Annotated in this window: 54 protein-coding genes, 1 pseudogene and 1 other annotated feature (2 of these 56 running past the window's edge); of the genes and pseudogenes, 24 read left to right on the plus strand and 31 right to left on the minus strand. The window is 56.8% G+C overall.

Annotated features, from left to right (window positions below):
• The 5 genes from DSD31_RS14665 to pspA all read right to left on the minus strand — a co-directional run.
• Positions 1-38, minus strand: the beginning of a protein-coding gene (locus DSD31_RS14665) for a YcjX family GTP-binding protein (RefSeq protein ID WP_004861170.1). The gene continues 1,360 nt to the left of window position 1, outside the view; 38 of the gene's 1,398 nt are visible here — the first part of the coding sequence; its start codon is at positions 36-38; its stop codon lies off the left edge, out of view.
• Between the two features lie 204 nt (positions 39-242).
• Positions 243-461: a phage shock protein PspD gene (pspD, locus tag DSD31_RS14670; RefSeq protein ID WP_004861166.1), complete on the minus strand. Its 219-nt coding sequence runs from the start codon at positions 459-461 to the stop codon at positions 243-245.
• A gap of 19 nt (positions 462-480) precedes the next feature.
• Positions 481-840 (minus strand): envelope stress response membrane protein PspC, encoded by a 360-nt coding sequence (gene pspC, locus DSD31_RS14675; protein ID WP_004861164.1) that lies wholly within the window; start codon positions 838-840, stop codon positions 481-483.
• Positions 840-1,064, minus strand: coding sequence for an envelope stress response membrane protein PspB (gene pspB / locus DSD31_RS14680; RefSeq protein ID WP_004861160.1), 225 nt, complete (start codon positions 1,062-1,064; stop codon positions 840-842). Before pspB ends, pspC begins: the two co-directional genes overlap by 1 nt.
• A gap of 146 nt (positions 1,065-1,210) precedes the next feature.
• The gene (gene pspA / locus DSD31_RS14685) at positions 1,211-1,876 is read right to left on the minus strand and encodes a phage shock protein PspA (protein ID WP_004861156.1); all 666 of its coding nucleotides are present in this window, start codon (positions 1,874-1,876) and stop codon (positions 1,211-1,213) included.
• Positions 1,877-2,038: 162 nt separating this feature from the next.
• Here pspA and pspF point away from each other — a divergent pair, with 162 nt between their 5' ends.
• Positions 2,039-3,037 (plus strand): phage shock protein operon transcriptional activator, encoded by a 999-nt coding sequence (pspF, locus tag DSD31_RS14690; RefSeq protein WP_162098163.1) that lies wholly within the window; start codon positions 2,039-2,041, stop codon positions 3,035-3,037.
• Here pspF and DSD31_RS14695 read toward each other — a convergent pair.
• Entirely contained in the window at positions 3,028-4,419 is a 1,392-nt protein-coding gene (locus tag DSD31_RS14695) for an MFS transporter (protein WP_004861147.1), read from the minus strand. The genes pspF and DSD31_RS14695 overlap by 10 nt on opposite strands.
• A gap of 124 nt (positions 4,420-4,543) precedes the next feature.
• On the opposite strand from DSD31_RS14695, the pseudogene DSD31_RS14700 reads away from it, so the two are divergent.
• Positions 4,544-5,754, plus strand: a pseudogene (locus DSD31_RS14700) (RNA-guided endonuclease InsQ/TnpB family protein).
• On the opposite strand, the gene DSD31_RS14705 reads toward DSD31_RS14700, so the two are convergent.
• On the minus strand, positions 5,751-6,920 hold the full coding sequence (locus DSD31_RS14705) for a M20 aminoacylase family protein (RefSeq protein WP_004861141.1): 1,170 nt from the start codon (positions 6,918-6,920) through the stop codon (positions 5,751-5,753). The pseudogene DSD31_RS14700 and the gene DSD31_RS14705 sit on opposite strands and share 4 nt — an antisense overlap.
• Positions 6,921-7,092: 172 nt before the next feature.
• Between DSD31_RS14705 and DSD31_RS14710 the strand changes: the two genes are divergently transcribed.
• Entirely contained in the window at positions 7,093-9,399 is a 2,307-nt protein-coding gene (locus DSD31_RS14710) for a helix-turn-helix domain-containing protein (RefSeq protein WP_004861138.1), read from the plus strand.
• On the opposite strand, the gene DSD31_RS14715 is transcribed toward DSD31_RS14710, so the two are convergent.
• Complete coding sequence (locus DSD31_RS14715; protein ID WP_004861134.1) at positions 9,380-10,243, minus strand: helix-turn-helix transcriptional regulator; 864 nt, start codon at positions 10,241-10,243, stop codon at positions 9,380-9,382. The two genes, DSD31_RS14710 and DSD31_RS14715, sit on opposite strands and share 20 nt — an antisense overlap.
• Positions 10,244-10,340: 97 nt before the next feature.
• Between DSD31_RS14715 and DSD31_RS14720 the strand changes: the two genes are divergently transcribed.
• The 8 genes from DSD31_RS14720 (at position 10,341) to sapF (ending at position 17,851) form a co-directional block, all read left to right on the plus strand.
• A complete protein-coding gene (locus DSD31_RS14720) occupies positions 10,341-11,231 on the plus strand; it encodes an SDR family oxidoreductase (protein ID WP_113991139.1) in 891 nt (296 codons plus the stop codon).
• Between the two features lie 161 nt (positions 11,232-11,392).
• Entirely contained in the window at positions 11,393-11,707 is a 315-nt protein-coding gene (locus DSD31_RS14725; RefSeq protein WP_004861127.1) for a PTS sugar transporter subunit IIB, read from the plus strand.
• Between the two features lie 174 nt (positions 11,708-11,881).
• A complete protein-coding gene (locus DSD31_RS14730; RefSeq protein WP_004861126.1) occupies positions 11,882-12,166 on the plus strand; it encodes a hypothetical protein in 285 nt (94 codons plus the stop codon).
• Positions 12,167-12,565: 399 nt separating this feature from the next.
• Positions 12,566-14,209 (plus strand): ABC transporter substrate-binding protein SapA, encoded by a 1,644-nt coding sequence (gene sapA / locus DSD31_RS14735; protein ID WP_004861123.1) that lies wholly within the window; start codon positions 12,566-12,568, stop codon positions 14,207-14,209.
• Complete coding sequence (sapB, locus tag DSD31_RS14740; protein WP_004861121.1) at positions 14,206-15,171, plus strand: putrescine export ABC transporter permease SapB; 966 nt, start codon at positions 14,206-14,208, stop codon at positions 15,169-15,171. The genes sapA and sapB overlap by 4 nt, the downstream gene beginning before the upstream one ends.
• A complete protein-coding gene (gene sapC / locus DSD31_RS14745) occupies positions 15,158-16,048 on the plus strand; it encodes a putrescine export ABC transporter permease SapC (protein WP_004861118.1) in 891 nt (296 codons plus the stop codon). The genes sapB and sapC overlap by 14 nt, the downstream gene beginning before the upstream one ends.
• Entirely contained in the window at positions 16,048-17,040 is a 993-nt protein-coding gene (gene sapD / locus DSD31_RS14750; RefSeq protein WP_004861115.1) for a putrescine export ABC transporter ATP-binding protein SapD, read from the plus strand. Before sapC ends, sapD begins: the two co-directional genes overlap by 1 nt.
• Position 17,041: 1 nt before the next feature.
• Positions 17,042-17,851 carry a peptide ABC transporter ATP-binding protein SapF gene (gene sapF / locus DSD31_RS14755; RefSeq protein ID WP_004861112.1) on the plus strand — a complete coding sequence of 270 codons (810 nt, stop codon included), beginning with the start codon at positions 17,042-17,044 and terminating at the stop codon, positions 17,849-17,851.
• 30 nt (positions 17,852-17,881) lie between these two features.
• Here the strand turns inward: sapF and DSD31_RS14760 are convergent, their stop codons facing one another.
• Genes DSD31_RS14760 through DSD31_RS14785 form a run of 6 tightly spaced genes read right to left on the minus strand, consistent with a single transcriptional unit; the run spans position 17,882 to position 24,008 of the window.
• On the minus strand, positions 17,882-19,309 hold the full coding sequence (locus DSD31_RS14760) for a purine-cytosine permease family protein (RefSeq protein ID WP_004861109.1): 1,428 nt from the start codon (positions 19,307-19,309) through the stop codon (positions 17,882-17,884).
• 55 nt (positions 19,310-19,364) lie between these two features.
• Positions 19,365-20,885, minus strand: a complete 1,521-nt coding sequence (locus DSD31_RS14765; RefSeq protein WP_113991140.1) for an HAL/PAL/TAL family ammonia-lyase — start codon at positions 20,883-20,885, stop codon at positions 19,365-19,367.
• Positions 20,882-21,676 carry an ABC transporter ATP-binding protein gene (locus DSD31_RS14770; protein ID WP_113991141.1) on the minus strand — a complete coding sequence of 265 codons (795 nt, stop codon included), beginning with the start codon at positions 21,674-21,676 and terminating at the stop codon, positions 20,882-20,884. The genes DSD31_RS14765 and DSD31_RS14770 overlap by 4 nt, the downstream gene beginning before the upstream one ends.
• A gap of 1 nt (position 21,677) precedes the next feature.
• Positions 21,678-22,409, minus strand: a complete 732-nt coding sequence (locus DSD31_RS14775) for an ABC transporter permease (protein WP_032717296.1) — start codon at positions 22,407-22,409, stop codon at positions 21,678-21,680.
• A 9-nt stretch (positions 22,410-22,418) separates the two neighbouring features.
• On the minus strand, positions 22,419-23,138 hold the full coding sequence (locus DSD31_RS14780; protein WP_032717294.1) for an ABC transporter permease: 720 nt from the start codon (positions 23,136-23,138) through the stop codon (positions 22,419-22,421).
• Between the two features lie 12 nt (positions 23,139-23,150).
• A complete protein-coding gene (locus tag DSD31_RS14785; protein WP_015584562.1) occupies positions 23,151-24,008 on the minus strand; it encodes a transporter substrate-binding domain-containing protein in 858 nt (285 codons plus the stop codon).
• 216 nt (positions 24,009-24,224) lie between these two features.
• Here DSD31_RS14785 and DSD31_RS14790 point away from each other — a divergent pair, with 216 nt between their 5' ends.
• From DSD31_RS14790 to osmB, 7 genes are all read left to right on the plus strand, one after another.
• On the plus strand, positions 24,225-24,773 hold the full coding sequence (locus DSD31_RS14790; protein WP_048024417.1) for a HutD/Ves family protein: 549 nt from the start codon (positions 24,225-24,227) through the stop codon (positions 24,771-24,773).
• Between the two features lie 220 nt (positions 24,774-24,993).
• Positions 24,994-25,782 carry an enoyl-ACP reductase FabI gene (gene fabI, locus DSD31_RS14795; RefSeq protein ID WP_004861084.1) on the plus strand — a complete coding sequence of 263 codons (789 nt, stop codon included), beginning with the start codon at positions 24,994-24,996 and terminating at the stop codon, positions 25,780-25,782.
• Positions 25,783-26,049: 267 nt separating this feature from the next.
• Positions 26,050-27,207 (plus strand): carboxymuconolactone decarboxylase family protein, encoded by a 1,158-nt coding sequence (locus DSD31_RS14800; RefSeq protein ID WP_004861081.1) that lies wholly within the window; start codon positions 26,050-26,052, stop codon positions 27,205-27,207.
• Between the two features lie 80 nt (positions 27,208-27,287).
• The gene (locus DSD31_RS14805) at positions 27,288-29,222 is read left to right on the plus strand and encodes an exoribonuclease II (protein WP_004861077.1); all 1,935 of its coding nucleotides are present in this window, start codon (positions 27,288-27,290) and stop codon (positions 29,220-29,222) included.
• A 192-nt stretch (positions 29,223-29,414) separates the two neighbouring features.
• A complete protein-coding gene (locus DSD31_RS14810) occupies positions 29,415-29,597 on the plus strand; it encodes a YciZ family protein (RefSeq protein WP_004861074.1) in 183 nt (60 codons plus the stop codon).
• A gap of 72 nt (positions 29,598-29,669) precedes the next feature.
• On the plus strand, positions 29,670-30,419 hold the full coding sequence (yciT, locus tag DSD31_RS14815; protein ID WP_004861071.1) for a DNA-binding transcriptional regulator YciT: 750 nt from the start codon (positions 29,670-29,672) through the stop codon (positions 30,417-30,419).
• Between the two features lie 304 nt (positions 30,420-30,723).
• The gene (osmB, locus tag DSD31_RS14820; protein ID WP_015584565.1) at positions 30,724-30,942 is read left to right on the plus strand and encodes an osmotically-inducible lipoprotein OsmB; all 219 of its coding nucleotides are present in this window, start codon (positions 30,724-30,726) and stop codon (positions 30,940-30,942) included.
• A 107-nt stretch (positions 30,943-31,049) separates the two neighbouring features.
• On the opposite strand, the gene yciH is transcribed toward osmB, so the two are convergent.
• The 5 genes from yciH to pgpB form a co-directional block, all read right to left on the minus strand.
• A complete protein-coding gene (yciH, locus tag DSD31_RS14825) occupies positions 31,050-31,376 on the minus strand; it encodes a stress response translation initiation inhibitor YciH (RefSeq protein ID WP_004861065.1) in 327 nt (108 codons plus the stop codon).
• Positions 31,376-32,113 (minus strand): orotidine-5'-phosphate decarboxylase, encoded by a 738-nt coding sequence (gene pyrF / locus DSD31_RS14830; protein ID WP_004861062.1) that lies wholly within the window; start codon positions 32,111-32,113, stop codon positions 31,376-31,378. Before pyrF ends, yciH begins: the two co-directional genes overlap by 1 nt.
• Positions 32,114-32,303: 190 nt before the next feature.
• A complete protein-coding gene (lapB, locus tag DSD31_RS14835) occupies positions 32,304-33,473 on the minus strand; it encodes a lipopolysaccharide assembly protein LapB (RefSeq protein WP_004861056.1) in 1,170 nt (389 codons plus the stop codon).
• A gap of 6 nt (positions 33,474-33,479) precedes the next feature.
• Positions 33,480-33,788 carry a LapA family protein gene (locus tag DSD31_RS14840; protein WP_004861050.1) on the minus strand — a complete coding sequence of 103 codons (309 nt, stop codon included), beginning with the start codon at positions 33,786-33,788 and terminating at the stop codon, positions 33,480-33,482.
• 135 nt (positions 33,789-33,923) lie between these two features.
• Complete coding sequence (gene pgpB, locus DSD31_RS14845; protein WP_004861047.1) at positions 33,924-34,691, minus strand: phosphatidylglycerophosphatase B; 768 nt, start codon at positions 34,689-34,691, stop codon at positions 33,924-33,926.
• A 163-nt stretch (positions 34,692-34,854) separates the two neighbouring features.
• Here pgpB and ribA point away from each other — a divergent pair, with 163 nt between their 5' ends.
• The gene (ribA, locus tag DSD31_RS14850; protein ID WP_004861045.1) at positions 34,855-35,445 is read left to right on the plus strand and encodes a GTP cyclohydrolase II; all 591 of its coding nucleotides are present in this window, start codon (positions 34,855-34,857) and stop codon (positions 35,443-35,445) included.
• A gap of 43 nt (positions 35,446-35,488) precedes the next feature.
• Here ribA and acnA read toward each other — a convergent pair whose 3' ends face one another.
• The 4 genes from acnA to topA form a co-directional block, all read right to left on the minus strand.
• Positions 35,489-38,161, minus strand: coding sequence for an aconitate hydratase AcnA (gene acnA, locus DSD31_RS14855; protein ID WP_048024423.1), 2,673 nt, complete (start codon positions 38,159-38,161; stop codon positions 35,489-35,491).
• Positions 38,162-38,552: 391 nt separating this feature from the next.
• On the minus strand, positions 38,553-38,720 hold the full coding sequence (locus DSD31_RS14860; RefSeq protein ID WP_004861039.1) for a YmiA family putative membrane protein: 168 nt from the start codon (positions 38,718-38,720) through the stop codon (positions 38,553-38,555).
• 244 nt (positions 38,721-38,964) lie between these two features.
• Positions 38,965-39,939, minus strand: coding sequence for an HTH-type transcriptional regulator CysB (gene cysB / locus DSD31_RS14865; protein WP_004861036.1), 975 nt, complete (start codon positions 39,937-39,939; stop codon positions 38,965-38,967).
• 327 nt (positions 39,940-40,266) lie between these two features.
• Positions 40,267-42,864 carry a type I DNA topoisomerase gene (topA, locus tag DSD31_RS14870; RefSeq protein WP_004861033.1) on the minus strand — a complete coding sequence of 866 codons (2,598 nt, stop codon included), beginning with the start codon at positions 42,862-42,864 and terminating at the stop codon, positions 40,267-40,269.
• A 413-nt stretch (positions 42,865-43,277) separates the two neighbouring features.
• On the opposite strand from topA, the gene DSD31_RS14880 reads away from it, so the two are divergent.
• A complete protein-coding gene (locus DSD31_RS14880) occupies positions 43,278-43,529 on the plus strand; it encodes a YciN family protein (RefSeq protein WP_004861030.1) in 252 nt (83 codons plus the stop codon).
• Between the two features lie 93 nt (positions 43,530-43,622).
• On the opposite strand, the gene sohB is transcribed toward DSD31_RS14880, so the two are convergent.
• Entirely contained in the window at positions 43,623-44,669 is a 1,047-nt protein-coding gene (sohB, locus tag DSD31_RS14885) for a protease SohB (RefSeq protein WP_015584568.1), read from the minus strand.
• A gap of 254 nt (positions 44,670-44,923) precedes the next feature.
• On the opposite strand from sohB, the gene DSD31_RS14895 reads away from it, so the two are divergent.
• Both DSD31_RS14895 and cobO read left to right on the plus strand, forming a co-directional pair.
• Positions 44,924-45,685, plus strand: coding sequence for a YciK family oxidoreductase (locus DSD31_RS14895; protein ID WP_004861022.1), 762 nt, complete (start codon positions 44,924-44,926; stop codon positions 45,683-45,685).
• Entirely contained in the window at positions 45,682-46,272 is a 591-nt protein-coding gene (gene cobO, locus DSD31_RS14900; protein WP_064367514.1) for a cob(I)yrinic acid a,c-diamide adenosyltransferase, read from the plus strand. The genes DSD31_RS14895 and cobO overlap by 4 nt, the downstream gene beginning before the upstream one ends.
• Here cobO and DSD31_RS14905 read toward each other — a convergent pair.
• The 7 genes from DSD31_RS14905 to rnm form a co-directional block, all read right to left on the minus strand.
• The gene (locus DSD31_RS14905; protein WP_015584569.1) at positions 46,244-47,218 is read right to left on the minus strand and encodes a helix-turn-helix transcriptional regulator; all 975 of its coding nucleotides are present in this window, start codon (positions 47,216-47,218) and stop codon (positions 46,244-46,246) included. The genes cobO and DSD31_RS14905 overlap by 29 nt on opposite strands.
• Before the next feature lie 24 nt (positions 47,219-47,242).
• On the minus strand, positions 47,243-49,594 hold the full coding sequence (locus tag DSD31_RS14910; RefSeq protein ID WP_113991142.1) for a beta-glucosidase: 2,352 nt from the start codon (positions 49,592-49,594) through the stop codon (positions 47,243-47,245).
• A gap of 16 nt (positions 49,595-49,610) precedes the next feature.
• Complete coding sequence (locus DSD31_RS14915) at positions 49,611-50,972, minus strand: MFS transporter (RefSeq protein ID WP_113991143.1); 1,362 nt, start codon at positions 50,970-50,972, stop codon at positions 49,611-49,613.
• Positions 50,973-51,152: 180 nt separating this feature from the next.
• On the minus strand, positions 51,153-52,034 hold the full coding sequence (gene rluB / locus DSD31_RS14920; RefSeq protein WP_015584572.1) for a 23S rRNA pseudouridine(2605) synthase RluB: 882 nt from the start codon (positions 52,032-52,034) through the stop codon (positions 51,153-51,155).
• Positions 52,035-52,318: 284 nt separating this feature from the next.
• Positions 52,319-52,510 (minus strand): EAL domain-containing protein, encoded by a 192-nt coding sequence (locus DSD31_RS14925; RefSeq protein WP_015584573.1) that lies wholly within the window; start codon positions 52,508-52,510, stop codon positions 52,319-52,321.
• A gap of 201 nt (positions 52,511-52,711) precedes the next feature.
• Positions 52,712-53,332: an L-threonylcarbamoyladenylate synthase gene (locus DSD31_RS14930; protein ID WP_004861005.1), complete on the minus strand. Its 621-nt coding sequence runs from the start codon at positions 53,330-53,332 to the stop codon at positions 52,712-52,714.
• Between the two features lie 15 nt (positions 53,333-53,347).
• Complete coding sequence (rnm, locus tag DSD31_RS14935) at positions 53,348-54,211, minus strand: RNase RNM (RefSeq protein ID WP_004861003.1); 864 nt, start codon at positions 54,209-54,211, stop codon at positions 53,348-53,350.
• 159 nt (positions 54,212-54,370) lie between these two features.
• Positions 54,371-54,466, plus strand: a sequence feature (Trp leader region).
• 34 nt (positions 54,467-54,500) lie between these two features.
• Between rnm and DSD31_RS14940 the strand changes: the two genes are divergently transcribed.
• Together DSD31_RS14940 and trpD are read left to right on the plus strand one after the other, a co-directional pair.
• Positions 54,501-56,063, plus strand: coding sequence for an anthranilate synthase component 1 (locus DSD31_RS14940; protein WP_004861001.1), 1,563 nt, complete (start codon positions 54,501-54,503; stop codon positions 56,061-56,063).
• A protein-coding gene (trpD, locus tag DSD31_RS14945; RefSeq protein ID WP_004860999.1) for a bifunctional anthranilate synthase glutamate amidotransferase component TrpG/anthranilate phosphoribosyltransferase TrpD crosses the window boundary here: on the plus strand, positions 56,063-57,447 show its 5' portion. The gene runs 211 nt beyond the window's last position; the window shows 1,385 of its 1,596 coding nt (coding positions 1-1,385); it begins with the start codon at positions 56,063-56,065; the stop codon falls past the right edge of the window. Before DSD31_RS14940 ends, trpD begins: the two co-directional genes overlap by 1 nt.

The raw sequence follows: 57,447 nt of genomic DNA on the forward strand, positions 1-57,447 counted from the left end.
TTCACCAGCGCATTAAATTCAGTTTTGAATCGCTTCATTGCCATCCTGTTATGCTCTGAAGGAAAGTGCTTTGATTATAAGCTATTAGGTGAGGATAAGTAGCAAGATTCCCGCCCGTGATGCCGGAGGCTGAGCGCTGATGGCATTCACCTCAGTGGCTGCGCGCAGGCGCGCCTGCGCGAGTTCACCCCGTCCACCCCGTCGACGTCGGTACGATGCGCCTGACGCATCGCCTCGTTCGATCATTTCATCCCGCGGGCAAAACGATTGGCCAGACGGCTGAGCAACGGTTCCAGCGCCACCGCCAGCAGCATTTTTAATGGCCGACGCGCCACCGATTTCACCGCCCAGCCGGCAACGCCCGCCGGGCCATAACGTAACGCGGTCAGCAGAACCAGCTTACCCGCGATTTTCAGGCCGGGTTTCACTTTTTGCCCCGCCTGCTGCCATTTTATATTCATGCGTGACCTCAGATTTCAGTTAGAGCTGGCGAAAACGGCTGCGTAACGTAAAGGTATCCGACGTGACATAGCGTTCCATTTCGCGCAGGCGGCGTTCGCTGGCCGCCAGTTCTTGATCCGCCGCGGCCAGCAGCTCACCGCTGGTCGGCATTTTCTCGCCGTACAATTCACTTTCCGGCATCGGGTCAAGAGCGAATGTCAGGATGATGTACGCCACCACCACAAAGAAAAACAGGCCAAAGATCATCGCCAGTACGGTAATCAGTCGTACCAGCTTGACCGGCACATCCAGATACTGCGCGATACCGGCGCAGACGCCTTTTACCATGCCGTGCTGCGGCACGCGCCACAGTTTTTTATTCAGATCCAGTCCGCCCATTATTTGTCTCTCCAGTTCGGATGTTCGGCATCAAGAATGTCTTCCAGCGTCTGAATACGTTCGCGCATGCGCTTTGCATCGTCGGTCAGCTGCAGCAAACGCTGCTGTTCATTCTGCGATAAGCTGCCGCTCGCGGTGCGGTTGTTGTAGTGCAGCCAAAGCCAGACCGGTAAAACGAACAGCACAAACAGCGTCAGGGGTATGGCAATAAAAAGCGTACTCATGTGTACTCCTTACAGTGAGTGAACGGCGGCGCATAGCAGCGCCGCAACGCGTTATCCTTCAGAACGTCGGGGCATCGACCCACGACCAGCTTTAGCTGAGGCCGCCAGACCTGGCCTGCCTGTCCCGAAGGCGCTGGCCTATGCCATTAGTTGTTTTGATTCATTTTGCTTTTCAACGCCGCCAGCTGTGCGCTGATTTCATCATCCGCTTTCAGGTCGGCAAACTGCTGATCCAGCGTTTTCTGTTTACCAAAACCGTGGCTTTCCGCTTCGGCTTCCATATGATCGATGCGGCGTTCAAAGGATTCAAAACGCGCCATAGCTTCATCAATTTTACCGCTATCCAGCTGACGACGCACATCGCGGGAAGAGCTGGCCGCCTGATGACGCAGAGTCAGCGCCTGCTGGCGAGCGCGGGTTTCGCTCAGTTTATTCTCCAGCTCACCAATCTCTTTTTTCATGCGCGTCAGCGTTTCATCAACCATCTGCGCTTCATTTTCCAGACTGCCGATAAGGTCGGTCAGCTTTTGCTTTTCGATAAGCGCGGCACGCGCCAAATCTTCTTTGTCTTTACGCAGCGCCAGTTCCGCTTTTTCCTGCCACTCGGCCTGCTGGGCAAGCGCTTGTTCAATTCGGCGGCTCAGCTGTTTCTTTTCCGCCAGCGCGCGTGCCGAAGTCGAACGCACTTCGACCAGCGTATCCTCCATCTCCTGGATCATCAGACGAACCAGCTTCTGCGGATCTTCCGCTTTCTCCAGCAGGGAGTTGATGTTGGCGTTCACGATGTCGGCAAAACGAGAAAAAATACCCATAACGTTGATCCTCATAGTTCTGATTTCAGGCCGGGGCCTGTGATGATACTTACGCTGATTAATACAAATCCTGTGCCAACTTTTTATCTTGTTGATTTTAAAAGGAGTGGTTGTTATCTGCACAGCAGGTTGCTACAGTAACCTGGTGAATCACACGATTAAATGGCGAATTTCATCATGGCGGAATACAAGGATAACCTGCTCGGAGAAGCGAACAGCTTTCTCGAGGTGCTGGAACAAGTGTCGCGGCTGGCGCCGCTGGACAAACCGGTGCTGGTCATTGGTGAACGCGGCACCGGTAAAGAGCTTATCGCCAACCGCCTGCACTTTCTCTCTTCGCGCTGGCAGGGACCGTTCATCTCCCTCAACTGCGCGGCGCTGAATGAAAATCTGCTGGATAGCGAACTGTTTGGCCATGAAGCCGGCGCCTTTACCGGAGCCAGCAAGCGTCATCCGGGACGCTTTGAGCGCGCCGACGGTGGAACCCTGTTCCTGGATGAGCTGGCGACAGCGCCGATGCTGGTACAGGAAAAGCTGCTGCGGGTAATTGAATATGGCGAACTGGAGCGCGTGGGCGGCAGTCAGCCGCTGCAGGTCAACGTGCGTCTGGTGTGTGCGACCAATGCCGATCTGCCGCAGATGGTTGAGGCCGGCCATTTCCGCGCCGACCTCCTCGACCGCCTCGCCTTCGATGTGGTGCAGCTGCCGCCGCTACGCGACAGACAGAGCGACATTATGCTGCTGGCAAACCAGTTCGCTATCCAGATGTGTCGTGAACTGGGTCTGCCGCTGTTTCCCGGCTTCAGCGATCGCGCCCGCGAAACGCTGCTCGGCTACCGCTGGCCGGGGAATATTCGTGAGCTGAAAAACGTGGTGGAGCGCTCGGTCTATCGCCACGGCACCAGCGACAGCGAACTGGATAACATCATCATTAATCCGTTCCATCAACCTCTGCCGCTTCAGTCGCCCCCCGCAGACGTTGCCGCGAATCCCGCCGGGCCAACGCTACCTCTGGATCTGCGGGCCTTCCAGCAGGAACAAGAAAAAAACCTGCTGCAGACGAGTCTGCAGCAGGCGAAGTACAATCAGAAACAGGCGGCGGCGCTGCTTGGGTTAACCTACCACCAGCTGCGAGCGCTGCTCAAAAAACATCAGCTGTGAGACCGACGCGGCAGCATCAGGGCGCTGACCACCGTTGCCCCCAGGCACATCGCCGCGTTAAACCACAGCGCATACTGGGCGGCGCTGGCCATACCGAGCGGTAAAAACAGCGCAAAAAGTGACGCTGTCACCGCAATTCCCATCGCCCCACCCAACGAGCTGCCCATTTTGTAAATCCCCGAGGCGACGCCCACTTTGTTTTCCGGCGCGTTGACTACCGCCGTGTCGGTAGAGGGTGTCGCATAGCACCCCAGCCCGAGGCCAAACAGCACGTTGCTGAGAAAAACGGTGACGATATAGAGCGACTTATCGAGAAAGGTGCAGGAGATAAGCACAATCGCCACGGCGGTCAGGAGCGGCCCGGTCATCATCGGCAGCCTGGCCCCGTAGCGCTGCAGCAGCTTTTCCCCCACGCGGATCATCGCCAGAACGGTCACCAGATAGCCCAGCGTCATGCCGCCGGTCTCCAGCGGGCTCATATTGTGCCCTTTTTGCAGCCAGATACTGGTGATCATCATCGTGCCAATCGCGCCGTTAAGCAGAAAGTTTGACAGCACGGCGGCGCTGTAGGCCCGGTTGCGAAACAGCGCAAAATCAATCAGCGCGGCGTCCCCTTTGCGCAGGCCGCTGCGGATGAAAAACCCTGCCGCCAGCAGCGAGCCGGCAAACATCGTCAGCGACAGGCCGCTGCTCCAGCCCCACCCGTGCCCCTTACTGATAAACAGATTCAACAGCACCAGCGACGCGATCAGGCTCAACAGGCCGCTGATATCCAGCTTTTGCTGCTGCGCGCCGGCGCTACGGCTTTCCGGCGTGCCGCGAAGCAGCAGCAGCGCCACCAGCGCAACGGCAATGGAAAAGACGAAGATCCAGCGCCAGCCGAGACCGGTCGCGATGGCGCCGCCGACGAATGAACACAGCCCGCTACCGCCCCACGAACCGATAACCCAGAAGCTCACTGCGCGCTGGCGGGCCTTGCCTTCATACCAGGTTTTGATCAATGCCAGGGTCGCGGGCATGATGCAGGCCGCCGACAGCCCCTGTAAAACGCGCCCGGCGAGAAACAGCCAGGGTCCCTGGGCCAGGATCAGCAGCGCACTACCGGCAATACTCAATCCTAAGCCGATATGGGTCATGCGCATCCGGCCAAATTTATCCGCCAGCCCGCCGCTGGCGACAACAAAGCAGCCGCTGAAAAGTGCGCTGAGGCTGACGGCAAGCGTCAGCGTCTCAAGGGAAATATCCAGACTGTTTTTCATTGCCGGCACGACGTTGATAACCGACTGGGCAAACAGCCAGAAGGTCAGCACGCTCAGCACGATGCCCGCCAGCAGACGATCGGTGCCGACAAACGGTGTGTCGGTCAGAGATACGGAGCTCATCGAGTGCCTCCGGGATACTTCGTCCTTTTAGGACGGCGAGGAAAGGAGCTGGGTTTCCCCCTGACTGCTTTTGATTTGACCATCGTCAATATCCTTCACATTTTTATGCGTATTTTCTGAGGCTATGAGACGCGCCTATAAATACAGGTTTTATCCAACACCCGGGCAAGCTGAGCTTCTGACTCAAACGTTCGGATGCGTGCGTTTTGTCTATAACTCGATCCTGCGCTGGCGTACCGATGCCTACTACGAACGCCAGGAGAAAATCGGCTATACACGAGCCAGTGCCCGTCTGACAGCACTGAAAAAAGAGCCAGAATTTGTCTGGCTGAATGACGTTTCCTGCGTGCCACTACAGCAAGCCTTGCGCCACCAACAAACGGCGTTTTCGAACTTCTTCGCCGGACGCACCGCATATCCTGCCTTTAAGAGCAAACGCCATAAACAGACGGCAGAGCTGACCGCCAGCGCGTTTAAATACCGTGACGGCAGGTTGTACTGGCAAAATGCAAAGCGCCTTTAGACGTGCGCTGGAGCCGTGAATTACCGTCTGCACCCTCTACCGTCACTATTTCAAAAGATGCCGCCGGACGATATTTCGTCTCCTGCCTTTGCGAGTCTGAACCTGTATCACTGCCGATCGCCGCTTCCACCGTCGGCATTGATGTCGGTTTAAAAGATTTGTTCGTCACCGATACCGGATTTAAACAAAGCAATCCCCGCCATACTGCTAAATACGCAGCACGCCTGGCTCTACTCCAGCGCCGGTTAAGCAAAAAGGCCAGAGGGTCGAAAAACCGCGCCAGGGCTCGCTTAAAAGTTGCCCGACTTTACGCAAAAATTGCCGATTGCCAACTGGATGCCTTGCACAAGGCAACCCGCAAACTGATTAACGATAACCAGGTTGTTTGCGTCGAATCCCTTAAGGTGAACAACATGCTCCGCAACCCGTCACTATCCAAAGCGATAGCAGACGCGAGCTGGAGCGAATTCGTGCGCCAGCTCCGGTATAAAGGCGAATGGGCAGGGCGTAGCGTGGTCGCAATTGACCCGTATTTTCCGTCCTCAAAACGCTGTAGCTGTTGCGGTTTCACCATGCAAAAAATGCCTCTTGATGTTCGTAAATGGCACTGCCCTGAATGCGGCGCAGACCATGACCGTGACATTAACGCGGCCCGGAATATAAAAGCTGCCGGACTGGCAGTGTTAGCTTGTGGAGAGTCTGTAAATCCTAAAACGCTTAGTGCGGCTCAGGTTCGACTCCGCGAAACAAGAATCCCCTTCCTTCAGGGTGGGGAGTGTCAAAATAGGGTCCTCCCGGTCGCGGGTCGTTAGCGCAGATAATGTTCCGTCAGGCCGCACCACAGCGCCGCGCCCTTGAGCAGGATCTCGTCGTTAAAATCATAGCCGGGGTTATGCACCATACAGCGATCGGCTTCATCTCCGGCGCCGATAGTGAAATAACACCCGTTCGGATTATGTTCGAGCATAAAGGCAAAATCTTCGCTGCCCATAAACGGTTTCACCTCCCCGACCTGCGCTTCGCCAAACAGCGACGTCGCCACCTCGCGCACCATCTGATTCGCGGCGGGATCGTTTTTCAGCACCGGACTGCCGTTGACGTGGGTTAAGGTGGCCGTGGCGTTAAAGCTTTCCGCCTGGGCAACGGCAATATCGTGAATGCGCTGCAGGACCGTTTCCCGCACCTGCTCATTCAGCGTGCGGACCGTCAGCTTCATCAGCACCTTATCGTTGATAATGTTTGGCGCATGTCCCGCCTGAATACTGCCGACGGTCACTACCGCCGGTTCAAATGGCGTGATATTGCGCGACACGATGGATTGCAGCGCCAGCGTGATGTGACAGGCAACCAGCGTGGCGTCAACGGTATGCTCCGGTACCGCCCCGTGCCCGCCCACTCCCTTGACCTCAATATGCAGGGTATCGGAGGAGGCCATCATGGCGCCGTCGCGCAGGCCAATGTTACCCACCGCCTGCCCCGGCATATTGTGCAGACCAAAGATCAGGTCGCAGGGGAATTTATCGAACAGGCCGTCTTCCACCATAACCCGCCCGCCGTACAGCAGCTCTTCAGCGGGCTGAAAAATCAGCTGTAGCGTGCCATTAAACTGCCGGGTACGCGCCAGATACTCGGCGGCGTACAGGAGCGTGGTGGTGTGTCCGTCATGACCGCAGCCGTGAAAACGGCCATCGACCTGACTGGCCCAGGCTTTACCGCTCGCCTCCTGCATCGGCAGCGCGTCCATGTCGGCGCGCAGGCCGAGGCGACGCTGACCGCTGCCGACGGTCAGGCTCCCGACCACGCCGGTTCCCGCCAGACCACGATGCACCTCATAGCCCCACTCGGTCAGCAGGCGTGCCACTTCATCGCTGGTTTGATGTTCTTCGAAGCCGATCTCCGGCTGCTGATGAAAACGGCGACGCAGGGCGATAAACTGCGCTTCATTAACCTGTAAGGCCTCAATAAGTGGATGTGTCATTTTTGTTATTCCTTCATTGGGTTTGCGCGACACTTCCGAGTTTATGCGGTTAAAAAGTCTACGATGCGCTGTTTTTTGTTTTATATTGACGGATTATTCATGAGTGCTTTTCATACAAATCGGTTATGACAAAAAATAACCTGTTATTTTTTGTCTTTGAGGGGACGTTACGGTGGAACACCATTCAGGCGATTTTAGCGTCGTGGTTCGCGATGTTCGTCAGTACAGTCAACAGGATAGCGATGCCTTAACGTTGCTGTGGGTGCTGGAAGGCCGCGTCGGGCTGCATGACGGCGATCTCCGTCAGCAGCTGGATACTGACGACCTGGCGATAGTGAACCGTCATCAGCGCTGGAGCCTGACCGCCGCCGCCGCCAATGCGGTGATGCTGTTGACCCTGCCTTATGGCTGGCTGACGCGTCTTGACGGTGATTTTTTCGCCGTTGACTACCAGGTCACCGACGCCACCCGCGATGCCGATGATAACCTGCGCCATCTGATGCGCCAGCTGTTGGTCATTGAACTGGTGAATCACCAGTCCCGCTACCGCCTGGAAGCCAATCGCTGGCTCAGTGAAATTGCCCTGCTGCTGGCTACTCGCTACACCCGGCCCGTCATCGCCAGGACACAGCGCGGGGCGGAGAAGTGGAGCCGCCGCATTGCCCGGGTGGTGGCGCGGATCGAGGCTAACTATCAGCAGCGGCTTTCGCTACACGATGTCGCCGCGGCCGAATTTGTCTCCGAAGCCTGGCTATCCAGGCTGTTTCGCAAGGAGGTCGGCGTAAGCTTTGTGCAGTACATTACCGCTCTGCGTCTCAACAAGGCGGCGGAACAGCTCCTCACCACCCGCAAGTCGGTGCAGCAGATTGCCCAGGAGCAGGGGTTCGCCAGCACCCGCATCATGAGCGACCTGTTTAAACGGCTGCATGAACTGACGCCGCGTCAGTTTCGCCAGCAGCATCCGCAGAGCCACCAGGAATCCGTCCGTTCACGGATAGGCCAGGCCGATATCTGGCAGCCGGTAGCCGTGGAGCGCCTCTATGCCCGGCTGAATGAGCCGGAGAAAAACGGCTGGGATAATCCTCCGCCGCGGCTGAATCCGCAGCAGACCCGCCAGATTGATCTGCGTCAGCTACCGGGCCGGGCCACGCCATTACGCCATACCCGAATCGTGGTCACCGTGCGCGAACTGGACGATTTATTACGCGAAGATGTCCGCCGCGAGCTGGAGCGGCTGCACGATACCCTGCCGGTCTATGCGATTGATATTCACGACCCGTTTCTCAGCAGCAGACTGTTCGCCACCGGCTGGGATGACCCGCAGATGGCAGGCTATGCCTGCTGGTACCAGCTGCAGCAAATTTTCAGCTGGCTGGCCAACATGGGCTGGGGGCTGATTTTGCATACCGGGCTGACCACCCGCTGCGATCTGCTACAGCGTTTTTTACGCCTCGCCGCGAATCACTTCCCTCCGGCGACGCTTGCCAGCTGGCGATTTGTCTGGCACTGGTCACCGCAGGCCAGCGAAGAGGCGCGCCAGCACGCCTGGCAACAGCAGCGCGACACGCTGCGGGCGATAGTGCCGCAGTCGCAGCTGGGGATCTGGCATCGCTTCCCGGAGAGCGCCATTGCTGAAGACACTCTGCTCCGTTCGCCGCTGTTGACCGAAGCCAGTTTTCTCGCCTGTCAGGCCGATGCGAACGAACTGCTGGATCTGGCCCAGCTCGATAGCAGCAGGCTGGCCGCCAGCGAAAACTATCCGGTACATAAACTGCGCCAGATCCATAGCGCCCTGCGCCAGCGCCAGCTGTCGCTTCCCGTCTGGCTGCTCTCCTGGAATACGTTGACCGGCAACACCCGCGACACCAACGGCCGTTTCTTTCGCGGCGCGCTGTTGATGGATAACCTGCTGGGGCTGGCGGATCAGGTGTGGCTGGCCGGGTTCTGGCTCAACTCAGGCCTGCAGGGCGAAGCGCGGGCGAACGGCAAGCTGGATACCTCGAGCCTGGCGCTGCACTATCTGCACGGCCTCCCGCGTCCGGTTTACTGGGTGCTGTGGCTGTGGCGCCGCCTGCGTGGGGAGGTGCTGGTGAATGACAAAAATCTGCTGCTGTTACGCCACGGGGAACATTACCAGCTGCTGTTACGTAATACGGTGGTGTTCAATCCCTGGCTCTCCAGCGAAGAGGCTTTTATCCAACGCTTCAGCCAGCCCTATAGCGTACAGCTATTGGGGCTGGAGGGCCGCTGGCGGGTTAAACAGCATCTCTTCGATCGCCATCACGGGGCGTTATTCCCGCTTTTTGACGCCTTCCGCAGCCAGAGCGGGCCGGACGAAGAGGATTATCACTGGATAATGCACAAAGCCCGCCCGGCGCTGAGCGTCTCAGAAGAGCGGCAGGAAAACGGCTGGCATGTCGTCGACTCGCTGGAAAGCAACGCCCTGGTTCTCTACGAATTTACCCCGGTAAGTGACTAACCTCTCCACCATCAGATAACGGCGTTCCCTGTTTTACCCAATCATGGATTTTCACCCGGCTCTCCTCGGTTGCCGGGTTAAATACCATCATGGTGAGGTCCGGGCGGCCATCAACGGTAAAGGTGGAAAACTCCAGCTCAATCATACCAAGCTGCGGATGATGCATGCGCTTAAAGCCTTCGCCCTGCCCGGCCACATCATTGCTGCGCCAGAAGGTGTCAAATTCCGGGCTCTGACGGCAGAGTTCGGCGATGAGCCGTTCGTTTTCCGGCGATGCGCCTACCCGGGCAACATCGGCACGAAAGGCGCTGACGATAAGGCGGGCAACGGACGACCAGTCTTCCAGCGCGCTGCGCGCAGAGCGGTGGGTAAACAGGCGACGGAGAATATTACGTTCGGCGGGCGCCAGCCGGCCGTAGTCGGTCAGGACACGGGCGGCGGCATCATTCCACGCAATCACGTCCCAGGCGACGGTTTTGACGATCGCCGGAACGGGGAAGGCATCCAGCACCCGCTGTAAACGCGGGGTAATGTCGTCGGAGACAATCAGCCGGGTTTCCGGCGGATGGCCAAATGCCAGAATAAACAGGTGTTCACGCTCCGGCGTTGTCAGCCTTAATCCACCGGCAATACGGCCCAGCACTTCCCGGGATGGCGCTCCGCCGCGCCCCTGTTCCAGCCAGGTGTACCAGGTGGGGCTGATATTTGCCAGCTGAGCAACCTCTTCGCGCCGGAGCCCGGGCGTGCGCCGACGGCCTGGCGTGAAGCCAAATGTTGCCGGATCGAGCCGTAAACGCCGCGCCCGCAGAAATTCACCCAATGCATACGTTGAAGAGTCGCTCATACTCAGCCTGTTAGTCTTTATACCCTGATAATGTCTCTACTTTTATCGTATCGCGTTAAGACTACCATAGCCTGGATACTCATTCTGGAGGCAGGTTATGCGAATTTTTCTCACCGGCGCGAGCGGATTTATCGGCTCATGTATTCTCAGCGAACTGCTGGCCGCCGGGCACCAGGTCACCGGCCTGGCGCGTTCAGAGGCCAGCGCCCTCGCGCTGCAGACGGCAGGCGCAGAAGTGCAGTACGGAACCCTGGAAGATCCGGACTCGCTGCTGGCGGCGGTCGCCCGCTGCGATGCGGTGATCCACACCGCTTTCGATCATGATTTCAGCCGCTTTGTGGAAAACTGCGAAAAAGACCACCGCGTTATTCTCGCCATCGGCGCGGCGTTGAAAGGCAGCCGGCGGCCGCTCATCATCACCTCCGGTACCGCCATGGGTGACATCGGTAACGGACTACCCGCCAGTGAAATGCACTTCAACCCCGGGCACCCGAACCCGCGCGTCGCCTCAGAGCGTGCGGGAAACCGGCTGCTGGATGCCGGGGTTGATGTCCGGGTGGTGCGACTGCCTCAGGTGCATGACACCACCCGCCAGGGCTTATTGACCTATTACATCGCGCAGGCGGCAGAAAAAGGGGTCGTGGCCGTGGTCGGCGAGGGGAATAACTGCTGGTCGGCCGCCCACATCAGCGATGTTGCCGCGCTGTATCTGCGGGTACTGGAACAAGGTCTGGCCGGCAGGCGCTATCATGCCGTTGATGAAGAGGCGATCCCCTCTCTGCGCATCGCCGAGGCGGTGGCGGAGAAACTGCACCTGCCGCTGCAGTCCCTGAGCGCCGATCGCGCGGCAGCCCACTTTGGCTGGTTTGCCGCCTTCGCCGGCATGGATTTACGCGCAACCTCGGTCTGGACCCGTCAGCAGCTGAACTGGCGGCCCACCGGCCCGGGCCTGCTGGACGATCTGCGTCGCCTGAATCACGATAAGTGACAATGTCACTAAAACGGCGGCCGTATGCTTAGCGCGCGCTGAGCCGGCGGCCCTTTTATCTCGCCGCCCGAATAAATTTGTCAGACAAAATTGATGGGCCACGCATTTTCTCCGCCGGGAGCGGAATAAGGTAGTTGCGGTACTCCATCGAGGATAAAACCGTGAAAAAATTACTGATATGTTGCCTGTCCGGCGAGACAGCGAACATCTTAGCGAAGAAAATGCAAAAAATAGCGGATGCGCAGGGTCTGAATCTGTTAATTAGCGCCGTAGGCCTGGAGAATGTGTTTAGCGTTGCCCCGGCCTACAACGCTGTATTAGTGGCGCCGCATATTCAATATAAAAGGGATGAGATCGCTAATGTGCTGCAAGACCAACAGGAGATTGCGGTTATTGAGAGCCTGCCCTACGCCGCATTCAACGGCGACAGCGTGCTTAAATTTGCGCTGGCCAATCTGTCGCAATCGCTCACTTGACAGAGTATGAAGCAATGCGGGTAAGTCGCAGACGGCCGGCCCGCATTATCCTGCATCGTCGGTATTGAATGACCCCCGGTGCTCCCGCCCTCCGAGTTAATTATTTGTAACTGGTAAGATGTGCCAATGTGAATTATAGTCTGCGCATCATCGTTCAATGGACTGAAAACGCACATGATTCCGGTTAATATTCATACTCTTAGTCGCTATGCGGCCCATGTCAGCCTGACCCACACGATGAAAAACCATCGTTCGCCCGCCCTCTCCGTAATGATGATCTTCTCCGATTTATGTATCCGTTCAACCCTGGATTCCTACAGCGAACAGGGCTGGGAAATTAGCGAGAAGTGCAGCGGACTGGTTCTGCGCAGCTTTGTTGCCACCCATCGGGGTGGGATGGCGATCGAAATCACGCCAAAGGATTATATCGGTCGATATAACCGCTTACTTCCGCTGTAAGCGTCGGTGAATTAACAGCTAACTGGAGAAAGTGGCAATAAAAAGATACCATGTTTCATTATCCGCCATACACCGCATGAATATGCTGAGAAGCGCCTAAAAGAGCACCATACCCTCAGGTTTTTGATGAATATCAATCCACAGCTCCCTTTACAGCATCACGATCGGCGCAACCCGTGCTCTCGTACGCTTTGTCCGTTTATTCAGGGAGATGGAGGATAAAAACGCCTGGTGGTTTTACGAGGTATACTCGAAGTAGCGGTGTGGTATGCATTCGAACCTGCGGAACAGCACGGCGGCGCAGCCGTCGTGATATTGTCCCTGTGAGCGTTGAAGGTGATGGAATATGTCATTCAATATTAATAAGATAGAGCACCGCTCTATCATCATAAAAACATTATGCGCCTGAAAATATCTTCTCTCCTGGCGGTAGCATCGCTGCTGTGCGGGCAGGCTGTTGCCGCGCCCACGCTGCCTGCGAATGCCGATATTCGCGATAGCGGCTTTGTTTACTGCGTCAGCGGTCAGGTTAATACCTTTAACCCGCAGAAAGTCAGCAGCGGTCTGATTGTCGACACGTTAGCCGCCCAGCTGTACGATCGCCTGCTGGATGTCGATCCCTATACCTACCGTCTGGTCCCTGAGCTGGCCGAAAGCTGGGAAGTCCTGGATAACGGCGCGACTTACCGCTTCCATCTGCGTAGCCACGTCCCTTTCCAGTCGACATCCTGGTTTAAACCCACCCGCGCCTTTAACGCTGACGATGTGATTTTCACCTTCAGTCGTATTTTTAACCGTGACGATCCGTGGCACAGCGTCAACGGCAGCAGCTTCCCCTATTTCGACAGCTTACAGTTCGCCGACAGCGTCGAAAGCGTGCGTAAGCTGGACAACCAAACCGTCGAATTTCGCCTGAAGCGCCCGGATGCCTCGTTCCTCTGGCACCTGGCCACCCACTATGCGTCGGTCATGTCTGCGGAATACGGCGCGCAGTTGACCAAAGCCGATCGGCCGGAACAGCTTGACCGTCAACCGGTCGGTACCGGTCCGTTCCAGCTGGAAGAGTACCGCGCCGGGCAATACGTGCGCCTGCAGCGCCATCCGGATTACTGGCGCGGCAAACCGCTGATGCCGCAGGTGGTGGTCGACCTCGGTTCCGGCGGTACCGGCCGCTTGTCGAAACTGCTCACCGGGGAGTGCGACGTTCTGGCCTGGCCTGCCGCCAGCCAGTTGACCATTTTACGCGACGATCCCCGTCTGCGTCTGACGCTACGCCCGGGAATGAATATCGCCTGGCTGGCGTTCAATACCGCCCGGCCGCCGCTGGATAAACCGGAAGTTCGCCATGCGCTGGCGCTGGCTATCAACAACCAACGCCTGATGCAGTCTATTTATTACGGTACGGCGGAAACCGCCGCGTCGATGTTGCCGCGCGCCTCGTGGGCCTACGATAACGACGCTAAAATTACCGAATACAATCCAAAAGAAGCGCGCGAGCGGCTCAAAGCGCTGGGGCTGGAAAAGCTGACGCTCAAGCTCTGGGTGCCCACCAGCTCACAGGCCTGGAACCCCAGCCCGCTGAAAACCGCCGAGCTGATTCAGGCGGACATGGCGCAAATTGGCGTGAAGGTGATTATTGTACCGGTCGAAGGCCGTTTCCAGGAGGCCAGGCTGATGGACATGAACCACGATCTGACGCTCTCCGGTTGGGCCACGGACAGCAACGACCCGGATAGTTTTTTCCGCCCGCTGCTGAGCTGTGCGGCCATTGCCTCACAGACCAACTTCGCCCACTGGTGCAATCGCGAATTTGACGAGGTATTGCAAAAGGCCCTGCGCTCGCAGCAGCTGGCGTCGCGCATTGAAGCCTATAAAGAGGCGCAGCATATCCTGGCCCGCGACCTGCCGGTGCTGCCGCTGGCGTCATCGCTGCGTCTGCAGGCCTACCGCTATGATATGAAAGGTCTGATACTGAGTCCGTTTGGCAACGCCTCCTTTGCGGGCGTCTCGCGGGAGAAAAAAGACGAGGTGAAAAAACCATGATTATTTTTACCCTGCGCCGCCTGCTGCTGCTGCTGGTCACCCTCTTTTTCCTGACCTTCGTCGGTTTCAGCCTGAGCTATTTTACCCCCCACGCCCCGCTGCAGGGCGCGTCGCTGTGGAACGCCTGGCAGTTTTGGTTCAGCGGGCTGTTGCACTGGGACTTCGGGGTCTCCAGCATTAACGGTCAGCTGATTTCCGAACAGCTGAAAGAGGTTTTCCCTGCCACCATGGAGCTGTGTATCCTCGCGTTTGGCTTCGCGCTGCTGGTGGGTATCCCCGTCGGTATGCTGGCGGGGATTATGCGCAACAAGTGGCCCGATACGCTGATCAGCGCCCTCGCGCTGCTTGGCTTCTCGATTCCCGTGTTCTGGCTGGCGCTGCTGCTGACGCTCTTTTTCTCTCTGACCCTCGGCTGGTTCCCGGTCTCCGGGCGCTTCGACCTGCTGTACGAAGTGAAAACGGTTACCGGTTTTGCGCTGATTGACGCCTGGCTGTCCGATTCGCCGTGGCGCCATGAGATGATCGTCAGCGCCGTTCGCCATATGGTGCTGCCGGTACTGACGCTGGCGGTCGCCCCCACCACCGAAGTGATCCGCCTGATGCGCATCAGCACCAGCGAAGTGTATGACACCAACTACGTGAAGGCGGCGGCTACCCGCGGCGTGTCGCGACGTACGATTTTACACCGCCACGTGCTGCACAACGCTCTGCCGCCGGTGATCCCACGTCTTGGGCTGCAGTTTTCAACCATGCTGACCCTGGCGATGATCACTGAAATGGTTTTCAGCTGGCCGGGGCTCGGTCGCTGGTTGATAAACGCGATTCGCCAGCAGGATTACGCCGCCATTTCGGCCGGCGTGATGGTCATTGGCGCACTGGTGATTACCGTCAACGTGATATCAGATATTCTGGGTGCGATGGCTAACCCGCTGAAACATAAGGAATGGTATGCCCTACGATAGTGTGTATCTGGAAAAGCGTCCGCCCGGGGCGCTGCGTACCGTCTGGCGAAAATTCTACGGCGACACGACTGCGATGATCGGCCTGTACGGCTGCGCGGGTCTGGTGCTGCTGTGCGTCTTCGGCGGCTGGTTTGCCCCTTATGGTATCGATCAGCAGTTTCTTGGCTACCAGCTGTTGCCGCCGTCATGGTCGCGCTATGGCGAAGTGTCGTTCTTCCTCGGGACCGACGATCTCGGTCGCGATGTATTGAGCCGTCTGCTGAGCGGCGCGGCGCCGACCGTCGGCGGCGCTTTTGTCGTCACCTTCGCGGCGACGCTGTTTGGCCTGGTGCTCGGCGTCGTCGCCGGCTCAACCCATGGCCTACTGTCGGCGATGTTGAACCATATCCTCGATACCCTGCTGTCGATTCCGTCGCTGCTGCTGGCCATTATTGTCGTGGCTTTCGCCGGGCCGCATCTGAGCCACGCGATGTTCGCCGTCTGGCTGGCGCTGCTGCCGCGTATCGTGCGTTCGGTCTACAGCATGGTGCATGATGAGCTGGAAAAAGAGTACGTCATCGCCGCCCGTCTCGACGGCGCGTCGACATTAAATATTCTCTGGTTTGCGGTGCTGCCGAATATCGCCTCCGGGCTGGTCACGGAGATCACCCGCGCATTATCCATGGCGATTCTCGATATCGCTGCCCTGGGCTTTCTCGACCTCGGCGCCCAGCTTCCCTCCCCGGAATGGGGGGCGATGCTGGGCGACGCGCTGGAGCTGATTTACGTCGCGCCATGGACGGTAATGCTGCCCGGTGCGGCGATTATGATTAGCGTCCTGTTGGTCAACCTGCTGGGCGACGGGATCCGCCGCGCCATTATCGCCGGGGTGGAATAATGCCGTTACTTGATATCCGCAACCTGACCATTGAGTTCAAAACCAACGAGGGCTGGGTCAAAGCCGTCGACCGCGTCAGCCTGACCCTTGCGGAAGGTGAGATTCGCGGCCTGGTGGGCGAATCCGGCTCCGGTAAAAGTTTAATTGCCAAAGCGATCTGTGGCGTCACCAAAGACAACTGGCGGGTCACCGCCGACCGTATGCGTTTCGATGATATCGATCTCTTACGCCTTTCCAGCCGCGAACGCCGCAAGCTGATTGGCCACAACGTGTCGATGATTTTTCAGGAGCCACAGTCCTGTCTCGATCCGTCGGAGCGTATCGGCCTGCAGTTAATGCAGAATATCCCCGGCTGGACCTTTAAAGGCCGCTGGTGGCAGCGTATCGGCTGGCGAAAACGCCGGGCCATCGAACTGCTGCATCGTGTCGGGATTAAAGATCACAAAGACGCCATGCGCAGTTTTCCCTACGAATTAACCGACGGGGAGTGTCAGAAGGTGATGATTGCCATCGCCCTCGCCAACCAGCCGCGTCTGCTGATCGCCGATGAGCCGACCAACGCCATGGAACCGACAACCCAGGCGCAAATCATCCGCCTGCTTACGCGTCTGAATCAGAACAATAACACCACCATTTTGTTGATCAGCCACGATATGCAGATGCTCAGCAAATGGGCGGATAAAATCAATGTCATGTACTGCGGACAAACGGTAGAAACGGCGCCCAGCGAAGAGCTGGTGACAACGCCTCATCATCCGTATACCCAGGCATTAATCCGCGCGATCCCGGATTTTGGCAGCGCGCTCCCGCATAAAAGCCGCCTGAATACGCTGCCGGGAGCCATCCCTCTGCTCGAGCAGCTGCCGATCGGCTGCCGTCTTGGACCGCGGTGCCCCTACGCGCAGCGTGAATGCATTGAAACGCCGCGCCTGACCGGAGCCAGAACGCATCTGTACGCCTGTCATTTCCCGCTAAACATGGAGAAAGAGTGAAATGGTCGAAACATTGCTCGAAGTCCGTAATCTGAGTAAGACCTTTCGCTACCGTACCGGCTGGTTTCGTCGTCAGATGGTGGAAGCGGTGAAACCGCTCAGTTTTACGCTGCGCGAACGCCAGACGCTGGCGATTATCGGCGAGAACGGTTCAGGAAAATCGACCCTGGCGAAAATGCTGGCGGGCATGATCGAACCGACATCCGGCGAGCTGTTGATTGACGATCATCCGCTGACGTTTGGCGACTACTCTTTCCGCAGTCAGCGTATCCGCATGATCTTTCAGGACCCGTCGACCTCGCTGAACCCGCGGCAGCGTATTTCGCAGATCCTCGACTTCCCGCTGCGCCTGAATACCGACCTCGAACCAGAGGCGCGGGAGAAGCAGATTATTGAGACGCTGCGAATGGTCGGCCTGCTGCCGGACCACGTGAGCTACTATCCGCATATGCTGGCTCCCGGCCAGAAGCAGCGTCTGGGCCTCGCGCGCGCGCTGATTCTGCGTCCGAAAGTGATCATCTGTGATGAAGCCCTGGCGTCGCTGGATATGTCGATGCGTTCGCAGCTGATCAACCTGATGCTGGAGTTACAGGAGAAACAGGGGATTTCGTATATCTACGTGACCCAGCATCTGGGGATGATGAAGCATATCAGCGACCAGGTTCTGGTGATGCATCAGGGCGAGGTCGTCGAGCGCGGCAGTACTGCCGATGTGCTGGCGTCACCGCTGCACGACCTCACCCGACGTCTGATTGCCGGCCACTTTGGCGAGGCGCTGACCGCCGATGCCTGGCGCAAAGACGGTAAATAACCGTCCGCGCCGGCAGCAGCTCCATCGGCCCTAGTCCGGGAACACGCTCTGCGTCGGCAGCACGCGACGATCAAAACGACGCAGCGCGTAGTAAAGAGCCCCGGTCCCGAACCAGCCGATAATCCAGGAGACATCGTTGCCGGCAAACAGCCACGTCAGCGAGCCGTGATACAGCGGGTTCTCAATAAACGGCAGCTGGATAAGCACGCCGGCCACATAAACGACAATCGCGTAGATGTTCCAGTATCCGTAACGCTGTTGCGGATCGGAGAGCGCGGGAATATCCACGGCGCCTGCGGAAATCAGATAGTAGTCGGTCAGACTGATGGCGCTCCACGGAACGAAAAACGCCAGCAGGAAGAGCAGAAAATGGGTGAAGTTCTTTAAGAACGCCGGCTCGCTCAACAACGCAATCACGCATGAGATAGCCACCATCAGCACCACGAAGAGAATACGCGCCCGCTTCGACAGCGAAGCCTGACGGCGAAATCCGGAAACGATGGTGCTCAGCGACATAAAGCTGCCGTAGGCGTTCAGGGTGGTAAAGGTGATTTTGCCAAAGCAGATCGCAAAGTAAATCACCATCGCCATCAGCTGGCTTTTGCCTAACCCGACGATAAAGCTCACTTCATGGCCGGAAAACGCGCTGCCGGCGATAGCCGCCGTCAGAACGCCTAGCGTCATCGATGCCTGAGTCCCCAGCACCGTACCGCTGAAGACGCACAAAAACGTTTTCGCGCCCGAGACATTGCGCGGCAGATAGCGAGAGTAATCGGAAACGTAGGGGCAGAATGCAATCTGCCACGACGATGATAACGACACGGCCAGTAAAAACATCGGCAGTGAGAAATGGTTATTTTGCGCGATCGCCGGCAGATTGGCGGACAGCAGCAGCGTCACGAACAGATAGACAAACGCCAGCACCCCGACCACGCTCGCCACTTTGCCCAGCTTATGGATGACCCGATAGCCCAGCACGGCAATCACAATAATAATCGCGCTGAACAACAACATGCCGGCCACGTCAGAGATCGACAGCAGCCTTGCCATTGCCTGACCGGCCAGTACGGTACCGCTGGCCGAAAAGCCGACATACATCACGCACACCAGCACCAGCGGCACCACGGCACCAAACACGCCAAACTGCGCCCGGCTGATGATCATCTGCGGCAACCCCAGGCGCGGCCCCTGTAGCGCATGCAGGGACATCACCGCCGCGCCAAGCACCTGCCCCACCAACAGCCCAATCAGCGACCAGACAACATCGCCCCCCAGCACCACCGCCAGCGCACCGGTGACGATGGCGGTAATCTGCAGATTACCGCCGAACCACAGCGTAAACTGGCTAAAGGGATGCCCGTGGCGTTCGCGGTCAGGAATATAATCGATCGACCGCGTTTCCGTTAACCCCTGTTCGCGCTGGGTTGACTGCCGGTCGGCTGGTGAAAAAGAAGACATCGTTTCCTCGCTATAGATTATTGTTATTGTTGTGTTTTATTTTCTTATTCTGTTGCTATTGACCGTTCAGGCGCGATGCCATCCAGTCAGCCCGATGGCTTTTGATGGTCGCCACCGCTTTGGCGATTTCTGGCGCCAGCCAGCGATCGTCTTCCCATGTCGTCACGCGCTGTCGCAGCAGCGCCAGCGCGTGACGCGTGCCGGCTGCCAGCATGTCCTGAGCATGAAACTCCAGCCCCTGAGCAGCCAGCAGATACTCGATCGCCATAATTTGATACAGGTTGGCCAGCAGGCGCTGTAGCTTGAGCGACGCGCCGGTCCCGAGGCTCAGGTGATCTTCCTGCAGCGCCGAGGTCACAAAATTATCAAGCACCGCCGGCTGCGCCAGCTGCTTGTTCTCCGCACAAAGCGAGGCCGCGACGTACTGGGCGATCATCATCCCGGAGTTCACCCCGGGTTTGGCCACCAGGAACGCCGGCAGGCCGCTGATTAACGGGTTGACCAGGCGATCCAGACGCCGCTCGGCAATCGCGCCCAGTTCGGCCATCGCAATCGCCAGCACATCACAGGCCATGGCGACCGATTCCCCATGCGGATGCGCCTGCGATACCACTCGCCAGTTCTCGAGGGTGCCGAGAATCAAGGGATTATCCGTACAGGCGTTCAGCTCGGTGTTAATTTGCCGCTCGGCATGATCGAACTGATCGCGGCAGGCGCCGTGTACCTGCGGCATAGATCGCAGACTGAGCGCATCCTGGGTACGTATCCCCTGGCTGGCGCTCAACAGTGGACTGTCGGCCAGCAGCTGGCGTAATCGGGCGCCGCTGTGCTGCATGCCAGGACTGGCCTTCAATGCCAGGATCTCGGCGTCAAACGCCACGATCTGTCCGCGCAGCGCTTCAAAACTCATCGCACCGGTGACGTCGGCCCAGTCCAGCAGTTGGCTGGCGTCGTCGAGGGCCAGACAGGCCATTCCGGTCATACACGGCGTCCCGTTGACCAGGCTTAATCCCTCTTTTGCCCCCGGCGAAATGGCGGATAGTCCCGCCTGCGCCAGCGCTTCGGCAGCAGGAACCACCCGCCCCTGCCAGCTCACCTCGCCGATCCCCATCAGCGCCAGGCCGATATGCGCCATATGCGTCAGATAGCCCACCGAACCTTGCGAAGGCACCTGCGGCGTGATTTGCTGATTCAGGAAGGCGAGCAGCTGTTGCACGATGGCGCAGGAAATCCCGGACTTACCATGGCTGTAGTTGGCGACGGCGGCGCACATAATGGCCCGCGTCTGGGCGTCGTCCAGCAGAGGGCCGACGCCGCAGGCGTGGCTCAACAGCGTATTGCGCGATAGCTGGCTCAGCTGCTCTTCAGGCAGAGTGATATTGCACAAGGCTCCGAGGCCGGTATTAATCCCGTAGGCTATCTGCCCCGCGTCGATAATATGCTGAACAATCGCTCGCCCCTGTGCGATGCGCTCCCAGGCGCCGGCGCTGAGCGCCAGCTGCGCCTGGCCTCTGGCGACCTGCACAACCTCCTGCCAGCATAACGGGGCGTCGCCCCACAGCACCTGTTGGTTCATACGGATTGTCCTGGTTGGTGATGGCTGGAAATAAACTGTTGAAAACGCGGCGACCCATGCGCGCCGAACAGCGCCTCCGGCGCACCGTCGCAATCAATCGTGCCTTGATGCATAAACACCACGCGGTTGGAGACATGGCGGGCAAAGCCTAGCTCATGCGTGACCACCAGCATCGTGCGCCCCTCTTCCGCCAGGCTGCGCATCACTTTTAATACTTCGCCCACCAGTTCCGGATCTAACGCCGACGTCGGCTCATCAAAGAGCATCACCTCCGGATCCATCGCCAGCGCCCGGGCTATCGCCACGCGCTGTTGCTGACCTCCGGAAAGCTGGGCCGGGTAAAAATCCTTGCGGTTCAGCATGCCGACGCGATCGAGCAGCTGCTCCGCCTGTTCAATGCACTCCTGCTTACTGCGTTTGAGGACGTAATGCGGCCCTTCAATCACGTTTTGCAGCACCGTCATATGCGACCACAGGTTAAAGCTTTGGAACACCATCCCCAGCCGCGAACGCAGACGTTCGATCTGCTTAGGGTTGGCCGCTAAACGGTGGCCGTGCGCATGGTGTTTCATCTCAATGGTTTCACCCCCCACGCTGACCACGCCCGCATCGGGTGTTTCCAGCAGGTTGATGCAGCGCAACAGCGTACTCTTACCTGAACCGCTGGCGCCCAGAATCGAGATCACATCGCCTTTTTGCGCCTGGATAGAAATTCCCTTCAGCACATCAAGTGAACCAAAGGATTTATGGATATCGCTGACGGACAGCGTCACGGGACGGGGATCGTGCATACTATTCTCCTTTGGCGGCCGGTTTGAGTGCGACGGTGGCCGGGGTTTGCCGGGTATGCGGCGTCAGACGACGCTCAAGCAGCGCATAAAGCTGTACGATGATAAAGTTGAGCAGCAAATAGATAACCGCGGCGCAGAGAAAGACCTCCATCGTCCGGTAGGTTCTCTGGATAATTTGCTGCGCCACGCCGGTCACATCCCACACCGTCACCAGACTGGCCAGCGCGGTGGATTTCACCAGCAAAATCGCCTCGGTTGAGTAGGCCGGCAGCGCATAGCGCAGCATCACCGGGGCGATGATGCGGCGCAGCAGCAGAAAACGGGACATCCCGCATGCCTGTCCGGCTTCAATCTGGCCAGAGGGCACCGCCAGCAGCGCGCCGCGCAGGATTTCCGCGGTGTAGGCGGCGGTACACAGCGCCAGCGCCAGCACCGCGCAGATAAACGGCTCGCGCAGCAGCGGCCACAGAAAACTGTGGCGAATCACGCCAAACTGCCCCAGCCCGTAATAGATAAGAAACAGCTGGATCAGCAGCGGCGAACCGCGAAACACCAGAATGTAACCTTTGGCAACATTGCTGAGCAGCGGCCAGCGGCTCATGCGCAGCGCCAGAACCCCCACCGCCAGTACGCCGCCGCAGAGAAAGGAGCAGATAAACAGCCCCAGCGTGACCGGCAGCGCGGCACAGAGCTTGAGGAAGGTATCGCTGAGAAAGGCAACGTCGATAAACATAAATTCTCCTTAAGCCTGAGCCGCGGTACGGCGCAGCCAGGCGCGATTCAGGCGAAGTTCCGCCCGAATAAACGCCCGGTTGGACACCAGGGTGAGTATCAGGTAGCAGCCGCCGCCAATCACATAGAACAGGAAGTATTCGCGGGTGGAGCCAGCGGCGATCTGGCTGGCGCGCATTAGCTCCGCAATCCCCGTCACCGAGACCAGCGCCGAATCTTTAAGGCTCATCTGCCAGACGTTTGACAACCCAGGCAGCGAATAGCGGGCAATCTGCGGCAGCATGATGCGCTGAAAAATCCGCCAGCGCGGCATGCCGATTGCCGATGCCGCCTCGACTTCACCGGGCATCAGCGCCAGGCGCGCCGCGCGGTAAACTTCAGCCTGATAAGAGGCGGAAATTAAGCCGATAGCCAGCGAGCCAATCAGAAACGGCGGGACCTCGATAAAGCCGTCGGCGCCAAACAGCTGACCAATCGCCGAGACCAGTCCAGACCCGCCAAAATAGAACAGGTAAATGACCAGCAGCTCAGGAATGCCGCGGAATACCACCGAATAGGCGGAGCCGAACCAGCGCACGGGGGCGTGTGGCGACAGCTTTGCTGCGGCAATCATGCCGCCGACCACGGCGCCGACCGCTAACGCGGCGAGAGACAGCAGCAGCGTGGTCAGCGTCGCGCTCAGGATGAGCGTTCCCCAACCGTTCTCACCAAAACTCAGCAGACTAAGCATCTTCAACCTCACTTATGGCGTGACATCGCTTTTAAACCATTTTTCGCTCAGCTTTTTCACCGTTCCGTCCGCCAGCGCGGCCTGAATCGCGGTATCCAGCTTCGCTTTTAAATCGACATCAGCGTGACGAACGCCCATCGCTTCGCCCTCGCCCCAGATGGGGCCGCTCAGCTGCGGGCCGCTGAAGTTGAGGTTGCTGTTTTCCGGACGCGCAAGGGTGGTGTTGGCGAAGGTAATATCGTCGAAGACGGCATCAATACGTTCGGCCTGGAGATCCAAAATAGCGTCCGCTGAATTGCTGTATTCACGAATATCGGCCACATCTTTGAAGTATTTGTCGATGAACGGGGTATAAACGGTGCCGGAAGCGATACCGATCGTTTTTCCTTTCAGGGCCGCTTTTAATGGCGCAATCGCCGCCTGAATCTCTTTTTCATCATCGTTAAGCTTGATGGTGTGGTTGGCTCCGGTCGCCGGCGGCAGCAACGTGCCTTTTACCGCGATAAATGACGCCGGTGTTGCGGCATAGGGGACCGTGAAGGAGACCACCTGTTTTCTTTCCGGGGTGATGACGATGGCGTCCATAATCACATCGTATTTCCCGGCGTTGAGTCCGGCGATCATCCCGTCCCAGTTTTGCACCACCAGCTTGCACTCAATGCCCATGCGCTGGCAGAGATTAGCCATCAGTTCTGGTTCGAAGCCGCTGAGCTTGCCGCCCGGCAGCGTCAGGTTCCAGGGTTCATAACCCCCTTCCGTTGCGATGGTGATGGACTTCCACTCTTTGGCATTGACCGTACTGCCGCAGAGCAAAAGTCCTGAAAACAGGGTTGTCAGACAGACCTGGCGAAAAGTGATGCTCTGCTTCATGATAATTCTCCTGATTTCATTTAAGTCATGCCGCTCTGGCGGTGCCAGCCGGACGTAAAATTCAGATGACAGAGCATGTATATACAAGCATTGACAAATCAGCACACCCTCCTGATGATGGATTTGTGAGCTGCACTGTAAATAATTTGTAATCGAATTGAAAATTGCGTGTAGCTAAAACTTTACACAAAGCGACAAGGCGATGGTGAAACTGCGATGATAACTCCCTTTAACTTCTCTTCCCTGCCGAGGACTCCGTGGAAAAACGGCGGCGGCGAAACCCGCGAAATTGTCAGCGTGCCCTCGCCTGACGCCGATGCCCCGTTTCTGTGGCGAGCCAGCATTGCCACGCTGGAGCACGACGGACCGTTTTCCCGGTTCAGCGGCATTGACCGGGTCATTACCTTAATTGAGGGCCAGCCGCTCTGGCTTCGCGGCGAGGGGATTCATCATCATCTGAGACGCTGGGAGCCGTGGGCATTTTCCGGCGAATGGGCGCTGGGTAGCGAAGGCATTTCCGCACCGGGGCTGGATTTTAACATTATGACGCAACGCACCCGCGCGGCTGCGCAGGTCAGCGTGGTCTCCGGTGAACAGCATCCCGGTAACGAAGGCATCGCCTGGGTACTTCAGGGATGCTGGCAGCTTGCCGGCGAACGCTATGACGCGCGCTCAGGGCTCTGGTGGCAGAGCCAGTCGCCCGGGGCCCTGATTCCACTCTCGCCTGATGCCCGGCTTTTGCTGACCGGTATAACCCGTCGTTAGCCCGCACAACGCCGGGCAAGAGGCGTAAAACGAGCCTGATATCCGGTGATATACTGGAGTGTGTCTGGTCGTCATTACGTGTTAAGGCACGAAAATATCGTGACACAAGGGGTCGTCAGTGGGATATAATTCTCGGCTAAATTTGAGTTATTTTGAAATAACAACCTTAACCCCATGATTGTTAAAGTAAAAATAAGCAATAACGATAAGGATTAAAGCTATGGGTTTTCTTTCCGGTAAGCGCATTCTGGTCACTGGCGTTGCCAGCAAACTGTCCATCGCCTACGGTATTGCGCAAGCAATGCACCGTGAAGGGGCTGAACTGGCGTTCACCTATCAGAACGAAAAACTGAAAGGTCGTGTGGAAGAATTTGCCGCGGCACTGGGTTCTGACATCGTACTGCCGTGCGACGTGGCTGAAGATGAGAGCATCGACTCTCTGTTCGCTGAACTGACTAAAGTCTGGCCGAAATTTGACGGCTTCGTTCACTCAATCGGTTTCGCACCGGCAGACCAGCTGGACGGCGACTACGTCAACGCGGTCACCCGCGAAGGTTTCAAAATCGCTCACGATATCAGCGCCTACAGCTTCGTGGCGATGGCGAAAGCCTGCCGCGGTATGCTGAACCCGGGTTCCGCGCTGCTGACGCTCTCCTATCTGGGCGCAGAGCGTGCGATTCCTAACTACAACGTTATGGGTCTGGCAAAAGCGTCTCTGGAAGCGAACGTGCGCTACATGGCAAACGCGATGGGTCCGGAAGGCGTGCGCGTTAACGCCATCTCTGCGGGTCCAATCCGTACGCTGGCAGCGTCCGGCATTAAAGATTTCCGTAAAATGCTGGCGCATTGCGAAGCGGTTACCCCGATTCGCCGTACCGTGACTATCGAAGACGTGGGTAACAGCGCAGCCTTCCTGTGCTCCGACCTGTCTGCCGGTATCTCCGGTGAAGTCGTTCACGTCGATGGCGGTTTCAGCATCGCGGCAATGAACGAGCTGGAACTGAAATAAGTTCCTTTCCCTCCTCACCCCGTGAGGAGGGATTGCCTTCGCGGCATCCCGTTCTTCCCTGCATTTCCTGCATTTCCTGCATTTCCTGCATTTCCTGCATTTCCTGCATTTCCTGCATTCCAGAAACCTACATTCACCCCTGTTATTCCAAACAGCTATTTGTTAGCACGTATCAATATTTTCTCCCGCTCCAGGGTTACGCCAGGATAGTTATGCATATATGGCCGACGGAAGTGCGGCTCGCCACATACCGATCAAGGAACGCCCATGGAGCAACGCCGCGTGTATGGCAAAAACCACTGGTATCATGAAACCCAGTCAACAATCTGCCCGGTGGATGTGCTGCCGCTCGTCCCTGAAGCCGCCCATGTCGAAGATCGCTTTTTACTCGATCTGACGTTACCGGAAGAGTGGCTTCACGCCCATGCGGGCTGGCTGACGCCAGCGCGATGTCTGGCCGACGCGCTCTTCCCTGCCTCCGTCGTCGTCAATCGCTTACAAACCGTTAGCGCTTATGACCGACTGAGCACTGCGCTGACCGTCGCTCAGGTGTATGGCGTGCAGCGACTGTGTAATCACTATGCCGCCCGGCTGGCGCCGCTGCCGGGACCGGACTCTTCACGTGAGAGCAATCGCCGACTGGCGCAAATGACCCAATATGCCCGCCAGCTGGCCGGTTCGCCTTCGGTCATTAACACCCTTTCCCGCAGCCAGCTGGATGAGGTCGGGTTAACCAGCCGCGATATGATCCTCATTAATCAGATTGTCGGTTTTGTCGGTTTCCAGGCGCGCGCAATTGCCGCGTTTCACGCCGGCCTCGGCTTTCCGGTGCGCTGGATGCCGGGAATGCCGCAGCAGGAAGATGCGCCGGCAGACGATTTTACGATCGGTCAGCTGACCTGGACACCCGACATCAACGATACCGATCTCCGCTATGCCAATGACGAACGCCAGGTGCTGCTGGCCGACTGGCTACCGCATCCTGGCCTGTCCGGGCTGGCGCCGCTGCTTGCAGCCCACGAAACAATACTCAAAGCCCAGCATCAATTACTCACCCAATTAAGCGTAAATCAGCCTTTTGCTTCGCTGGTGGCGCTGATGACCGCGCGCATCAACGGTAGCGCCAGCTGTTTTAACGCCTGGGCCGAAAGCGGATCCGTTTCCCCGCAGCTTGCTGATGCATTACGCCACGATGAGCGTACGCCAGAAGCCTGGGAACCAAGCCATCCCACCGAGCGCGTCATCTTGCAGGCGGTACAGCTTTTGACCCGGGCGCCCGACCGTTTCAGCGCGGCGCAATTAACGCCCCTCGCTGAACAGGGGCTTTCCCATGCGCAGATTATCGATATTCTGGCGTGGAGCGGAGCGTGTGGCTGGATGAATCGTCTGAAAATCGCCCTCGGCATCGTTCGTCAACAGACGTAAAATGCCAAACATCGCTTGCTGCAACAGGCATTATCGCGTAAAAATGTCAGCCGCTCTTTTAGCCACGAAAATACCTAATTATGTTTCAGGACAACCCGCTGCTAGCGCAGCTTAAACAGCAACTGCATTCCCAGACTCCTCGTGTTGAAGGGGTCGTGAAGGGGACGGAAAAAGGTTTTGGCTTCCTCGAAGTTGATGCGCAGAAAAGCTACTTTATTCCGCCGCCGCAAATGAAAAAAGTGATGCATGGCGACCGTATCAGCGCCGTGATCCACACTGAAAAAGAACGTGAAAGCGCCGAGCCGGAAGAGTTGATTGAACCTTTCCTGACCCGTTTCGTCGGTAAAGTGCATAAGAAAGATGACCGACTGTCCATCGTTCCCGATCATCCGCTGCTGAAAGACGCTATTCCCTGCCGCGCCGACCGTAGCGTGAGCCATGATTTTAAAGAGGGTGACTGGGCCGTTGCTGAAATGCGCCGTCATCCGCTGAAAGGCGACCGCGGTTTTTATGCCGAATTAACCCAGTTTATTACCTTCAGCGACGATCATTTCGTTCCGTGGTGGGTCACGCTGGCTCGCCACAATCTGGAAAAAGAAGCCCCGGACGGCGTGGCGACCGAATTGCTGGATGAAGGTCTGGAACGTCGTGACTTAACGGCGCTGGACTTCGTCACCATCGACAGCGCCAGCACCGAAGATATGGACGATGCGCTGTATGTCGAAGCCGCCGCCGACGGCAAGCTGCATTTGACCGTCGCTATCGCCGATCCGACCGCCTGGATTGCCGAAGGCAGCAAACTGGACAAAGCGGCAAAAATTCGCGCCTTCACCAACTATCTGCCGGGCTTTAACATCCCGATGTTGCCGCGCGAGCTGTCTGACGACCTGTGCTCTCTGCGCGCCAACGAAGTGCGTCCGGTCCTCGCCTGCCGCATGATCCTGACGGCTGACGGCACGATTGAAGACGATATCGAATTCTTCGCCGCGACTATTGAGTCAAAAGCCAAGCTGGCCTACGACAACGTCTCCGACTGGCTGGAAAATACCGGCAGCTGGCAGCCTGAGAGCGAGTCTATCGCTCAACAGATCAAACTGCTGCAGGATGTCTGCCTGCGCCGCAGCGAATGGCGTAAAACCCATGCACTGGTATTCAAGGACCGTCCTGACTACCGTTTCGTGCTGGGTGAGAAAGGCGAGGTGCTGGATATCGTTGCCGAACCGCGCCGCATCGCTAACCGCATTGTCGAAGAATCAATGATTGCGGCAAACATCTGCGCGGCCCGCGTTCTGCGCGACAAGCTGGGCTTTGGTGTTTATAACGTGCATACCGGCTTTGATCCGGCCAACACCGAACAGCTGGCAACGTTGCTGAAGACTCACGACGTCCACGTTGATCCGGTTGAAGTGCTGACCCTCGAGGGTTTCTGCAAACTGCGTCGCGAGCTTGATGCCCAGCCGTCGGGTTTCCTCGACAGCCGCATTCGTCGCTTCCAGTCCTACGCGGAAATCAGCACCGAACCGGGTCCGCACTTTGGCCTTGGCCTTGAAGCCTATGCCACCTGGACCTCACCGATTCGTAAATATGGCGACATGATTAACCATCGCCTGCTGAAAGCGATCATCAAAGGTGAAACGGCAACGCGTCCGCAAGATGAGATTGCCGTACAGATGGCCGAGCGCCGTCGCCTGAACCGCATGGCCGAACGCGATGTTGGTGACTGGCTGTACGCCCGTTATCTGAGCCCGCAGGCCGGTACCGATACGCGCTATGCCGCGGAAATTATCGATATCAGCCGCGGCGGGATGCGCGTTCGCCTGGTGGATAACGGCGCCGTCGCCTTTATCCCGGCACCGTTCCTGCACGCCGTTCGTGATGAGCTGGTCTGTAGCCAGGAAAACGGTACCGTGCAGATCAAAGGCGAAACCGTCTACAAAGTGACTGACGTTATCGACGTCAAGATTGCCGAAGTCCGTATGGAAACCCGCAGCGTCATCGCGCGTCCGTTCGCCTGATAGCCGTCTTCAGCGGCTCCCGTTATCGGGGGCCGCTTATTTTTTCCCCGCGTTGTCTGATATTGTCCCGTTTTTCCTCGTTTTCCTGACTATCTATCGCAGATGATTTACGTTGTGCGTTTTTTTCTCTTCTCTTTTTCATCTGTTTTTAGCATCATTGATTTCATTCGTTTTTGTAACCAGGATAATGCTATGTCTGATCTGAATGCCCGCCTGCTCGCCCAACGTATCGATACCGTGCTGGATATTCTGGTTGCCGGAGATTATCACTCTGCGATTCATAATCTGGAGATCCTCAAAGCGGAGCTTCAGGCGCTTTCTGCCGATGAGCCTGAAGCGAAACCCGGCCAACCTAAAGCGCCCTGGGAAATCTGATCGCCCACATCGCCACAATCGATCAATGATGTCGATTGTCAGCCAAAATAGTCCCCTAACTGTGATGTTGCTATGAACGCCCGACAACAAAGTATTTTGCAAACGGTCATCGATAAAGGCCGCATGAGCGTGGCCGATCTCGCGAAAATGACCGGTGTCTCTGAAGTCACGATTCGTCAGGATTTGAATTTACTGGAAAAGCAGAGCTATCTGCGCCGGACTCATGGTTTCGCCGTACCGCTGGATAGCGAAGATGTCGAAACCCGTATGATGACCCATTTCTCGATCAAACGTGAACTGGCTACGCGCGCCGCAGAGCTGGTCAACGCCGGTGAGACGGTATTTATCGAAAACGGCAGTTGCAACGCCCTTCTCGCCCGTACGCTTGCCGAGCGCGGCGATATTACCATCATCACCGTCAGCAGCTATATTGCGCATCTGCTTAAAGAGACGCCCGGGGAGGTCATTCTGCTCGGTGGAATCTACCAGAAGCGCAGCGAAAGTATGGTCGGTCCGCTCACGCGGCAGTTTATTCAGCAGGTCCACTTCAGCAAAGCGTTTATTGGCATCGATGGCTGGCAGCCGGAAACCGGGTTTACCGGCAAGGATATGATGCGTGCGGATGTAGTCAATGCCGTCCTTGAAAAGGGCTGTGAGGCGATTGTCCTGAGCGACAGTTCGAAGTTCAGCGTCGTGCACCCTTATCCGCTCGGTCCGGTAGCGCGTTTTAGCCGCATCATTACCGACAGCAGTCTGCACGATGATGCGCGCCAGCAGCTGACAGAAAGCGGGCTCACCGTCGATATTGTCAGTTTTTCCTGAACTCATCCCGACTCTCTTTTTCGCCCAGCGTTTTTCTTCCCCCGCCGCCCACTCATGTGGGCGCAGACCGCATGACTCCCTGTCTGAGAGTTTTCCGAGCCCGCAATTAAGAGTTTTTACCTGCCGGTAAAATTTAAAAAAAGTAGAATTAATGTTAGCGATATAACAGGAAGTGACTATCACCCGCGTGATTAAAGTAACACCTGCGCAACTTAAGTTTCATGGAATAGCCCTTAAAACCCGGCATCACGCTATGCTTTAAGGAAGTTGTATCCATGAATAGATTATTCAGGAGAAAATTATGATGACTTCAATGAGCAAAAAAATGGCTGCAGCTGTGCTGGCCGTTACCGTAGTAATGTCTCTGAGCGCATGTTCCAACTGGTCTAAACGCGATCGTAATACCGCAATCGGTGCAGGCGCGGGCGCACTCGGCGGCGCAGTATTAACCGATGGCAGCGCGCTGGGGACCCTGGGCGGCGCAGCGGTTGGCGGGATTATCGGTCACCAGGTTGGTAAATAAGGCCTGAACCGGATCAACGATAAAAAATAATCCGCATCGGTAGACTTACAGACTTACGCACCGGCAAAGAATCAAGGCCACGGCATTTACCGTGGCCTTGTTGTTTATTAACCGCCGGCCAGCTTAACTTTCATGCCTTTGGCTTCCAGCAGTGATTTGAGCAAATCGCGCTTATCGCCCTGAATTTCAATCACGCCATCTTTCACCGACCCGCCGCAGCCGCACTTCTTTTTCAGCTCAGCGGCCAGTTTTGTCAGCGCATCATCATCCAGGTCAATACCGGCGATCAGACATACGCCCTTCCCCTTGCGGCCGCTGGTCTGACGCTGAATGCGCACCACGCCATCGCCTTTAGGCCGCTCAACCACCGCCCTGGGTTCGTCAATACGGCCGCTTTCCGTCGAGTACACCAGACGACTATTAGAATCGGTCATTATGCCCCCTTATTCAGTGACGCATTGATACTGCGTAAGGTCGCCGCCGGATCCGCAGACTGAGTCACCGGACGACCAATCACCATGTAGTCTACGCCAGCTGCCTGCGCCTGTTCCGGCGTCATGATGCGGCGCTGGTCTCCGGCATCGCTGCCCTGCGGGCGGATGCCGGGCGTCACCAGCTTAAAGGCCTGCCCCAGCTCCTGCTTGAAGCGAGCCGCTTCCTGCGCAGAACAGACCACGCCGTCCAGTCCGCAGCGCTGCGTTAATGCCGCCAGTTTTGCCGCATGATCGGCGGGAGAAAGCGTAATACCCAGATCCTGGAGATCGCTGGCTTCCATGCTGGTCAGGACGGTCACGGCAATCAACAGCGGCGCATCCTGGCCAAACGGGAGCAACGCTTCACGTGCCGCGGTCATCATTCGCGCACCGCCAGAGGCATGAACATTGACCATCCAGACACCCAGCTCTGCCGCAGCGGCTACCGCCCGCGCGGTGGTGTTCGGGATATCATGAAACTTCAGGTCAAGGAAGACCTCAAAACCACGCTGATGCAAGTCGCGAACAAACTGTGGCCCGAGCAGCGTAAACATCTCCTTGCCCACCTTCAGGCGGCAGTCGCGTGGATCAATGCGGTCAACAAAGGCCAGCGCTTTGTCGCGGTTATCATAATCGAGCGCAACAACAACGGGAGAGGATGTGACAACGCGAGGCGAAGATGAAGCAGTAGACGTCATGACCAGACCTTAATTGTTGATGGGCGCCGTTTTGGCGCAAAAAAGGTAAACGGGCAGCATTCTACCTGCGATGAAGGGAAATTGACAGGCTGCTTTTACCGCCTGGCGGACGATGGCAGCGCTGACGTTAAAGCGGGCAAACGCTAAAAACTGAGAAGTATGTTGTAACTAAAATGCGATGTTTTAAAAACTATTGTCCGTCGAGGCCGCGGATCGGTTTAATCGTTGACCACGAACGGCAGGACGGGCAGTGCCAGTACAGAGTGTGGGCGGTGAAGCCGCACTTTTGACAGCGGTAGCGCGGTTTACTGCGGACCTGCTCCCCCACCATATTGCGCAGAACGCCAAGGCTCTCCTTCGCGCGCCCCTCTTCGGCTTCATTAAGGTGGTAGTCCATCAGCTTATGGAAGACCCGCATCGTCGGATGACGCTCCAGCTGACGGGTAACATAGCTCTGCGCAGCCTCCACGCCTTCGCGCTGTTCGAGAATTTGCGCCAGCATCAGCTCCGCGGTTGCCCCGGTGTTTTCATCGACGCAGCGGCGCAGGAAGAGCTCCCATTCATCGGGTTTACCCAGCTGCTGATAGCAGGTCTGCAGCATCTCGAGCGTTTCACCCACCAGCTCTTTATCCTGATTGATGACCCGTTCCAGGCTCTCTACCGCTTTCGCGTAATCGCCCTTTTCCATCCATACCCGACCCATCATAATCGACACGCGGGCGCTGTTGCGGTCAGCCGAGGCCCCTTTTTTCAGCAGCGACATCGCTTTATCCATATCGCTGTTCGCCATCTGCTGCAGCGCGAGCTCGCACCAGAAGTTGGCAATATCGCCCCGGTGTTTTTCTTTGCCCAGCTTCACTAAACGCTCGGCAACATCAATGGCGGACTGCCAGTCGCTGGTGGCCTGATAAATTTGCAGCAGCTGCTGCAGCGCGCTGAGGCGAAAATCGGTTTCATCCACCAGCTGCTTGAACATATCTTCCGCGCGATCGTAGAGACCGGCGGCCATGTAGTCGCGCCCCAGCTGCTGCACGGCCAGCAGCCGCTGATCGTAGGTCAGCGAGGCGCTTTCCATCAGGCTCTGGTGAATACGGATAGCCCGGTCAACCTCGCCACGGGAGCGGAACAGGTTTCCCAGCGTCAGGTGGGCCTCAACGGTACCGGTATCCTCTTTCAGCATGTCGAGGAACAGATCCACCGCTTTATCCTGCTGGTTGCTCAGCAGGAAGTTCACCCCGGTCACGTAGTCACGCGACAGGCGGTTAGCGTCGTCCTGTTTGGACTGTTGTGCACTTCTGCGCCCCATATACCATCCGTAAGCAGCGGCAACGGGCAAAAGCAGAAACAACAACTCCAGCATAAATGATTATTCCTTCACCGCAGGAACACCTGCGTCGGCCGGCGCGGCGTTGGTTGGCGCAATCTGATGTTCAAGACGCTTTATTTTACGTTCAGCGCGAACCAGAGAAACGCGAACCCGCAGCCAGAAAAGGCCGCAAATCAGCCAGCCAATAGCAAACCCTGCGGCAAAGAGCACTGCCAGCAACGTCGAAATACGGAATTCACCCTGCGCGAGCAAATAGTTGAACGTGACCAGTTGATCATTCTGTGCACCTAACGTCACGGAGATGACGAAGATGGCTAATACCAGTAAGAAAATCAGTAAATATTTCACACTACTTCCCGTTTTGTGGGTTGAGCGAAAAAATCCCGCGTTCAGCCCTATAAAGTATCATTTTCGCTGCAGCGGTGAAATGGAAAAGCATGACACCCTGTCAGGATATGCGTCCGTCAGGCGCGAAAATCAACGTTATCCCTGATTTATCGTCCGTGTCTTAATCTCCTGCGCCTCTTCTCCCGGCGGCGTCAGCGGGCCGCACAGCCGCTGGGTGAGCCAGGTGGCCAGCGTCACCAGCAGCCAGGAGATAAGCGTGGCGACCAGCAAATCTTGCGGCCAGTGCATGCCAAGCGCCAGCCGGCTGCCCATCACGGCCGTCGCCCACGTCAGCAGCGCGGCGATGGTGACCCAGCGTCGCCGCGGCCACAGCAGTCCGACACCCAGCAATGCCCAGCTGGCTGCAAACATCGTGTGCCCGGACGGAAAAGCAAAACCGGTCTCTTTCTGCCAGTGCTTGCGCAGGAAGCGAGGAATATCCTGCTCTTGCGCCAGCTGCTCATGCACCAGTTTAGCGCGTTCTTTGCGTTTTAACGCGTAGAATTGATCGACAGGCACCTGCCGGCTCTTTTCCAGCCAAACCACAAAAGGACGCGGCTCCTGAACCTGCTCTTTGATCCAGGACTTTATGCCCTGCCCCAGCAGAATCGCCGCCCCCAGAATCACAAACAGCATCACGGCGGCGCGCAGACGAAAACGCAGACACCACAGAAACCAGCCGCATAAAACCGTATGGGTGATGATGCCCCACGGCTGGGTCACGCTTTCAGTCACCCAGTAGAGCAGTTTTAACCATGCTTGCGGAAGGTCTGGCTGCCACTTCCAGCCGGATACCCACACCACCCCGGGCATAATCATAAGCAATGCCGCACCGATGGCGGTTCGTCTGGCGATCGACAGCATCTTATCTCCTTATCTCTTCTTCCGACTATCATAACGGAAAGTGGTACGTTTGTGCGCTTTACGCGCAGGCAGCCGTGCGTAATTAGGAGAACGTCGCGCCACTGTGGCAAAATAGCGCCAAACAGAAAGCACATTCAGGTGCTGACAGAATCTGGAGAATCACATGCAGCTTAAACGTGTGGCAGAAGCCAAACTGCCAACCCCCTGGGGCGATTTCCTGATGGTGGGATTTGAAGAACTGGCAACCGGGCAGGATCATGTCGCGCTGGTCTTCGGCGACATTTCGGGCCAGTCCCCCGTCCTTGCACGCGTACATTCTGAGTGCTTAACGGGCGACGCCCTTTTTAGTCTGCGTTGTGATTGCGGTTTTCAGCTCGAAGCGGCGCTGTCGCATATTGCCGAAGAGGGGCGCGGTATCCTGTTGTACCATCGTCAGGAAGGCCGCAACATTGGCCTGCTGAATAAAATTCGCGCCTATGCCTTGCAGGACCAGGGCTATGACACCGTGGAAGCCAACCATCAGCTGGGCTTTGCGGCAGACGAGCGCGACTTTACGCTGTGCGCAGATATGTTCAAACTGCTCCACGTCGACCAGGTGCGTCTGCTGACCAACAACCCGAAAAAAGTGGAAATTCTCAGCGAAGCCGGGATTAATATCGTTGAGCGCGTGCCGCTGATTGTCGGGCGCAACCCGAAAAACGCCCACTATCTGGACACCAAGGCCGCCAAAATGGGGCATCTGTTGAATAAATAAATCGGCAGAAAAATGAAGGGCCAGCGCTTGCTGGCCCTTTTTTTTACAGCATGTTGCGGATCACATAATGCAGAATACCGTCATTCTGATAGTAGGTCAGTTCGGTGGCGGTATCGATGCGACAACGGCAGAGGATCACCTCTTGTTTACCGTCCGCCCGCGTCAGGGTCACCGCAACCGTTGCGCCAGGCTGCAAGGCCTGCAGGTTGCTGATATCTATCCGCTCTTCCCCGTTCAGCCCCAGCGTTTTACGCGTGACGCCCTGCGGGAACTCCAGCGGCAGGATCCCCATCCCGATCAGGTTGGAACGGTGGATACGCTCGAATGATTCGGCGATCACCACTCGCACGCCTAGCAACCGCGGGCCTTTCGCCGCCCAGTCGCGACTGGAGCCTGAGCCGTACTCTTTCCCGGCCACCACCGCCAGCGGGATCCCCTCATTTTTATAGCGCATTGCCGCGTCATAAATCGCTATCGGCTCGCTGCCCGGCAGGTGCCGGGTCATCCCACCTTCCACGCCCGGCACCATTTCGTTGCGAATACGGATGTTGGCAAAGGTCCCGCGCATCATCACTTCATGGTTGCCGCGGCGGGAACCGTAGGAGTTAAAATCAGCACGCGCGACGCCGTGTTCCTGCAAATAGCGTCCGGCCGGGCTGTCCTGCTTGATACTCCCGGCCGGAGAGATGTGGTCCGTGGTGACCGAATCGCCGAGCATCGCCAGAATACGCGCGCCGTGAATATCTTCCACCGGCTCAGGCTGAACCTCCATCTGGTCAAAGAATGGCGACAGACGGATATAGGTCGAATCCTCCTGCCAGTCGTAAGTATCGGAGCGATCGACGTGAATGGCTTTCCATTCAGGCGTTCCTTCAAATACCTCCGCGTACTCTTTGTGGAACATCTCGGTCGTGACCTGCTCAACCGCCTGGGCGATCTCAAGACCGCTCGGCCAGATATCCTTCAGATAGACCGGCTGACCATTTTTGCCGGTGCCAAGCGGATCGCGGGTCAGATTGACGTTCATGTTCCCGGCCAGAGCGTAGGCCACCACCAGCGGCGGTGATGCCAGCCAGTTGGTTTTCACCAGCGGATGAATACGCCCTTCGAAGTTACGGTTACCGGACAGCACCGCGCCGACGGTTAAATCCCCTTTCTTGATCGCCTCTTCGATCGGTTCCGGCAGCGGGCCGGAGTTACCGATACAGGTGGTACACCCGTACCCGACCAGGTTGAACCCCAGCGCATCGAGATACGGCGTCAGCCCGGCGTGGGCCAGATAATCGGACACCACTTTAGATCCTGGCGCCAGAGAGGCTTTGACCCACGGTTGCGGCTTCAGGCCCAGCTCAACCGCTTTTTTGGCCAGCAGACCGGCGGCCATGAGCACGCTGGGGTTAGAGGTGTTGGTGCAGGAGGTGATGGCGGCAATCGCCACCGCGCCGTCGGGTAGCGAATAGCGATGCCCGTTCAGCGTATAGTCGACCGGCTGGCGCTGTTTTTGCGTCAGGTTGACCTCCAGCTCGCTACTGGCGGCAAAGGCTTTCGGGACATCCCCCAGCGCAACGCGATCCTGCGGCCGTTTTGGCCCGGCGAGACTCGCTTCGACAGTTCCCATATCTAACGCCAGCGTACTGGTAAAGACCGGCTCATCGCCCGTCTGACGCCACATTCCCTGCGCTTTGGCATAGGCCTCCACCAGCGCCACCTGTTCATCGCTGCGGCCGCTCAGACGCATATAGCTGAGGGTTACCGCATCAATCGGGAAGAAGCCGCAGGTAGCACCGTACTCAGGCGACATATTGGCGATGGTCGCGCGGTCGGCCAGCGGGAGCGAATCCAGGCCATCGCCATAAAACTCAACAAACTTACCCACGACGCCGTGCTGCCGCAGCATCTGGGTGACGGTGAGCACGAGATCGGTGGCGGTAATGCCTTCGCGGAGTTTACCGCTCAGTTTAAAGCCCACCACATCCGGGATCAGCATCGAGACCGGCTGGCCCAGCATCGCGGCTTCCGCCTCAATGCCGCCGACGCCCCAGCCCAGTACGCCCAGGCCGTTGATCATCGTGGTATGCGAATCGGTACCGACCAGCGTATCGGGCCAGGCAACCCATTCGCCGTTTTGCTCTTCACTCCAGACCGCTTTGCCAAGGTATTCGAGGTTAACCTGGTGGCAAATACCGGTACCCGGCGGCACGACGCTGAAGCGGCTGAACGCCTGCTGTCCCCAGCGCAGGAAAACGTAGCGCTCGTGGTTACGTTCCATCTCAAGACGCACGTTTTCCTCAAACGCATCGTCATTGCCGAAGCGATCGACGGTGACCGAATGGTCGATAACCAGGTCCACCGGCGACAGCGGGTTAACCTTCGCCGTATCGCCTCCCAGCCGTTTGACCGCCTCACGCATTGCCGCAAGATCCACCACCGCGGGCACGCCGGTAAAATCCTGCATCAGCACGCGCGCCGGACGATAGGCAATTTCCCGGTCAGCATGAGCATGTTCAAGCCAGCCTGCCAGCGCATGAATATCTTCGGCGGTGACCGAGTCACCGTCCTGCCAGCGCAGCAGATTCTCCAGCAGGACTTTAAGCGATTTGGGCAAACGGGTCAGATCGCCCAGTTCTTTAGCGGCCAGCGGTAAGCTGTAGTAGTGGTAGGTTTTATCTTTGACCTGTAGCGTATCCTTACTGGCTGCTCGTAGGGTTGACGACATAGCTCCTCCTTTATCACAGGGATGGCATGCCCTGATCCTCCTCAGGGTTAATATTAAAGATAACACATACCAGGCATAACACTTTGATAACAACCCAAATTGCTAAAATCGGTTAAATGTTTTAAAGCAAAAAATCTGAATGATTATACGAGAAAATATCGAATGAATTTGATAGAGGGGAACAGGCAGCAGGATAACTGTACGAGTACATGAGTACAGAAAGAACTAATCGCCAGTTAATTGACGATTAGTTCACAGGAAGGGATGTTTGTTTATACACAAAGTGTCGCGAAATATATCCTCCTTGTCACCGCGGGTTATTAGCTTAAATAATTTCTCACGATTTCGCCGTCATAAAAATGACACATACAGCCATCCAGAAAATGTACGCTCAGCTGATGATCCAAACGTTACAGACTACGAGCGCGATGATACTCCAGAACATCGCCAGCCCAACGAGCACGGCACTCCAGGCGCGGCTCCTCAACACAGGATCAATCTCCGTTTTGTCACTTTCCTGTGACATCGCCAACTTCATATAATCGATATCACTAATCATTTTATCACCACCAATCGCTAAAATTATCAGGTACAGTTAAAGCTTAATTATAGCTAATGAATTAATCCAGTGAATTCTTCCCCCTGGATATTATCTTTAACTATTATTTTGATCGGAGCGGGTATATTTGCAATCGTGTTAATAGAAATAACGATTTTTGTGATTCAGGCGAGGTTTACAAATTTAATTCGGGGCCATTATAAGTATTGGCATCCCCGACAGGGATGCCAGATTGTTGGTTGAATCACTTTTCCGGTAGTTTAATATCTTTGAACATTGCCTCAATATCTTCATTCGAACGCAAAGCCACCGCGGTATCCACCACATCTCGCGTCAAATGCGGCGCAAAACGCTGAATAAAATCATACATATAGCTGCGAAGGAAGGTGCTACGGCGGAAACCTATCTTCGTGGTGCTGTGGCTGAAAATACCGTTAGCATCAAGTTTCACCAGGTCAGGATCGGAGACCGGATCCACCGCCATGCTGGCAATAACCCCAACGCCAAGGCCAAGACGGACGTAGGTTTTGATAACGTCAGCATCGGTGGCGGTGAAGACGATACGCGGCGTCAGCCCGGCGCGGTTAAAGGCGGTATCCAGCTCGGAGCGGCCGGTAAAGCCAAAGGTATAGGTGACCAGCGGGTACTGCGCCAGCTCTTCAATCGTCACCGAACCACGGGAGGCCAGCGGATGTTCAGGCGTCACGACAATCGAGCGGTTCCAGTGATAGCACGGCAGCATGACCAGATCATCATAGAGATGCAGCGCTTCGGTGGCGATGGCGAAATCAGCATTCCCCTTTGACACCGCTTCCGCAATTTGCGTCGGCGATCCCTGATGCATATGCAAAGAGACGCGCGGGTAGCGCTCAATAAAACCTTTTATCACCCCGGGCAGCGCATAGCGGGCCTGAGTATGGGTGGTGGCCACATACAGCGAGCCTTTGTCGGGCCAGGTATGTTCCCCTGCGACCGACTTAATCGCATCGACCTTCGACAGGACTTCGCGGGCGATGCGGATGATCTCCTGGCCCGCCGGCGTCACCTGAGTTAAATGTTTGCCGCTGCGGGCGAAAATCTGAATACCGAGCTCATCTTCCAGCATGCGTACCTGCTTGCTGATACCGGGCTGTGAGGTATACAGGCCTTCGGCAGTCGAGGAGACATTCAGATTATGATTAACAACCTCAACGATGTAGCGGAGCTGCTGTAGTTTCATGGCTGATATCCGTTAACGCGTAAAATGAATTCGTTCATACATTTTACGTTCAGGCCGCCTGTCGGCAAGCTACACGTTTGCCGTCCCTGCGACTCGCCGTTATGGCGCCACAAAGCATCCTGAACACGATGATGTATAAGACGATTTAATAATAAAAAAGAGATTAGCTATAACCACTATATCATTTATATCTACAGTGTATAGATACTAACGAAAAATAATAAGCTGGTTATAAGGCCGCCGTCCGGCGTCAAAGAATGGCGAATAAGGCAGGGAAATCAGTGAGAAAAAGGGCCGCATCGCGGCCCTTCACAGAGAGTACTACGCTTACTTCTTCGCTTCAGTCCATTTACCGTCGATATAGAAGGCGGACCAACCGGTCGCTTTGCCATCTTTCTCTGACGCGACGTACTGCTGCTTCGTTTTACGGCTAAAACGCACCAGCGTTTTGTTACCCTCGGGATCCTGCTGCGGCGCGTCGGCCAGATAACGCAGTTTCTCCGGCAGGCGATCGCGGAAGCGGTACAGCTCTTCCACCAGCGGCGCACGAGTTTCACGCGATTTCGGGAAGGTGTTTGCCGCAAGGAAAACACCTGCCGCACCATCACGCAGGACGAAAAAGGCGTCCGACTTCTCACACGGCAGCTCCGGTAACGGAACCGGATCTTCCTTCGGCGGAGCGACTTCGCCGTTACGCAGAATTTTGCGCGTATTCTTACATTCGTCGTTGGTGCAGGCCATGTACTTACCAAAACGCCCCATTTTCAGGTGCATTTCAGAACCACATTTTTCACACTCAACCACCGGGCCGTCGTAACCCTTGATGCGGAACTCGCCCTCTTCGATCTCATAGCCGTCGCAGGTCGGGTTGTTACCACATACGTGCAGCTTGCGCTTAGGATCGATAAGGTAGCTGTCCATCGCCGTGCCGCACTTCTGGCAACGACGCTTGGCACGCAGCGCGTTGGTTTCGGCATCGTCGCCTTCCAGCACGTTGAGCACTTCGTTTTCCGGCACCAGGTTAATGGTGGTCTTGCAGCGTTCTTTCGGCGGCAGCGCATAGCCTGAACAGCCCAGGAATACCCCGGTGCTGGCCGTGCGAATCCCCATCTGGCGACCGCAGGTCGGACAGTCGATGCTGGTCAGCACCATCGGGTTCGGCTGCATGCCGCCCTCTTCCGGATCCTTCTCCGCCGTTTCCAGCTGAGTCGTGAAGTCACCGAAGAAGTGGTCCAGTACCTGACGCCACTCGGCCTGATGATTCGCCACCTGATCGAGGCGATCTTCCATTTGCGCGGTAAAATCGTAGTTCATCAGATCGCGGAAGTTCTCTTCCAGGCGATCGGTGACAATCTCACCCATTTTCTCGGCGTAGAAGCGGCGGTTTTCCACCCGCACGTAGCCGCGATCCTGAATGGTCGAAATGATCGACGCATAGGTAGACGGCCGGCCGATACCCCGTTTTTCCAGCTCTTTGACCAGCGAGGCTTCGCTAAAGCGCGCAGGCGGTTTGGTAAAGTGCTGTGCCGGAGTCAGTTCGACCAGGCTCAGGCTCTCGCCCTGGTTGACGACCGGTAACGTCCGATCTTCATCGCCTTTACGCAGCGCCGGCATCACTTTGGTCCAGCCGTCAAACCGCAGGGTACGGCCGCGCGCTTTGAGTTTAAAGTCGCCGGCTTTGACGGTCAGCGTGGTGGAATCGTACTGCGCCGGCGTCATCTGACAGGCGACGAACTGGCGCCAGATCAGCTGATACAGTTTCAGCGCGTCGGCTTCCATCCCTTTAAGATCTTCGGCCATCACGTTCACGTCAGAAGGACGAATCGCTTCGTGCGCTTCCTGTGAGTTTTCTTTGCTGGCGTACTGGTTGGCGTTCTCTGGCAGATATTTTTTGCCAAAGTTATCGCCGATATAGCCGCGAACCATGCTCAGCGCATCCTGGCTCAGGTTCGTTGAATCGGTACGCATATAGGTGATGTAGCCGGCCTCATAGAGGCGCTGCGCCATCATCATGGTTTTCTTCACCCCAAAGCCCAGGCGAGTGCTGGCTGCCTGCTGCAAGGTCGAGGTAATAAACGGCGCGCCAGGCTTGCTGCTGGTCGGTTTGTCTTCACGCTCCAGCACGCTGTAGCTGGCTTTCTCCAGCAGCGCAACGGCAGCCATAGTTTCATCGCGGTTAACCGGACGGAACGGCTTGTCGTGCTTATGCGTCACCTGCAGCGGCAGAGCATCGCCGCCCGGCGTGGTAGTGCTGGCGTCGATTTCCCAGAACTCTTCCGGCACGAACGCTTTAATTTCGCGTTCACGTTCCACGACCAGGCGTACGGCAACCGACTGAACGCGGCCTGCGGACAGACCGCGGGCAATTTTTTTCCACAGCAGCGGGGAAACCATGTAGCCCACGACGCGGTCCATAAAGCGACGCGCCTGCTGGGCGTTAACACGATCGATATTCAGCTCGCCCGGCTTGTCAAAAGCCTGACGAATCGCATTTTTGGTGATTTCGTTGAACACCACGCGGCTATAGCGTTTTTCATCTCCACCGATCACTTCCCGCAGGTGCCATGCAATGGCTTCCCCTTCGCGGTCAAGGTCGGTTGCGAGATAGATGTGGTCGGCTTTTTCCGCCAACTGTTTGAGTTCTGAAACTACCTTTTCTTTACCCGGAAGTACTTCATACTGAGCATCCCAGTCATGCCATGGGTCTACACCCATACGATTGACCAGAGCGCTACGTTCATCCTTTTTAGGCTTTTTAGCCCCTTTGGTGGAGGTAGAGTCGGCGCTCTTTTTGGAAGCTGAGCCACTGGTCGGCAAATCGCGGATATGACCCACGCTGGATTTCACCACGTAGTCATTACCCAGATACTTATTGATCGTTTTGGCTTTTGCCGGGGACTCAACGATAACGAGAGCTTTACCCATATTCACCTTTACCTAATTTGATTCATCCAGGAATACATCGCACATTTTGATTCACCATCCGCTGACGACGTACGTCAAATGTTGCGACGCCGTCGATGGATATCAACCCTTTGCACGTCCAGTTTCACATCCATAAAACCAGATAGCTGAGTTTACTGACTTTTGCTCGTCAGGTGACATAGCACGAAGAATTTTTGGCCGAATGTCAAGCAAATCTGTTGCCAGATCGCCGAAAGCGTCACACTGTACCTGATAAAATTCGTTACGCAACTTTATTAGCATGCAAAAGCAAATCCCGCCAGTAAAGTCATGTTTCTTAGAGCTTTGCCATTAACCCTGTACTCTGAATGGAAAATTTGCCCCATCTCGCCGCGCGGCGTAAACTAGCGGACGAAGAATCACAGGAGTCACTTATGCAAGGTACAACCCAACCTATCGATCGCCAGTCGCTGCTTGAAATAGCCAACAAACTCATTCGTGAACATGAAGATACGCTAGCCGGGATCGAAGCTACCGACGTCGCTCAGCGTAACGGCGTGCTGGTATTCAGCGGCGAGTTTTATCTTGATGAGCAAGGCCTGCCAACGGCGAAGAGTACGGCGGTATTCAATATGTTCAAATACCTCGCGCACGCGCTGTCAGAGAAATACCATCTGACCGATTAAGCCCTCTTATTATTTAGCGGGCATCAATTTTTATCGGGCATAAAACGCCAACGCGAGGCAGTTGCCTCGCGTTGTTTTGTTCACGTACGCTGATTACATCAGCGGCTTTTCCCCTCGCTGCCACCAGCGTAGCAGCAGACGGTCGGCGCTTTCGGCGGCGCTGCCGGTAAAACGGTCGAGCATTTTTTTACGCTGCTGGTAACGAACGCCGATCACATCGTGATTGTCGATCAGCCCCAGAAGCAGTTCGTCACTGGTTTCCACCAGGTCCACCAGCCCTTTCTCCAGCGCCTGAACTCCGTACCAGTGTTCACCGGTTGCAACGGCCTCAATATCCAGCGACGGCCGCATCTCGTGGACAAAATCTTTGAACAACTGGTGAGTCTCATTCAGGTCTTCACGGAACTTACGCCGGCCTTCGTCAGTATTCTCACCCAGCATCGTTAAGGTGCGTTTGTACTGACCGGCGGTATGCAGTTCGATATCGATATCTTTGTTCTTCAGGAAGCGATGCAGGTTAGGGATCTGCGCAACCACGCCGATAGAGCCCAGGATGGCGAACGGCGCAGCCACTATTTTGTTCGCCACGCAGGCCATCATGTAACCGCCGCTGGCCGCGACTTTATCCACCGCTACGGTTAAGGGTATTTGCTTATCGCGCAGCCGCTGCAGCTGTGATGCCGCGAGGCCGTAGCCGTGAACCACACCGCCGGGGCTTTCCAGACGGAGGATCACCTGATCGCGCGGTTTTACCGCCGCCAGAACCGCGGTGATCTCTTCGCGCAGGCTGGCGACTTCGTGAGCGTCCATACTGCCTTTGAAATCCAGCACCCAGGCACGCGGCTTGCTGTTTGGCTCCGTAGACCCGAGCTTAGCCCGCGCCCTGGCCGCTTTCGCCTCCTGTTTGTGCTTTTTCTTTTGCGCTTTGTGCCACACCTTTTGCTGCGGACCATCAAGCAGCGCAACCGCCAGCTCTTCTCGCATCTCTTTGTATTGCTCGCTGAGATTGGTTACCCGCAGTTCCCCGCGCTGTTTCTTCCGCTGGGTCAGGTTAACGATGAGGGCGGTAATAACCGCAATGGCGACGACAACGGTCGCGATTTTGGCCAAAAACAGGCCATATTGAGCAAGTAATTCCACGTATTCACCTTGTGCAAACCACTGACGTTGAAGCACAGTGTACATCAGCCTGCGTGACGAAGTCTCTGCGCTTTGTGTGGTGCGCGAGGCCCCTTCCCGTTTTTTTCAGCGACGATGAAATCGTTGCAAGATGTTCATTCCGCAAAGAGTTTCCCTTTCGCTGATTGCAATGCCCGGCTGTTTCAGGCATAAAACGCAAAAGTATGAGACCGAATACAACGCGCGATCGTCAGCAGATTGCCTAAGGAGTCGCCGTGCACTATCAACCGCAGCATCATTTATTAAAAGATCGCATTATCCTGGTGACCGGCGCCAGCGACGGTATTGGCCGCGAAGCCGCATTGACCTATTCCCGCTACAGCGCAAGCGTGGTGCTGGTCGGACGTAACGAAGAGAAACTGCGCAGCGTGGCGCAAGAAATAGACCAGGCCGGCGGGCTTCCGGCACGTTGGTTCACGCTGGATCTGTTAACCTGCACGCCGCAGGAGTGCCAGCAGCTGGCGCAGCAGATCGGCGTCCACTACCCGCGCCTCGATGGCGTACTGCACAATGCCGGTTTGCTCGGCGATGTCTGTCCGATGGATCGGCAAAAGCCGGAAGTCTGGCAGCAGGTGATGCAGGTCAACGTCAACGGCACCTTTATGCTGACCCAGGCACTGCTTCCTTTATTACTCAAGTCGGAGTCGGGGTCGCTGGTCTTCACCTCTTCCAGCGTCGGCCGCCAGGGACGCGCCAACTGGGGCGCCTATGCGGCCTCCAAGTTTGCCACGGAAGGGATGATGCAGGTGCTGGCCGAAGAGTACCAGAGCCGTCATCTGCGGGTTAACTGTATCAATCCAGGCGGAACGCGCACCAAAATGCGCGCTAACGCTTTCCCGACGGAAGATCCGCAAAAGCTCAAAACCCCCGCCGATATTATGCCGGTTTATTTATGGCTGATGGGCGATGACAGCCGTCGAAAGACGGGAATGACCTTCGATGCCCAGCCAGGGCGTAAACCAGGAATTGCACAATGAGTGATGAACGCTACCGTGAACGCCAGCAGCGAGTAAAAGACAAAGTTGATGCCCGCGTGGCGGCAGCGCAGGAAGAACGCGGTATTGTTATCGTGTTCACCGGTAACGGAAAAGGCAAAACGACGGCCGGTTTTGGTACCGTCGCCCGCGCTATCGGACATGGGAAAAAAGCGGGCGTCATCCAGTTTATCAAAGGCACCTGGCCCAACGGCGAGCGTAACCTGCTGGAGCCGCACGGCGTCGAGTTTCAGGTGATGGCCACCGGATTTACCTGGAATACCCAGGATCGTGAAAGCGATACGGCTGCCTGCCTTGCCGTCTGGCAGCACGCGCAGCGGATGCTGGCCGACGAATCCCTGGATATGGTGCTGCTGGATGAGCTGACTTATATGGTGGCGTACGACTATTTGCCGCTCGAGACGGTTCTCACCGCACTGCGCAATCGCCCGCTACAGCAGACGGTGATTATCACCGGGCGCGGCTGCCACCGGGAGATCATCGAGCTGGCCGATACCGTCAGCGAACTGCGGCCGGTTAAGCACGCATTCGATGCCGGTATCAAAGCCCAGATGGGGATTGATTACTAAGCGTCAGCCGCGCCAGCAGCGCATGATTCAGCGGCAGACACAGGCAGTCCTCTCCCAACGCCAGCGCGCTTTCAATCATGTTCTGCCGCGAAACAAAGCGCTTACGGTATTCCGTCGGCGTCAGACCACAGTATTTATTGAAGGCGGCAATCAGGTACTTATGTTCCTGGAAGCCGCAGCTGTGGCTGATTTCGGTAATTGGCGTGCGGGTATCGCGCAGTAGCGTTCTCGCCTTATTCAGCCGGACCAGGGTGAGATACTCTTTGAAATTATGCCGGCTGACCTTTTTGAACAGGCGCGAAAACCACGAATAGCTCATACCGCTATGATTCGCTACCTCGCTCAGGGTCAGCGGCTGGTCGAAGTGCTGATTAATAAAATCGATCCCTTTCTTGATCATCGCCTCTTCGCGCAGTGAACTCTCCACCTGGGTGGCCGGTTCTCCGGCCTGTACCAGCGCATCGAGCAGCAAATAGGTCATCGCGATACGCTGGAACGGCGCGCGGTTATCAATCAGCTGAGCGAGCAGGTCGCAAAGGCACTGCAGGACCTGTCGGTCTGCCGCGCTCTGGCTGCGCCCCCGGGTACACCAGGTCAGAACCGGCGCCGGGTGCAGCTCATCGAACAAACCGGGGGAAAACTGGACGGTCACCAGCGAACTCCCCGCCACTTCCGCACGCAGCGAGTGCACCGCCTCGGCGTTGATGTAGAGCATGTCTCCCTCAACCATCTCCACGCTTTGCTGGCCGACGACAATAGAAAACCGCCCGCTCAGAACGGTGATAAGCTCTGGTGCCGGGTGCCAGTGAGGTTCGCAGTAGCGTACCTCGGCCGCAAAAACATTGAGCTTTTCAGCATCAAAGGCAATCAGCTCATAGCCGCTGTTCGCCGTATGCCGCCCGGTCTCTGTCGCCGAACGTGGATGTGTCACGGAAAATGGAAACACGCATCATCTCCTGTCGCGGGACGATTATTCCGCCCCTTTAAGCGCGGCATTCAGCTCATCGCGGTCAATATCAAGCGCTAAAAACTCGGTCAGCGCGATCAGCAGCCCGCAGAACAGGTCCGGCGCCAGTTGGATCAGCCGTTCGCGGATTTGCGCCGGCGGCCGCTGGCTCTTACGGGCAATCAGCGCCACCACCCGCGCGAACGCCTCCGGCTGCTGGATTAACTGCTGCAACGAGTTATCATCACGTAGCGGAACATAGCGCGGCGGACAGTCCACCTCGACCTGGGCACTCAGCGCCAGATCGCGAGAGGAGCTCCCCAGGCGAATCTGCCAGCGCCCGGGCGTTACCACCCAATCCGCCAGCCCGGGATGATAGCAGGCAAGCTCAGCGACAGGCAGCTGGAGCGTGACGCGGCGAGTTTCTCCGGCAGCGAGCGACACTTTACAGAACCCTTTCAGCGCCTGCTCTTCACGAATCAACTCCCCGACCGGCGCGCTGACGTACAGCTGCACAATCTCTTTGCCTTCGCACTCGCCGCAGTTGGTCAGTTCGAAAGAGACGGTGAGGGTCTCATCGGGCCCGACGCGCGACGCCGAAAGCTGGATATCGCGCCAGGCAAAGCGGGTGTAGCTCAGGCCGAACCCAAACGGAAACCGCGGCGTCATGCGGCGTTTATCATAATAGCGATAGCCGACAAACAGTCCCTCTCCGTAATGATGACGCAGGTTTTCCCCGGGATAATGCAGCCAGGCGGGCGTCTCTTCAAGGGTCTCAGGTACGGTGACCGTGAGCTTGCCGCAGGGATTACGTTTACCGAACAGAATCTCGGCCACGGCGCGGCCCATCCCCTGCCCGGCGAAGAAGGTTTCCAGCAGCGCTTTACATTCGGAAAGCCAGGGCATCACCACCGCATCGCTGTTCGCCAGCACCACCACGATATTGGGTTGAACCGTTGCCACTTCCCGAATCAGCTGCTCATGTACCGCCAGAATATTCAGATCCTGACGATCGCCGTTTTCACCGTCTTCGCCGACGGCGGTACTGACAAAGATAATCGCCACGTCCGCCGCCTGAGCCACCGCTCGCGCTTCTGCCAGCGCCTGCGGATCGCTGCGCAGGTCGTCCGGGGCGCCAATGGCCCAGGAGACGCTGAACTCATCCCCGGCGAGGTCAAAAATTTCATCGAGCGGGCGATCCAGCAGCCAGGGTACCGTGGTCGCGCAGCCCGATCCTTGAATCACCGGCTCCTGCGCCGGTTTGCCGAGAACGGCAATCCGGCGGGTACATTCCGCCCGCAGCGGCAGCAGGTTATCGTCATTCTTCAGCAGAACGATAGATTCCGCCGCCAGCTGCTGCGCCAGCGCGTGATGCGCCGGGAAATCGGCCTGCGTCTGCGGACGACGATGGCGCTGAACCTTATCCAGCAGCGTCAACATCCGCAGACAGGCGCGATCGACTACCGCCATCGGCACTTCACCGGCGTGAATCGCCGCCAGCAGCGTCTGCTTATCGCGGCGGGTTTCCGGCATGGCCAGATCGTTCCCCGCCAGCAGGGATGCCGGCCGGTCCTTAATGCCATACCAGTCGGACATCACCACTCCATCGTAGCCCCACTCATCGCGTAATACCTGAGTGAGTAAAAAAGGATCCTGCGATGTCTGCACGCCATTAAGCCGGTTATAAGAGGACATCACCGTCCACGGACGGGATTTGGCGATGGCCCGCTGAAAACCGGCCAGATAGATTTCGCGTAGCGCCCGTTCGTCGATGATCGAATCCATTTCGGTGCGCCGGTATTCGGAATTATTCGCCGCAAAGTGTTTCAGACTGGCGCCAACCCCTTCCTGCTGCAGACCGTTGATTAGCGCTGCGGCAATATCCCCGCTGACTACCGGGTCCTCAGCATAGTATTCGTAGCCTCGTCCGGCCAGCGGCGTACGGCGAATATTGATTCCCGGCCCCAGCAGAATCCCTACGCCCATTTGCTGGCATTCACGCCCCAGCGCCTGCCCCATCTGATACACCAGATCGACGTCCCAGCAGCAGGCCAGGCTGGATCCGTTGGGAAAACAGGTCGCCGGCAACGACGGACTGAACAGCGCTTCGCTGCCGCCCTTTGCCGCGGGTTCTTCCCCGTTGACCCGGTCGGCGGTCTGCGTGATCACCGAGATAAAGTCGTCCATACTCCATTTTTCGTCGCCGTCGATCTGCGCGCTGCTGTAGCGCACGCCGTAGGTACCGTCGGTCATCACGATATCAGCGATGCCGTGCTGTGGCAGGGATGCCGTCCGCCACAGCCCGCTCCCGGTCAACAGCGCAACTTTCTCTTCTGCGGTCATCGCCGCGATAAGGGTATTCAATTCGGTATTCATCTCTGGCTCCCTGAGGTTAAAGCGCATTCTGTTTACGCAGGCTAATTTTCTGAACAATCTCGCGATACGTTTTTTCATCCAGCGAGTAACATCCGACAAATATCGCGCTGATGGCAAACATTGCGCCTGGGAATAACGTCATCAGAATATTAATCCCGTTAATTGCGCTGGCGCTAATATTGCCGGCATCATATTGATAGTAGTCCAGCATCCAGCCCGCACAGCCGCCGCCGATCGCCATCGCAATTTTGGTAATAAAGTTGAAAAAACCATAAATTGCGCCTTCTGTACGCACACCATGATGCCACTCGGCATATTCCACGGTATCTGCAATCATTGACCACATAGCGACAAATCCCATCCCCAGCGTAATACTGTAGAGACACACCCCGGTCATAATCAGCCACAGGTTATGCCCGGCAACAAAATATTGCATCAGCACCCCCAACGTACCGATCAGCAGTGCCATCAGCGTCATTCTCTTTTTGCCCATCAGCGCTATCGCTTTTTCTGAAATAACGGTACCGACAATATAGGCCCCTGACTGAATCAGGAAAAAGGTGGCGGTATAGCCTTCACTACCGATAATGTACTTAATAAAATAGATCGCAATCGCCATCCACACGGTATAGGCAATATAGAAGAACACGGTGAACAGCGATAAATTAAGCAGCGGCGCATTGCCCATAACCGCCCGCAGCATTTCCCGCAGCGATGGCGCCGGAGTCTCCTCCTCTTCGCCCACCCGTTCACGGGTCATGCCGAAACAGGCGAGGAACAAAAAGGTTGCCAGCAGCGCAAAGCAAGAGACCGCGAAGACATACCCTGATTGCTTATCCGTAAAGGGCGAGATCAGCATATCAGCGGTGGTTGAAACAATGAGATAACCGACAATCGCCAGCACAAACCGGTATACCGACAGCGATGAACGAGAAGCGTCATGTTGCGTCAGACGATTAGTTAGCGCCGAATAGGGGGTATTGACCGAGGTATATGCCAGGCAATAGAGCGTATAAGAGATCAGCGCAAAGTAAAATTTCGCCTCACCGCCAAAGGGGACAAAACACAACACCGTTAAAAACCCTAAAGGTATTGCTCCATATAATAACCAGGGACGTAGTTTGCCATACCGACTGTGCGTTTTATCAATAGCAAAACCGATCAGAATATTAAAAATGGCATCAATAACCCGGGCTATAACAAATATCAGACTGGCCTGCACCGCACTGATGCCGTAAATATTAGTATAAAAAAACAGTAAGAACAGAGAGACAAAACCGAAAGATAAATTGGAAGCAAAGTCACCAAAGCCGTAACCTATTTTCTCTTTCACGCCGATAACGACATAGCTTGCCGATAACTTTCCTGCTGTATCCATTTTTTGGCTACCTGTTTTTGTAATCAGTGTCGACAGTATATGGCGATAGCAGAAACCGTACTTTGCGTTATTTGTCCGGGCGTTTCCTGTTTTTTGTCTTTATGCAGAAGTGTGAAAGGAATCACATGCAAGGAGGGTAGCGCAGAGAAATCCGGCGGGTGCCCGCCGGATTTAATCAGATTAGCCGTTGCTACGACTTCCGCCCGAACGGCGGTTATTGCTGTTCCCCACCAGGGAATGGCGTTTCACCGCGCGACGAATCTGATTCGCCTTCATACGGCGGCGATCTTTCTCTACCGCGACTTTCGAGGTGGTTTCTGCAGGCAGTTCAACCAGCTCACGCAGGTAGTTGGTTTGCGCCAGATCCAGCTCGGTATAACCACCGCGCGGCAGGCCTTTCGGCAGCGGAATATCGCCGTAGCGAACGCGAATCAGGCGACTGACCTGCACGCCAACCGCTTCCCACAGGCGGCGCACTTCACGGTTGCGCCCTTCGGTCAGCGTGACGTTGTACCACTGGTTAATCCCTTCGCCACCGGCAAACTTAATCGTTTTAAACGCCGCCGGGCCATCTTCCAGCTGCACGCCGCGCGACAGCTGACGCAGTTTGTCGTCATCAACCTGACCGAACACACGCACGGCGTACTCACGTTCCACTTCGCGGCTCGGGTGCATCAGACGGTTTGCCAGTTCGCCATCGGTCGTGAACAGCAGCAGACCGCAGGTGTTGACGTCCAGACGCCCCACCGCAATCCAGCGCGCGCCGCGCAGTTTCGGCAAACGGTCAAACACCGTCGGGCGACCTTCAGGATCGTTACGCGTACAGAGTTCGCCTTCCGGCTTGTAATAGGCCAGGACGCGGCAAATCTGCTCAGCGGACTCTTTCACCGAAATCAGATGACCATCGATACGAATTTTTAAACCAGGAACCACTTCTACACGATCGCCGAGGGTGGCGACTTTACCATCGACGCTGACCCGGCCAGCTTCGATTTTAGATTCAATTTCACGGCGGGAGCCGTGGCCAGCGCGGGCCAGCACTTTCTGTAATTTCTCGCTCATTGAGCTTCCTTAAGGTGTCGCCTTCCCAGGCGTCTGGTATACTTTATAAAACAACAGGTTAATATTTATAACCTATTGTTCTGTAGCTACTTTTTGCATCAAAGGCCGTCGCTATCTTCCGCAGAAGCCGGACGCGCCCGTATACGTGGGCGGCCATTCTACACTAACTTGAAAATGAATGCTTCTTCGCGTTTCAATCGCCTGGCGACATCTCTGCATATCGTCGGCACCTCGCCTCCATTATGCGCCAGATTGTCTCTTTTATCCTGCTGACCGCCGCCGTTTCAGGCAGATTTTTCCTCTTTCGCTCCGTCATTCCCCTCGTCATTCTGATAATAAAATACCCCCGTTTCACAGCGGAAACTGGCGAACTCCGCCGGCCGGTGAAAATAGTCTCCCTGAGCTTTCTGGCAGCCCAGCTGCTGCAGCTGCAGCTTCACCGCTTCGTCTTCAATCCCCTCGGCAATCAGCGGCACGTGAATCTTCTTCCGGCTTTTTACGCCGGCCTTCAAGCACCCGACTGTGAGCGCGAGACGGATCGCTATACCGTAGCGAGGCTGGCAATATCATAGCGTTGATGCTAAGAATCCACCGCAACATGAATGTTATCTTCAAATAAACATTGGGCGGGAGGCTGGGCCGGGCGGTCGCGAAAGTCCCGCCCGGAGAGAAGAGGTTTACAGGAATGGCTTCACATCGCCGACGCCTTCACGCAGCACCACCGGCGCATCTTCGGTCAGATCGATGACGGTGGTCGGCTGCTGGCCAAGATAGCCACCGTGGATAATCAAATCCACCAGCTTCTCCAGCCGGTCTTTGATCTCTTCCGGGTCGGATTCGGTGAATTCGCTACCGGGCAGCATCAACGAGGTCGACAGCATCGGCTCGCCGAGCGTCTCCAGCAGCGCCTGGGCTATCGGGTTCGACGGCACGCGCATCCCGATGGTCTTACGCTTCTCCTGCAGCAGGCGACGCGGTACCTCTTTGGTCCCCTTGAGGATAAACGTGTAGTTGCCCGGGGTGTTATTTTTTATCAGGCGAAACGCGACGTTATCGACAAACGCGTAGGTCGACAGCTCAGACAGGTCGCGGCACATCAGCGTGAAGTTGTGGCCATCAGGCAGCTGACGAATGCGGCAAATACGCTCCATCGCACCTTTATCTTCAATCTTACAGCCCAGCGCGTAACCGGAATCCGTGGGATAAACGATCACCCCACCCTTACGCACAATCTCCACCGCCTGGTTAATCAACCGTGCCTGCGGGTTGTCTGGATGGATATAAAAAAACTGGCTCATACTTCCCTCTCAATTTTATTCTGCGGCCGTTTCCCAGCTGTGCCAGATCCCTTCCACACCAGCGGGTAGCCAAAGTTTGCGGCCCAGCTCGATCCACGGACAAGGCTGATGAAAATCAGAGCCTTGCGAACCCAGAAGACCAAACTGCACGGCGTACGCGGCAAGCTGCGTACGTTCATGGGGCGCCTGCTGACATTGCGCCAGTTCCATCGCATCGCCACCCTGCTCGCTGAAGTGGGCCAACAGCCGTTTCAGCCACTTGGCGGAGAGGTCGTAACGCCCGGGATGGGCGATAACCGCTTTGCCGCCAGAATGATGAATGACATCAATCGCTTGTTTTATTGTACACCACTGCGGCGGAACGTATCCGGTTTTCCCGCGGGCGAGATATTTTTTAAAAACGTCGGCAATATTGCTGGCATAGCCGGCTTCCACCAGGAAACGCGCGAAATGTCCGCGGGTTACCGCGCCGCCGTCGGCAAGCTTCATGGCCCCCTCCCAGGCGCCTGGAATCCGCGCTTTCTCCAGCCGTTCGGCGATCATCTGCGCGCGCAGCTGGCGACGCGCCTTCTGCTCTTCCAGAAGCGTGGTCAGCGCCGGGTGCGCAATATCAATATTCAACCCGACAATATGAATTTCGTGGTTTTCCCACAATGTTGAAATTTCCACCCCGGTCACCAGCGTGAGCGGTAAGCCGGCGCGGGCGATTTCGGCACGAGCGGCGGGAATCGCCGCCACGGTATCGTGGTCGGTAATCGCCAGCGTCCCGACGCGCATCTGGTGAGCGCGATGAACCAGTTCTTCCGGAGTCAGCCGCCCGTCAGAGGCGGTGGTGTGGCTGTGCAGATCGTAAATCACTGCGTAATGGGTGTCGCTCAAAGAGACTCCTGCTGGACATGGACTTAAATTAGCGCATTATCATAACGACTCGCGGAGAAAATCTGCAAACAGGGGTTGACTTTATTCCTCTGGACTAGTTAACTAGTACGCAAGTTCACATGAAGGGGTATCACGATGAAAACGCAATTTATCACTCTGCACGGCTGGTGGCGCACCTCCTGATATCGGGCGGCGTGATCGCGTTTTGCACTCAGCATACAGATACCCGGCCCGCCAATGAGCGGGCTTTTTATTGGACAAATTATTATACCGAAAGGCGAGAACAATAATGCAAACATCAAAACCGGCACTCGAGCTTCTCACCAGCGACGCCATCTATCGCGAAAACCCCACGGCGCTGTTTCACCAGCTGTGCGGCGCCCGCCCGGCCACGCTGCTGCTGGAATCGGCGGACATCGACAGCAAAGACGATTTAAAAAGCCTGCTGCTGGTTGACAGCGCGCTGCGCATTACCGCATTAGGTGACACTGTCACCCTGCAGGCGCTTTCTGCTAACGGCGCGGCCCTGCTGGATTTACTGGATAATACTCTGCCTTCGGGCATCGGCAATCAGCGCCAGCCCAATAGCCGGATCCTGACCTTCCCGCCCGTCAGCGCGCTGCTGGATGAAGATGCCCGCCTGTGCTCTTTATCCGTCTTTGACGCCTTCCGTCTGCTGCAGGAGCTGGTCACCGTTCCGCCGGACGAGCGTGAAGCGATGTTCTTCGGCGGCCTGTTTGCCTATGACCTGGTGGCCGGTTTTGAAAATCTGCCGCCGCTGGAAAGCGACACCGCCTGTCCGGACTACTGCTTCTATCTGGCCGAAACCCTGCTGGTTATCGATCATCAGACCAAAAACACCCGCATTCAGTCGAGCCTGTTCACCCCGCTGGAAAATGAAAAACAGCGTCTGATACAGCGGATTGCCCAGCTTCGCCAGCAGCTTAACGAGCCGCCGGCGCCGCTGCCGGTGACTAAAGTCGAATCGATGACCTGCGACTGCGATCAGAGCGATGAAGAGTACGGCGCGGTGGTACGCAAAATGCAGCGCGCCATTCGCGCAGGTGAAATCTTCCAGGTGGTGCCATCCCGTCGCTTCTCTCTGCCCTGCCCGTCGGCGCTGGCGGCCTACGACGTCCTGAAAAAGAGCAACCCCAGCCCGTACATGTTCTTTATGCAGGATAACGACTTCTCTCTGTTTGGCGCATCGCCAGAGAGCTCGCTGAAATATGACGCCGTCAGCCGCCAGATTGAGATCTACCCGATTGCCGGTACCCGCCCACGCGGTCGTCGCGCCGACGGGTCGCTGGATCGCGACCTCGACAGCCGTATCGAACTGGAAATGCGCACTGACCATAAAGAGCTTTCCGAGCATCTGATGCTGGTTGACCTGGCGCGTAACGACCTCGCGCGAATCTGTACGCCGGGCAGTCGCTACGTCGCCGACCTGACCAAAGTTGACCGCTACTCCTTTGTAATGCACCTGGTGTCCCGCGTGGTGGGCGAACTGCGTAGCGACCTCGACGTCCTGCATGCTTATCGCGCCTGTATGAACATGGGCACCCTGAGCGGCGCGCCGAAAGTACGCGCCATGCAGCTTATCGCCGCCGCCGAAGGCAAACGCCGCGGCAGCTACGGCGGCGCGGTGGGTTACTTTACCGCCCACGGCGACCTCGATACCTGCATCGTGATTCGTTCTGCCTATGTGCAGGACGGCATCGCCACCGTCCAGGCCGGCGCCGGTATTGTTCTGGATTCGGTGCCTCAGTCCGAAGCGGATGAAACCCGTAATAAAGCTCGCGCGGTGCTGCGCGCAATTGCTCAGGCCCACCACGCTAAGGAGACTTTCTGATGGCCGACATTCTGCTGCTCGATAATATCGACTCTTTTACCTATAACCTGGCAGACCAGCTGCGCGCGAACGGCCATAACGTGGTGATTTACCGTAACTCGGTTCCGGCACAGACCTTAATTGAGCGTATTGGTACGATGGATAATCCGGTACTGATGCTCTCTCCGGGGCCGGGGACTCCCAGCGAAGCGGGCTGCATGCCGGAGCTGCTGACCCGGATGCGTGGCAAACTGCCCATCATCGGTATCTGCCTCGGTCATCAGGCCATTGTTGAAGCTTACGGCGGCTACGTCGGCCAGGCCGGCGAAATCCTCCACGGCAAAGCCTCCAGCATCGAACATGATGGCCAGGCGATGTTTGCCGGACTGACCAACCCGCTGCCGGTGGCGCGTTATCACTCGCTGGTGGGCAGCAATATTCCGGCCGGGCTGACCATCAACGCCAACTTTAACGGGATGGTCATGGCGGTACGTCATGATGCCGATCGCGTTTGCGGCTTCCAGTTCCATCCTGAGTCGATTCTCACCACCCAGGGCGCACGTCTGCTGGAGCAGACCCTGGCATGGGCGCTGCAGAAACTCGAGCAGACCAACGTGATTCAGCCGATCCTCGAGAAGCTGTATCAGGCGGAAACCCTGAGCCAGCAGGAGAGCCACCTGCTGTTCTCTGCGGTGGTGCGTGGCGAGGTGAAACCCGAGCAGCTGGCTGCCGCGCTGGTGAGCATGAAAGTGCGCGGTGAACAGCCGCAAGAGATTGCCGGCGCCGCAACCGCCCTGCTGGAAAACGCCGCGCCGTTCCCGCGCCCGGATTACCTGTTCGCCGATATCGTCGGTACCGGCGGCGACGGCAGCAACAGCATCAACATTTCTACCGCCAGCGCCTTTGTGGCCGCGGCCTGCGGCCTGAAAGTCGCCAAACACGGCAACCGCAGCGTATCGAGCAAGTCGGGCTCTTCCGATCTGCTGGCGGCGTTCGGTATCAACCTGGATATGAATGCCGATAAGTCCCGCACCGCGCTGGATGAACTGGGCGTCTGCTTCCTGTTTGCGCCGAAGTATCACACCGGTTTCCGCCATGCGATGCCGGTTCGCCAGCAGCTGAAAACCCGCACGCTGTTCAACGTGCTCGGGCCGCTGATTAACCCGGCGCATCCGCCGCTGGCGCTGATTGGCGTCTACAGCCCGGAACTGGTGCTGCCGATTGCCGAAACCCTGCGCGTGCTGGGCTACCAGCGTGCTGCGGTGGTTCACAGCGGCGGGATGGATGAAGTGTCGCTGCATGCGCCGACGGTGGTCGCCGAGTTGAATAACGGGGAAATCAAAAGCTATCAGCTGACGGCCAATGACTTTGGTCTCACCCCTTACCATCAGGAGCAGCTGGCCGG

It is taken from the genome of Klebsiella sp. X13, from assembly GCF_003323835.1.
Lineage (GTDB): Bacteria > Pseudomonadota > Gammaproteobacteria > Enterobacterales > Enterobacteriaceae > Klebsiella > Klebsiella ornithinolytica.

Bases quoted from the DNA above. Each gene is read 5' to 3' on its own strand.
- pspD (WP_004861166.1), bottom strand. From the start codon at position 461: ATGAATATAAAATGGCAGCAGGCGGGGCAAAAAGTGAAACCCGGCCTG.
- pspC (WP_004861164.1), bottom strand. From the start codon at position 840: ATGGGCGGACTGGATCTGAATAAAAAACTGTGGCGCGTGCCGCAGCAC.
- pspB (WP_004861160.1), bottom strand. From the start codon at position 1,064: ATGAGTACGCTTTTTATTGCCATACCCCTGACGCTGTTTGTGCTGTTC.
- pspA (WP_004861156.1), bottom strand. From the start codon at position 1,876: ATGGGTATTTTTTCTCGTTTTGCCGACATCGTGAACGCCAACATCAAC.
- pspF (WP_162098163.1), top strand. From the start codon at position 2,039: ATGGCGAATTTCATCATGGCGGAATACAAGGATAACCTGCTCGGAGAA.
- DSD31_RS14695 (WP_004861147.1), bottom strand. From the start codon at position 4,419: ATGAGCTCCGTATCTCTGACCGACACACCGTTTGTCGGCACCGATCGT.
- DSD31_RS14705 (WP_004861141.1), bottom strand. From the start codon at position 6,920: ATGACACATCCACTTATTGAGGCCTTACAGGTTAATGAAGCGCAGTTT.
- DSD31_RS14715 (WP_004861134.1), bottom strand. From the start codon at position 10,243: ATGAGCGACTCTTCAACGTATGCATTGGGTGAATTTCTGCGGGCGCGG.
- DSD31_RS14720 (WP_113991139.1), top strand. From the start codon at position 10,341: ATGCGAATTTTTCTCACCGGCGCGAGCGGATTTATCGGCTCATGTATT.
- DSD31_RS14730 (WP_004861126.1), top strand. From the start codon at position 11,882: ATGATTCCGGTTAATATTCATACTCTTAGTCGCTATGCGGCCCATGTC.
- sapA (WP_004861123.1), top strand. From the start codon at position 12,566: ATGCGCCTGAAAATATCTTCTCTCCTGGCGGTAGCATCGCTGCTGTGC.
- sapB (WP_004861121.1), top strand. From the start codon at position 14,206: ATGATTATTTTTACCCTGCGCCGCCTGCTGCTGCTGCTGGTCACCCTC.
- sapC (WP_004861118.1), top strand. From the start codon at position 15,158: ATGCCCTACGATAGTGTGTATCTGGAAAAGCGTCCGCCCGGGGCGCTG.
- sapD (WP_004861115.1), top strand. From the start codon at position 16,048: ATGCCGTTACTTGATATCCGCAACCTGACCATTGAGTTCAAAACCAAC.
- sapF (WP_004861112.1), top strand. From the start codon at position 17,042: ATGGTCGAAACATTGCTCGAAGTCCGTAATCTGAGTAAGACCTTTCGC.
- DSD31_RS14760 (WP_004861109.1), bottom strand. From the start codon at position 19,309: ATGTCTTCTTTTTCACCAGCCGACCGGCAGTCAACCCAGCGCGAACAG.
- DSD31_RS14765 (WP_113991140.1), bottom strand. From the start codon at position 20,885: ATGAACCAACAGGTGCTGTGGGGCGACGCCCCGTTATGCTGGCAGGAG.
- DSD31_RS14770 (WP_113991141.1), bottom strand. From the start codon at position 21,676: ATGCACGATCCCCGTCCCGTGACGCTGTCCGTCAGCGATATCCATAAA.
- DSD31_RS14775 (WP_032717296.1), bottom strand. From the start codon at position 22,409: ATGTTTATCGACGTTGCCTTTCTCAGCGATACCTTCCTCAAGCTCTGT.
- DSD31_RS14780 (WP_032717294.1), bottom strand. From the start codon at position 23,138: ATGCTTAGTCTGCTGAGTTTTGGTGAGAACGGTTGGGGAACGCTCATC.
- DSD31_RS14785 (WP_015584562.1), bottom strand. From the start codon at position 24,008: ATGAAGCAGAGCATCACTTTTCGCCAGGTCTGTCTGACAACCCTGTTT.
- DSD31_RS14790 (WP_048024417.1), top strand. From the start codon at position 24,225: ATGATAACTCCCTTTAACTTCTCTTCCCTGCCGAGGACTCCGTGGAAA.
- fabI (WP_004861084.1), top strand. From the start codon at position 24,994: ATGGGTTTTCTTTCCGGTAAGCGCATTCTGGTCACTGGCGTTGCCAGC.
- DSD31_RS14800 (WP_004861081.1), top strand. From the start codon at position 26,050: ATGGAGCAACGCCGCGTGTATGGCAAAAACCACTGGTATCATGAAACC.
- DSD31_RS14805 (WP_004861077.1), top strand. From the start codon at position 27,288: ATGTTTCAGGACAACCCGCTGCTAGCGCAGCTTAAACAGCAACTGCAT.
- DSD31_RS14810 (WP_004861074.1), top strand. From the start codon at position 29,415: ATGTCTGATCTGAATGCCCGCCTGCTCGCCCAACGTATCGATACCGTG.
- yciT (WP_004861071.1), top strand. From the start codon at position 29,670: ATGAACGCCCGACAACAAAGTATTTTGCAAACGGTCATCGATAAAGGC.
- osmB (WP_015584565.1), top strand. From the start codon at position 30,724: ATGACTTCAATGAGCAAAAAAATGGCTGCAGCTGTGCTGGCCGTTACC.
- yciH (WP_004861065.1), bottom strand. From the start codon at position 31,376: ATGACCGATTCTAATAGTCGTCTGGTGTACTCGACGGAAAGCGGCCGT.
- pyrF (WP_004861062.1), bottom strand. From the start codon at position 32,113: ATGACGTCTACTGCTTCATCTTCGCCTCGCGTTGTCACATCCTCTCCC.
- lapB (WP_004861056.1), bottom strand. From the start codon at position 33,473: ATGCTGGAGTTGTTGTTTCTGCTTTTGCCCGTTGCCGCTGCTTACGGA.
- pgpB (WP_004861047.1), bottom strand. From the start codon at position 34,691: ATGCTGTCGATCGCCAGACGAACCGCCATCGGTGCGGCATTGCTTATG.
- ribA (WP_004861045.1), top strand. From the start codon at position 34,855: ATGCAGCTTAAACGTGTGGCAGAAGCCAAACTGCCAACCCCCTGGGGC.
- acnA (WP_048024423.1), bottom strand. From the start codon at position 38,161: ATGTCGTCAACCCTACGAGCAGCCAGTAAGGATACGCTACAGGTCAAA.
- DSD31_RS14860 (WP_004861039.1), bottom strand. From the start codon at position 38,720: ATGATTAGTGATATCGATTATATGAAGTTGGCGATGTCACAGGAAAGT.
- cysB (WP_004861036.1), bottom strand. From the start codon at position 39,939: ATGAAACTACAGCAGCTCCGCTACATCGTTGAGGTTGTTAATCATAAT.
- topA (WP_004861033.1), bottom strand. From the start codon at position 42,864: ATGGGTAAAGCTCTCGTTATCGTTGAGTCCCCGGCAAAAGCCAAAACG.
- DSD31_RS14880 (WP_004861030.1), top strand. From the start codon at position 43,278: ATGCAAGGTACAACCCAACCTATCGATCGCCAGTCGCTGCTTGAAATA.
- cobO (WP_064367514.1), top strand. From the start codon at position 45,682: ATGAGTGATGAACGCTACCGTGAACGCCAGCAGCGAGTAAAAGACAAA.
- DSD31_RS14910 (WP_113991142.1), bottom strand. From the start codon at position 49,594: ATGAATACCGAATTGAATACCCTTATCGCGGCGATGACCGCAGAAGAG.
- DSD31_RS14915 (WP_113991143.1), bottom strand. From the start codon at position 50,972: ATGGATACAGCAGGAAAGTTATCGGCAAGCTATGTCGTTATCGGCGTG.
- rluB (WP_015584572.1), bottom strand. From the start codon at position 52,034: ATGAGCGAGAAATTACAGAAAGTGCTGGCCCGCGCTGGCCACGGCTCC.
- DSD31_RS14930 (WP_004861005.1), bottom strand. From the start codon at position 53,332: ATGAGCCAGTTTTTTTATATCCATCCAGACAACCCGCAGGCACGGTTG.
- DSD31_RS14940 (WP_004861001.1), top strand. From the start codon at position 54,501: ATGCAAACATCAAAACCGGCACTCGAGCTTCTCACCAGCGACGCCATC.